Source organism: Candidatus Woesearchaeota archaeon, from assembly GCA_016187565.1.
Taxonomy (GTDB): Archaea; Nanobdellota; Nanobdellia; order Woesearchaeales; family JACPJR01; genus JACPJR01.
The window spans coordinates 1-57671 of sequence record JACPJR010000005.1; the positions used below are offsets into that span (position 1 = coordinate 1).

At 38.1% G+C, this 57671-nt stretch carries 53 protein-coding genes and 1 pseudogene (1 of these 54 running past the window's edge); 22 read left to right on the forward strand and 32 right to left on the reverse strand.

Annotated elements, in window-relative coordinates:
• Nucleotides 1-245 precede the first annotated feature (245 nt).
• The 7 genes from HYW21_01315 (at nucleotide 246) to HYW21_01345 (ending at nucleotide 9045) form a co-directional block, all read left to right on the forward strand.
• The gene (locus HYW21_01315) at nucleotides 246-980 is read left to right on the forward strand and encodes an NTP transferase domain-containing protein (GenBank protein ID MBI2547966.1); all 735 of its coding nucleotides are present in this window, start codon (nucleotides 246-248) and stop codon (nucleotides 978-980) included.
• Nucleotides 973-2364, forward strand: a complete 1392-nt coding sequence (locus tag HYW21_01320) for a glycosyltransferase (GenBank protein MBI2547967.1) — start codon at nucleotides 973-975, stop codon at nucleotides 2362-2364. The genes HYW21_01315 and HYW21_01320 overlap by 8 nt, the downstream gene beginning before the upstream one ends.
• A gap of 62 nt (nucleotides 2365-2426) precedes the next feature.
• Nucleotides 2427-3455, forward strand: a complete 1029-nt coding sequence (locus HYW21_01325; protein MBI2547968.1) for an N-acetylneuraminate synthase family protein — start codon at nucleotides 2427-2429, stop codon at nucleotides 3453-3455.
• Between the two features lie 38 nt (nucleotides 3456-3493).
• Nucleotides 3494-4612 (forward strand): glycosyltransferase family 4 protein, encoded by a 1119-nt coding sequence (locus tag HYW21_01330; GenBank protein ID MBI2547969.1) that lies wholly within the window; start codon nucleotides 3494-3496, stop codon nucleotides 4610-4612.
• A 12-nt stretch (nucleotides 4613-4624) separates the two neighbouring features.
• Nucleotides 4625-5626 carry a methyltransferase domain-containing protein gene (locus tag HYW21_01335; GenBank protein ID MBI2547970.1) on the forward strand — a complete coding sequence of 334 codons (1002 nt, stop codon included), beginning with the start codon at nucleotides 4625-4627 and terminating at the stop codon, nucleotides 5624-5626.
• A gap of 55 nt (nucleotides 5627-5681) precedes the next feature.
• Nucleotides 5682-7505 (forward strand): asparagine synthase (glutamine-hydrolyzing), encoded by a 1824-nt coding sequence (gene asnB, locus HYW21_01340; protein MBI2547971.1) that lies wholly within the window; start codon nucleotides 5682-5684, stop codon nucleotides 7503-7505.
• Between the two features lie 34 nt (nucleotides 7506-7539).
• Nucleotides 7540-9045 carry a flippase gene (locus tag HYW21_01345; protein ID MBI2547972.1) on the forward strand — a complete coding sequence of 502 codons (1506 nt, stop codon included), beginning with the start codon at nucleotides 7540-7542 and terminating at the stop codon, nucleotides 9043-9045.
• A gap of 79 nt (nucleotides 9046-9124) precedes the next feature.
• On the opposite strand, the gene HYW21_01350 is transcribed toward HYW21_01345, so the two are convergent.
• From HYW21_01350 to HYW21_01460, 23 genes are all read right to left on the reverse strand, one after another.
• Nucleotides 9125-10210, reverse strand: coding sequence for a glycosyltransferase (locus HYW21_01350; GenBank protein MBI2547973.1), 1086 nt, complete (start codon nucleotides 10208-10210; stop codon nucleotides 9125-9127).
• Complete coding sequence (locus HYW21_01355; GenBank protein ID MBI2547974.1) at nucleotides 10197-12206, reverse strand: CDP-glycerol glycerophosphotransferase family protein; 2010 nt, start codon at nucleotides 12204-12206, stop codon at nucleotides 10197-10199. Before HYW21_01355 ends, HYW21_01350 begins: the two co-directional genes overlap by 14 nt.
• Before the next feature lie 6 nt (nucleotides 12207-12212).
• Nucleotides 12213-13010, reverse strand: a complete 798-nt coding sequence (locus HYW21_01360) for a class I SAM-dependent methyltransferase (protein MBI2547975.1) — start codon at nucleotides 13008-13010, stop codon at nucleotides 12213-12215.
• 3 nt (nucleotides 13011-13013) lie between these two features.
• Nucleotides 13014-13757, reverse strand: a complete 744-nt coding sequence (locus tag HYW21_01365; protein MBI2547976.1) for a class I SAM-dependent methyltransferase — start codon at nucleotides 13755-13757, stop codon at nucleotides 13014-13016.
• A gap of 155 nt (nucleotides 13758-13912) precedes the next feature.
• Nucleotides 13913-14761, reverse strand: a complete 849-nt coding sequence (locus tag HYW21_01370) for a hypothetical protein (GenBank protein MBI2547977.1) — start codon at nucleotides 14759-14761, stop codon at nucleotides 13913-13915.
• Nucleotides 14745-15980 (reverse strand): DegT/DnrJ/EryC1/StrS family aminotransferase, encoded by a 1236-nt coding sequence (locus HYW21_01375; protein ID MBI2547978.1) that lies wholly within the window; start codon nucleotides 15978-15980, stop codon nucleotides 14745-14747. Before HYW21_01375 ends, HYW21_01370 begins: the two co-directional genes overlap by 17 nt.
• Nucleotides 15964-17118, reverse strand: a complete 1155-nt coding sequence (locus HYW21_01380; GenBank protein MBI2547979.1) for a glycosyltransferase family 4 protein — start codon at nucleotides 17116-17118, stop codon at nucleotides 15964-15966. Before HYW21_01380 ends, HYW21_01375 begins: the two co-directional genes overlap by 17 nt.
• Entirely contained in the window at nucleotides 17115-18203 is a 1089-nt protein-coding gene (locus tag HYW21_01385; protein ID MBI2547980.1) for a DegT/DnrJ/EryC1/StrS family aminotransferase, read from the reverse strand. Before HYW21_01385 ends, HYW21_01380 begins: the two co-directional genes overlap by 4 nt.
• Before the next feature lie 16 nt (nucleotides 18204-18219).
• Nucleotides 18220-19278, reverse strand: a complete 1059-nt coding sequence (locus HYW21_01390; protein ID MBI2547981.1) for a GDP-mannose 4,6-dehydratase — start codon at nucleotides 19276-19278, stop codon at nucleotides 18220-18222.
• On the reverse strand, nucleotides 19275-20504 hold the full coding sequence (locus tag HYW21_01395) for a glycosyltransferase family 4 protein (protein ID MBI2547982.1): 1230 nt from the start codon (nucleotides 20502-20504) through the stop codon (nucleotides 19275-19277). The genes HYW21_01390 and HYW21_01395 overlap by 4 nt, the downstream gene beginning before the upstream one ends.
• Nucleotides 20505-20574: 70 nt before the next feature.
• Nucleotides 20575-22587 (reverse strand): asparagine synthase (glutamine-hydrolyzing), encoded by a 2013-nt coding sequence (gene asnB, locus HYW21_01400; GenBank protein MBI2547983.1) that lies wholly within the window; start codon nucleotides 22585-22587, stop codon nucleotides 20575-20577.
• Nucleotides 22588-22592: 5 nt separating this feature from the next.
• Nucleotides 22593-22925 (reverse strand): DUF2304 family protein, encoded by a 333-nt coding sequence (locus tag HYW21_01405; GenBank protein MBI2547984.1) that lies wholly within the window; start codon nucleotides 22923-22925, stop codon nucleotides 22593-22595.
• Between the two features lie 147 nt (nucleotides 22926-23072).
• Nucleotides 23073-23747, reverse strand: coding sequence for a glycosyltransferase family 2 protein (locus tag HYW21_01410; GenBank protein MBI2547985.1), 675 nt, complete (start codon nucleotides 23745-23747; stop codon nucleotides 23073-23075).
• 62 nt (nucleotides 23748-23809) lie between these two features.
• The gene (locus HYW21_01415; protein MBI2547986.1) at nucleotides 23810-24769 is read right to left on the reverse strand and encodes an NAD-dependent epimerase/dehydratase family protein; all 960 of its coding nucleotides are present in this window, start codon (nucleotides 24767-24769) and stop codon (nucleotides 23810-23812) included.
• A gap of 59 nt (nucleotides 24770-24828) precedes the next feature.
• Nucleotides 24829-25440 carry an SIS domain-containing protein gene (locus tag HYW21_01420; protein ID MBI2547987.1) on the reverse strand — a complete coding sequence of 204 codons (612 nt, stop codon included), beginning with the start codon at nucleotides 25438-25440 and terminating at the stop codon, nucleotides 24829-24831.
• The gene (locus tag HYW21_01425) at nucleotides 25437-26423 is read right to left on the reverse strand and encodes a GHMP kinase (protein ID MBI2547988.1); all 987 of its coding nucleotides are present in this window, start codon (nucleotides 26421-26423) and stop codon (nucleotides 25437-25439) included. The genes HYW21_01420 and HYW21_01425 overlap by 4 nt, the downstream gene beginning before the upstream one ends.
• 70 nt (nucleotides 26424-26493) lie before the next feature.
• Nucleotides 26494-28209 (reverse strand): HAD-IIIA family hydrolase, encoded by a 1716-nt coding sequence (locus HYW21_01430; GenBank protein ID MBI2547989.1) that lies wholly within the window; start codon nucleotides 28207-28209, stop codon nucleotides 26494-26496.
• A gap of 52 nt (nucleotides 28210-28261) precedes the next feature.
• Entirely contained in the window at nucleotides 28262-28984 is a 723-nt protein-coding gene (locus tag HYW21_01435) for a glycosyltransferase (protein MBI2547990.1), read from the reverse strand.
• Between the two features lie 21 nt (nucleotides 28985-29005).
• Nucleotides 29006-30898 carry a hypothetical protein gene (locus HYW21_01440; GenBank protein ID MBI2547991.1) on the reverse strand — a complete coding sequence of 631 codons (1893 nt, stop codon included), beginning with the start codon at nucleotides 30896-30898 and terminating at the stop codon, nucleotides 29006-29008.
• Nucleotides 30898-33729, reverse strand: coding sequence for a hypothetical protein (locus HYW21_01445; protein MBI2547992.1), 2832 nt, complete (start codon nucleotides 33727-33729; stop codon nucleotides 30898-30900). Before HYW21_01445 ends, HYW21_01440 begins: the two co-directional genes overlap by 1 nt.
• 55 nt (nucleotides 33730-33784) lie before the next feature.
• On the reverse strand, nucleotides 33785-33982 hold the full coding sequence (locus tag HYW21_01450; protein ID MBI2547993.1) for a DNA-directed RNA polymerase subunit N: 198 nt from the start codon (nucleotides 33980-33982) through the stop codon (nucleotides 33785-33787).
• A gap of 57 nt (nucleotides 33983-34039) precedes the next feature.
• On the reverse strand, nucleotides 34040-34654 hold the full coding sequence (locus HYW21_01455) for a hypothetical protein (GenBank protein ID MBI2547994.1): 615 nt from the start codon (nucleotides 34652-34654) through the stop codon (nucleotides 34040-34042).
• 1 nt (nucleotide 34655) lies between these two features.
• Complete coding sequence (locus tag HYW21_01460) at nucleotides 34656-35336, reverse strand: hypothetical protein (GenBank protein MBI2547995.1); 681 nt, start codon at nucleotides 35334-35336, stop codon at nucleotides 34656-34658.
• Nucleotides 35337-35464: 128 nt separating this feature from the next.
• On the opposite strand from HYW21_01460, the gene HYW21_01465 reads away from it, so the two are divergent.
• The 5 genes from HYW21_01465 (at nucleotide 35465) to HYW21_01485 (ending at nucleotide 42491) form a co-directional block, all read left to right on the forward strand.
• Nucleotides 35465-36454, forward strand: coding sequence for a carbohydrate kinase family protein (locus HYW21_01465; GenBank protein ID MBI2547996.1), 990 nt, complete (start codon nucleotides 35465-35467; stop codon nucleotides 36452-36454).
• A 66-nt stretch (nucleotides 36455-36520) separates the two neighbouring features.
• Entirely contained in the window at nucleotides 36521-37936 is a 1416-nt protein-coding gene (locus HYW21_01470; protein ID MBI2547997.1) for a protease complex subunit PrcB family protein, read from the forward strand.
• Between the two features lie 106 nt (nucleotides 37937-38042).
• A complete protein-coding gene (locus HYW21_01475) occupies nucleotides 38043-39296 on the forward strand; it encodes an NTP transferase domain-containing protein (protein MBI2547998.1) in 1254 nt (417 codons plus the stop codon).
• Between the two features lie 36 nt (nucleotides 39297-39332).
• Nucleotides 39333-41117 (forward strand): glutamine--fructose-6-phosphate transaminase (isomerizing), encoded by a 1785-nt coding sequence (glmS, locus tag HYW21_01480; GenBank protein MBI2547999.1) that lies wholly within the window; start codon nucleotides 39333-39335, stop codon nucleotides 41115-41117.
• Nucleotides 41118-41126: 9 nt separating this feature from the next.
• A complete protein-coding gene (locus HYW21_01485; GenBank protein ID MBI2548000.1) occupies nucleotides 41127-42491 on the forward strand; it encodes a phosphoglucosamine mutase in 1365 nt (454 codons plus the stop codon).
• A gap of 154 nt (nucleotides 42492-42645) precedes the next feature.
• Here the strand turns inward: HYW21_01485 and HYW21_01490 are convergent, their stop codons facing one another.
• Nucleotides 42646-43605, reverse strand: a complete 960-nt coding sequence (locus HYW21_01490; protein ID MBI2548001.1) for a winged helix-turn-helix transcriptional regulator — start codon at nucleotides 43603-43605, stop codon at nucleotides 42646-42648.
• Nucleotides 43606-43703: 98 nt separating this feature from the next.
• On the opposite strand from HYW21_01490, the gene HYW21_01495 reads away from it, so the two are divergent.
• Nucleotides 43704-44048, forward strand: a complete 345-nt coding sequence (locus HYW21_01495; GenBank protein ID MBI2548002.1) for a hypothetical protein — start codon at nucleotides 43704-43706, stop codon at nucleotides 44046-44048.
• Here HYW21_01495 and HYW21_01500 read toward each other — a convergent pair.
• On the reverse strand, nucleotides 44033-45031 hold the full coding sequence (locus tag HYW21_01500) for a hypothetical protein (protein ID MBI2548003.1): 999 nt from the start codon (nucleotides 45029-45031) through the stop codon (nucleotides 44033-44035). The genes HYW21_01495 and HYW21_01500 overlap by 16 nt on opposite strands.
• A 95-nt stretch (nucleotides 45032-45126) precedes the next feature.
• Between HYW21_01500 and HYW21_01505 the strand changes: the two genes are divergently transcribed.
• Complete coding sequence (locus tag HYW21_01505; GenBank protein ID MBI2548004.1) at nucleotides 45127-45858, forward strand: hypothetical protein; 732 nt, start codon at nucleotides 45127-45129, stop codon at nucleotides 45856-45858.
• A 52-nt stretch (nucleotides 45859-45910) separates the two neighbouring features.
• On the opposite strand, the gene HYW21_01510 is transcribed toward HYW21_01505, so the two are convergent.
• The 4 genes from HYW21_01510 to HYW21_01525 all read right to left on the reverse strand — a co-directional run bounded on the left by HYW21_01510 (nucleotide 45911) and on the right by HYW21_01525 (nucleotide 48463).
• Nucleotides 45911-46513: an HAD hydrolase-like protein gene (locus HYW21_01510; GenBank protein ID MBI2548005.1), complete on the reverse strand. Its 603-nt coding sequence runs from the start codon at nucleotides 46511-46513 to the stop codon at nucleotides 45911-45913.
• A 172-nt stretch (nucleotides 46514-46685) separates the two neighbouring features.
• Entirely contained in the window at nucleotides 46686-47636 is a 951-nt protein-coding gene (locus HYW21_01515; protein MBI2548006.1) for a cation transporter, read from the reverse strand.
• 65 nt (nucleotides 47637-47701) lie between these two features.
• Nucleotides 47702-48121 carry a DUF1761 domain-containing protein gene (locus HYW21_01520; protein MBI2548007.1) on the reverse strand — a complete coding sequence of 140 codons (420 nt, stop codon included), beginning with the start codon at nucleotides 48119-48121 and terminating at the stop codon, nucleotides 47702-47704.
• Nucleotides 48122-48193: 72 nt separating this feature from the next.
• Nucleotides 48194-48463: a hypothetical protein gene (locus tag HYW21_01525; GenBank protein MBI2548008.1), complete on the reverse strand. Its 270-nt coding sequence runs from the start codon at nucleotides 48461-48463 to the stop codon at nucleotides 48194-48196.
• A 177-nt stretch (nucleotides 48464-48640) separates the two neighbouring features.
• Between HYW21_01525 and tnpA the strand changes: the two genes are divergently transcribed.
• The 6 genes and pseudogenes from tnpA to HYW21_01555 all read left to right on the forward strand — a co-directional run bounded on the left by tnpA (nucleotide 48641) and on the right by HYW21_01555 (nucleotide 54402).
• Entirely contained in the window at nucleotides 48641-49150 is a 510-nt protein-coding gene (gene tnpA / locus HYW21_01530) for an IS200/IS605 family transposase (GenBank protein ID MBI2548009.1), read from the forward strand.
• An 83-nt stretch (nucleotides 49151-49233) separates the two neighbouring features.
• A complete protein-coding gene (locus HYW21_01535) occupies nucleotides 49234-49956 on the forward strand; it encodes a hypothetical protein (protein MBI2548010.1) in 723 nt (240 codons plus the stop codon).
• Between the two features lie 329 nt (nucleotides 49957-50285).
• Nucleotides 50286-51358, forward strand: a pseudogene (locus HYW21_01540) (group II intron reverse transcriptase domain-containing protein).
• Nucleotides 51359-51545: 187 nt separating this feature from the next.
• A complete protein-coding gene (gene pdxS / locus HYW21_01545) occupies nucleotides 51546-52433 on the forward strand; it encodes a pyridoxal 5'-phosphate synthase lyase subunit PdxS (GenBank protein MBI2548011.1) in 888 nt (295 codons plus the stop codon).
• Nucleotides 52434-52469: 36 nt separating this feature from the next.
• Nucleotides 52470-53039 carry a pyridoxal 5'-phosphate synthase glutaminase subunit PdxT gene (gene pdxT / locus HYW21_01550; protein MBI2548012.1) on the forward strand — a complete coding sequence of 190 codons (570 nt, stop codon included), beginning with the start codon at nucleotides 52470-52472 and terminating at the stop codon, nucleotides 53037-53039.
• Nucleotides 53040-53139: 100 nt separating this feature from the next.
• Nucleotides 53140-54402: an ATP-binding protein gene (locus tag HYW21_01555; GenBank protein MBI2548013.1), complete on the forward strand. Its 1263-nt coding sequence runs from the start codon at nucleotides 53140-53142 to the stop codon at nucleotides 54400-54402.
• 280 nt (nucleotides 54403-54682) lie between these two features.
• Here the strand turns inward: HYW21_01555 and HYW21_01560 are convergent, their stop codons facing one another.
• From HYW21_01560 to HYW21_01570, 3 genes are read right to left on the reverse strand one after another with little or no spacing between them, the layout of a single operon-like run.
• Nucleotides 54683-54937 carry a hypothetical protein gene (locus HYW21_01560; GenBank protein ID MBI2548014.1) on the reverse strand — a complete coding sequence of 85 codons (255 nt, stop codon included), beginning with the start codon at nucleotides 54935-54937 and terminating at the stop codon, nucleotides 54683-54685.
• Between the two features lie 12 nt (nucleotides 54938-54949).
• Nucleotides 54950-55555, reverse strand: coding sequence for a hypothetical protein (locus tag HYW21_01565; protein ID MBI2548015.1), 606 nt, complete (start codon nucleotides 55553-55555; stop codon nucleotides 54950-54952).
• Nucleotides 55556-55587: 32 nt separating this feature from the next.
• Nucleotides 55588-56136 (reverse strand): hypothetical protein, encoded by a 549-nt coding sequence (locus HYW21_01570; GenBank protein MBI2548016.1) that lies wholly within the window; start codon nucleotides 56134-56136, stop codon nucleotides 55588-55590.
• 177 nt (nucleotides 56137-56313) lie between these two features.
• Between HYW21_01570 and HYW21_01575 the strand changes: the two genes are divergently transcribed.
• Together HYW21_01575 and HYW21_01580 are read left to right on the forward strand one after the other, a co-directional pair.
• Nucleotides 56314-56985, forward strand: coding sequence for a hypothetical protein (locus HYW21_01575; GenBank protein MBI2548017.1), 672 nt, complete (start codon nucleotides 56314-56316; stop codon nucleotides 56983-56985).
• An 83-nt stretch (nucleotides 56986-57068) separates the two neighbouring features.
• Nucleotides 57069-57671, forward strand: partial view of a hypothetical protein gene (locus HYW21_01580; GenBank protein MBI2548018.1) — the 5' portion only. The gene runs 84 nt beyond the window's last position; 603 of the gene's 687 nt are visible here — the first part of the coding sequence; it begins with the start codon at nucleotides 57069-57071; the stop codon falls past the right edge of the window.

The window sequence follows — 57671 nt, forward strand, 5'->3', positions numbered from 1 at the left end:
CAACATTTCATACCCCACCAGCTTGATGTTTGTTTCTTTTAGCATTTAGCTACAATGTAGCTAACTACTATTTAATTTTTTTGGTACTAGAGGATATAGTTTACTAGAATTTAAGATACCGAGAAGAGCTTAATACAAACGGATTCAGACCGGGGAATCATAAGATTTAAATAACGTAGAAAATCCTTAGGGAAATAGACCATAAAACGACCATCAGGAAAAGTAACCGTAAACATGAGGAAGACATGATAAAGATTGCTGCGTTTATCCAAGCACGCATGGGTTCCACAAGACTTCCTGGCAAGACCTTAATGCTTATTCAGGGAAAACCGTTACTCTGGCATGTGGTCGAGAGAACATCACAAGTTAAGGGAATCAACGAAATCGTTGTTCTCACCTCTGCTGAGGAAAAAGATAATCAGCTAGCAAAGTATTGCCAAGATCAAAAGATAGCTTGTTTTAGAGGTTCTGAGCAGAATGTTTTTGAACGGTTTTACCAAGCTGCTCAAAAATATAAGCCACAGATTATTGTTCGTTTAACCGCAGACAACCCATTTATAGACCCAAAGCTTGTTGAAAAAGGACTTCTCCTTCACCAAAAAAGCCATGCAGATATAACCTCAACAAGAGAGATGAATGGTCAAAAAGTCATTCGCTATGTCCCTGCTGGATTTAGTTTTGATATTATCAACAGCGCCACGCTTCTTGATCTAGAACTTTCAATGCTAGATCCTTTTGAACAAGAGCACGTTATTCCTTATTTTTTTAATCACCGCAAACGATTTAGCATCAGCTTGGTAAAACCAGAGGACATTACTAAAGATGATATCCAACAAAGCTTTAGCATTGACACGCAAAACGACCTTACATTTGCAAATCAACTTATGCAACAGCTGAAGGGAAGAACATTTGGGTACAAGGATGTTTTGCGTCTTACAAGCAAAGAAACGAAGAATAAACGGAGAATAAGCAATGGTTAAAATCACCGTATATATCGCATCGTATAACTATGGAAAATTTCTTGAAACAGCAATAAAGAGTGTTCTTAAGCAGACTATTCAAGATTTTGAACTGATTATATTTGACGATGGATCTACTGATAATACTAAAAGCATTCTTGGTAAGTATGAAAATCATCCAAAAATAAAAATAATTTATCAGCAGAATCAAGGACTTCCCAAAACCTCAAATAAGGCCCTGCAGATGAGTACTGGCGAATATATTATTCGTCTTGATGCAGATGATTATTTTGATGAAAACATTATTCTTCTTCTTTCCCATGTGCTTGATACAAAGCCAGATGTTGCATTAGTCTATCCAGACTACTATGAAATCAATGAAGAAGGAGAGATAATAGGCATTGTACGTCGAAAAAAAATTGGAGAAGAAGCAAAGCTGTTAGACCTGCCCGCACATGGAGCATGCACGATGATCCGTAAGAAAGTACTCCTCCAAATCGGAGGCTACTGTGAAGATATTGGTTGCCAGGATGGTTATGATTTGTGGTTAAAGCTTACCAAGAAGTTTAAACCGTACAATGTAAATATCCCTTTGTTTTACTATCGGAAACATCATCAAAGCTTAACATCTCAGCCAACAAAGATACTTGAGGCACGAAGACAACTCAAAGAAAAATTTGTCAAAGATGTTATGAAAAAGAAAAAAGTATGCATGATCATCCCTGTACGAAGAGAATCTGCTATACTTCCCGATCTTCCTTTCCAAAAGGTAGGAGGAAAGCCATTAATGGGTTATGCCATCACTGCAGCACTAAAAGCAAAAGCTGTTGCCAAAGTGATAGTAACTACTGAAGATACGGAGATTGCGTCTATCGCAAAAACACTTGGTGCTGAAGTAATTTTACGACCAGCTTCCCTTGCAAAAACAAACACCCCTATAGAACCGACAATAACCTATGTATTAGATAAATTAAAGCAGCAGAATTTTAGTCCTGATATTGTTGGAGTTCTCTTTTATACCTCACCTCTGATTACCGAGAAACATATCAATGAGGCAATACATACCCTGGTTATTTTTAATGCAGATACAGTTATCGGTGTAAAGGAAAATCAACGTCTTCATTATATCCATGGTAAAAATGGTCTTGAACCGCTGTTTACGAAAAGATTGTTGAAGATAGAACGTTCTTTTCTCTATGAAGAAAGCGGTAGCCTCATTGTTTCAAGACGATCAGCTATCACCAAAAAAAGTATTGCTGGTAAAAGCATGAGCCATATTGTATTGCCTGACGAAGAAGCAATCGATATTGAAGATCTGTTTACGTTTTGGTTAATAAAAATGATATTAGAACATCATGATGAACGTGAAAATCTTTTGAACAAAAAAATATCGCGGGGATATTAGAGATAAGAAGAAGAAATAATAAGAGATAATAAAATAATTGGAAATCATAAGAATATGCTCCAATGGATGTAACTATGGCAACCTATCAATGGCCGAATGAACCTTTCATCATTGCAGAAATCGGTGGGAATCATGAAGGTAATTTTTCCTATGCAAAAAAATTGCTTTCTGACGTAGTAAAGAGTGGTGCAGATGCAGTTAAATTTCAGATATACACCGCAGATAAGATCGTCAATAAGATTGAAGGTGCTGAGCGAAACAAGCACTTTAAAAAATTCTCATTGTCTACTGAACAGTTTATTGAGCTCGCGCATAGTGCAAAAAAGAATAATATTCTGTTCATGGCTTCTCTCTGGGATGAGGAATCTATCGAAACCTTTAACCCTTATCTGAGCATTCATAAAGTAGGATCAGGAGATATGACGAATTATCCCTTACTTGAACTCCTTGCAAAAAAGGATAAACCATTGATTATTTCAACAGCTATGGCAACCTTAGCCGAGATTAAAGATATGGTCCGCTTTCTTGATAGTATCAATCCACGCTTACGAAAAGAAAAAAAACTTGCACTGCTCCATTGTGTGGCAACCTATGGAGATCCAAAAGACGAGTATGCTCAATTACTTGCCATAAAAAAAATGCAAGAAGAATTTAAGGATATTGCCATTGGTTATTCAGACCATACTGGAGGGATTTATGCATGTGAATTAGCAATAGCCATGGGATGTAAAATCATAGAAAAACATTTCACTGATGATAAAAAACGAGAATTTCGTGATCACCATATTTCGGCTGATTTAGAAGATATGAGAACGCTTCTAGAGAAAAAAAAGAAGATTTATGCACTTCTCGGGACTTGTGAAAAACAGCCTGTTGCTGCAATAGAAACTTCTGAACGAATTAAGGAATTTCGGCGAGCGGTTTATCTTAAGAAAGATGCTCCTGCAGGTACCTTACTTACCAAAGAGATGTTAACAACCCTACGACCAAACAGGGGAATAGATGCACGAGACTTCTACAAACTTCTTGGAAAAAAACTTGTTGTAAAGAAAAAAGCATTCGAATCTATTTCCTGGAAGGATGTTCAATAGGTTTGTAGAATTAACTCTACAAGAGGATGTACAATACTATGGAGATAGCCTACGTCGCAAACAAGTTTTTTCCTGGAACTGCCGCCAATACTATTCAGATTATTTCGATGGCAGAAGCATTGCAAGCAAATAATGTAGGGGTTACGCTTATTGCTTTTCGAGGTTCTGATAAGGGGAACGCAGAAGCAATTTTTAAGAGTTATGATGTAAGATACCCTTTCAAGGTAATTCTGCTGAATCCTGCAAAGAGCTATTATCTACGAGAAATCCAACTCATGATGTATGTTTTTCAGCAAAGAAAAAAATATCAAAATATTTATTCAAGAAGCCTGCTCTTTTCGCTTTTTGTCAAAAGTTTTTTTCCTTCGAAAAAGGTAGTCTATGAACTTCATGATTTCGTTAAGAATAGTCTGTTTAAAACACTTTTCCAAAGCGGAGCTAAGCGATTTGATATGATTGTTGTTATATCTAAACGACTCAAAAAAGACCTTGCCCAAGCCGGCATAACCAAGGTGTGTTACCTTCCTGATGGCGTTGATAGAGCTAAATTCGACAATATAACGACACAGAAAGCAGAGCTTCGCCAAGGATTAGGGCTACCAAGTAACAAAATCCTTGTTCTTTATTCAGGAAATTTTCATCCGGCAAAAGGGCTATACACGTTTCTTGATTCATTTTCTTTTCTTCGAGAAGACCTCAAGAAAACAGTGCAGTTTTTGATTCTTGGAGGAACAAAGGATGAAATTTCTCGATTACAAAAAGCATATCCTTATGCATGGTTTACTGGCTACAAAGAGCACCGCGAGATCCCAAAGTTTCTTAAGGCTGTAGATATCTTTATTATTGCGAATAGTGCACGAGAAGATTTAGGAGAAACGTATCGTGTTGCAAAGTATTATACCTCCCCGCTAAAACTTTTTGAGTACATGGCTGCGAAGAATCCAATGATTGCAACAAAAGTTCCAGCCCTCCAAGAGATTTTAGACCAACATGCTGCATTACTTGTTGAGCCAGACAGCCCTCAGGCCATAGCAAAGGCAATCCAAAGATTAATAAAGAATCCTCGATTAGCAAAAAACACGAGCGAAAATGCCTATAAGAAAGTAAAAAAGTTTTCATGGTACCTTCGTGCAAAACGCATCAAGGCTATGTTTTAAGGTGATTGGCGAATGAACCCTTCTTTTTTGCAATGGTTGCGCTGTGCAGCTTGTCGTGGAGAACTAAAGATTCACAAATACAAGCAAAAGACTGGAAAAGAGATAGTTGAAGGATTAATACGCTGCATTTCCTGTAAAAAAGAGTTTCCGATTGTTAATGGAATTCCACGAATGGTTCCTAAGGAAAACTATGCAGATTCCTTTGGAATGGAATGGAACCTTCATCTCAAGACTATGTTAGATAGTGCAACGGGAAAGCCGATTATCTATAATACGGTTGTGGAACGCACGGGATGGGATAAAGCCTTTCTGAAGAACAAGCTTGTTTTGGAATGCGGATGTGGTGCTGGTATTGATTCAGAGATACTTCTCCAACTTGGCGCAAAACTAATTTCATTTGACCTTTCAACAGCAGTTGATGCTGCTTTTAAGAACAACCATAAAGCAAAAAATCTTGTCGGCATGTTCCAGGGAGATATTACCAACATTCCCCTGTTAGAGAAGAGCTTTGACATTGTTTATTGCCATCGAGTATTACAGCATACACCAAATCCTCATCGTTCATTTGTATCCATGGCGAAATATGTCAAGCCAAAAGGAACTTTATTCATGCACTCGTATGATAATACATGGAAAAACATGACACACTGGAGATACCTCTATAGGCCTATAACAAAACGAATGAATCAAAAAAAGATTTATTCACTTATTACCAAACATGGACCTTTTCTTCATAAACTGACCACACGGCTCGATCAATATTATCCAGGAAGAGTGATTCATCATTTTTTCATTCCTTTCCACAATTATAGCCAAACTTATGGCAAGAAATATAATTTAACTCCTGAACAACTGTATGATTTTGAGATTATGAACACCTTTGATTCTTTATCACCAAGGTATGATCAACCAACATCACCCAAAATCATGCAGAAATGGTTTAAAGAAGCAGGATTTGAAAAGATCATGCTCGTCAGGAGAAATCCAGTCATTATGAAAGGTATTAAATCGTAGTGTATACGTAGTGCATAATAACTGGAGAAAAAACAAACCGAGAGGTTCACAAACGATGTGCTCAATTGCTGGTTTTGATTTCTCAGATAAAACACTGATGGCCAAAATGAATAGAGTACTTTCCCATCGTGGCCCTGATGATCATGGAATATACATCGACGATAAGGTATCTCTCGGACATAATCGTCTCTCAATCATTGATATTTCAAAAGCAGGCCATCAACCTATGAGCAATGTTGATGAAACTGTCTGGATAGTCTTCAATGGAGAAATTTATAACTACCAAGAAATAAAAAAGCTGCTTGAAAAAAAGTACCGTTTTAGCTCAACCTCTGATACTGAAGTCATCATTTATGCATACATGGAATGGGGATCGCGATGCGTTGAACGTTTTAATGGGATGTGGGCATTCTGTATTTATGATAAAAAAAAAGAATTATTTTTTTTGAGTAGAGACCGTATTGGAAAAAAACCATTATACTATTATTTTGATGGAAATTGTTTTATCTTTAGTTCAGAGCTCAAAGGAATACTCGCGCATGATAATGTTCCTCGAAAAACGAATCCTGAAGCAGTTAGTCTGTACCTTACTATGGGATTTATTCCTGCGCCATCTACTATTTTCCAGAATATACGCAAGCTAGAGCGATCAGAGAATCTTCTTTATTCCCTCAAAGAGAAGTCCATAAAACGTGAGACTTATTATGAACTTCCTATTCCTCAACAGATATACGACAAAAAAAATCTGATTCAAGAAGGTGAAGAACTTCTTGATGATGCTGTACGATTACGAAAGATTGCTGATGTTGATGTTGGCTCTTTTTTAAGTGGCGGTATAGATTCTTCACTCGTTTCCACACTATTGCGAAAATACACGACAACCAAGCTCCATACCTTCTCCATAGGATTTGAGAATCCGTTATATGATGAGACACCATACGCACAGCTTATGGCAGAACATCTACAAACAGAACACCACCATGATTACTTTACCGAAAAAGACTTTGAGCGAATTCTTGCTCGATATGCGAGGATTTACGATGAACCCTTTGCAGACATGGCTGCTTTTCCCACAATCAAAGTTTCAGAGCTCGCACGTAAATTTGTCAAAGTTAGTTTAACGGGCGAAGGTGGCGATGAAATTTTTGGTGGTTATCCACTTTACCGGGCAGCTGCAAAAGTTGCTTTTGTTAAAAAGATTCCTCGAAACATCAGATCATCGTGCTCTTCTCTCCTCAACTCAATACAGACATTTCCAAGCATTAAAAAAGGAATAGATCTTTCTCTTCAACCTCCTGAACGATTCTATCAGGGAATGTTTTGTCAAGAACATGATGACCCAACATGGTTCAACCAGAATTTTCCTCCAGTTCTCAAAAAATATCAGAATCTTACCGAAAGTGCAATGAAATTTGATCTTTTTTATTATACCGTTCCTGATAAATTCAATGTCAAAGCAGATCGGGCAGGAATGGCAAATGGATTAGAAATACGATGCCCTTTACTGGATTATCGACTTTTCTCGTACAGTGCAAAGATTCCTACGACTTACAAGGTTGATATATTCCATACAAAAAAGCTTATGAAAGAAATTGTACAGAAAGTCCTTCCTCGAAAGATAATCACGAAAAAAAAGAAAGGATTTACACCACCTGTATTTGAATGGATGACAACAACTTATAGCAATCTTGTAGAAGAGGCTATGGATAATATAGCACAGTACTCTGTTCTGTCAAAAGATAACATGAGTCAACAACTTGTTCAGGAATATCGCAGTGCATTCATAAAAAAAAGGCTGAATATGTATCAACGAGACAAAATCTATCGTCTTTTTATTTTAGATAACTGGACAAAAGAGTGGTTACACCATAATGAGTAGATCTGAACATACATAGTAACTCCCGGAGGAAATGATGAGTTATACCCAAAAAGCAATTAAGGGAATCATGGCTGTATCCTTGTCCACCTTTCTTTCTGGCGTTTTTGGCTATCTTGCACGAATTCTTTTAGCACGAAGCCTTACTACTGCAGAGCTTGGCCTTTTTTATTCCCTGTTTACCGTATTAATGTTTATTCTCATCTTTGTTGACATGGGATACAGTACTGCCATTGTCAAGCATATTGCGCAAAATATCACTGAGAAAAAAAAGGAGATGGGTGGAGCTATTCGTATTGTCATGGGCATCCAGTTAGGAATAGCGCTCATTATTGGAACAACCCTGATTATTAGTGCAGACTGGCAAGCTGCACATTACTTTCACGATCCTTCAGTAATAGTTCCACTTAAAATTTTTGTTGGTATCCTCATTATTAAGGTATTAATCAATTTCATTCCGAGTATTTTTGCAGGATTACAGTATATGGGTATAGTGAGTGTTCTCCGCTTTCTTGACAGGTTTCTCTTTCTCATGCTGGTCTATGTGCTCCTTCTCCTTGGATTAGAAAAAAGTACCCTTCTTCCAACGTATGCTTATTTTATTACCGTAGCTATCCTCCTCGTTGTTCAACTCATCTTATTGCACAAGTACAAACTTATTCCTCTAATTACGCAATCGATCCGTTCTACAAGAAAAGAATTTTTCTCGTTGAGTCATTTTGCTTTTTTTTCAATGTTTACTGCAGTTGGTGGAATAATTATCGGTTATATTGATACCTTGATGTTAACCTATTTTGTACCTATGAGTGATGTTGGTATCTATAATACTGTTCTTCCTACGGTTTTAATTCTCTCAACAACCGCAACAGCCATTAGCACGGTTTTCTTTCCGATGGTATCAGAACTTTGGGCAAAAAAAGACCTTAACAGAATCACCTGGGGAATTGTAAAGCTCTATAACTATTCCTTCTGGATAATGGTCCCCTTAGGAATGATCATGTTCATCTTTCCACAAGAGATCATTCTCTTACTCTTTGGATCTGATTATCTTTCAGGAGTACGAGCAATGCAAATCTTAGCTATCGGAGCATTAGTTTTGAGCTTAAATGCCATTAATCAAGCAAGCCTTAATGGATTAGGAAAACCAGAAAAAATAACCAAGATTTATGTTATTGCAGCACTCTTTAACTTTTTCGGTAATCTTCTTCTTATTCCACGCTATGGTATTGTTGGTGCAGCAGTTACCACAACGATAAGTTATTTCCTGATTTTAATACTCTCAACATATATGCTCTACCGAGTCATTCCGTTTAGTAATCAATTCTGGCATTCTTGGATAAAAACTCTTATTGCCGGTGTATTGTTTATTGGTATTGTATCCTTCTTAAAATACTATTTAACGCTGAATATGTACGCCGAAGCTCTGATTACTATTACCGTAGCCGGTATAGGATATCTTGTTATCACGCATCTTTTCAAGATATGGAATTTGCAAGAGTTACGATCAACCATTGCTCTGATAACGAGAAAAAAGAATGCCTAAAACAAAGGGTATATCAAAATCTACCTCGGACTATATTGTTATCATATAGTTATTTTCATGCTATTCTCAATAATGGCCGTTACCATTTCTTAGAAGCAGGCAAGGTAATTTTGTTTATTTTAGTTTTGAGACCATCGCAAACTGCTTTCTTAAATAGTGCAGTTTGCATTCTATATCTTCTGTAACACAAAAAAGTAATTACTTGATGACAGGTCATAAAAATAATTCTGTTAAGTATAAATATAGAACGATGAGAACAGTTAAAATTCTTTTCCCAAACGATTCGGTTTTTGATAGAATAATAACTTTTGATCTTATTAGGCTCATGAACAATACGGTCAAAATAGCGAAGTGTTCCTTTCAGTGAAGGGTTATAGGGAGGTCGATCAAGATCCTTAACCTTACTCTCAGTCAAAAGGTAGATCGTTCCATTAATGATGCGGGTAATTCGTGAGGTAAATTCCAGATCATCAAGGTAGATATAAAACCGCTCATCAGGAAGCCCAATAGATGAGATCAAATCCCTATGAAAAAAAAGCCCTCCATTCGTTGCCCAAGGAACTTGTACAACACCATGATCCCATTTCTTTGTTTGAGGCTTACCAGCCAAAGAAAGGGCCATCCGTTTTATCAAATTGAGGGGGGTATGAACGAGATGAAACATAAAAAAAGTATTTTGCTTTCCAAGAATATAATGGACTTTTTGAGGATTTTTAAGCTCATCGTAATTGTGATACTTAAGCATATCTGCGTTACTTCTCCATGAGTGAAGCGCTATTGTCTGCTTCTTGTCTTCAGGAAGTGTTTCCCAGAAAGAACAAAGCACAGCAAGACTTGATGGCAACGGCATATTATCATCATCGAGAAGCCAAACAAAGTCACATTCCTTTATCTTCATTGCTTCTTCAATACCACGCTTAAAGCCGCCTGCTGAACCAGTATTTCTTTCAAGAGAAATCGCCGTTAAAAATGATCGATATTTTTTTGATTGTGCGAGTGCCCGTAATCGGACACGACTTTTTTCATCTGAGTGGTTATCAATAACAATTACTTTTGTAACTCCTTCTTTTTTCGCAGCATCAATAACCTGTTTCAAGAAAGAAAATCGGTCATTATAGGTAACGGTCACCATACATACTTTGTACTTTAGCTTAGGCGTTTGCATTATCTCCTTTTTCATTATCTCCTCGCATGATCTGCTTTATTATTGCTACTACCCGTTTTGATGATTTCCCATCTATTTTATACAGGTATTCCTCTAAGAATTTTTTTCTACCTTCCTTGAGTGAGAGATGTAATTTCTTATCGGTTAAACCATATTGGATTCCTTCTTTTATTTCTTCGAGGGTGGATACTGCATATGCACCACCTAAGGTAACATAGGGCATAGGACACGTCACTACATTAATGAGCATTACTGGCTTATCGAGCAGCATTGCCTCTATAACAACCGTTGAACACACCGATACAAAGAGATCACACACAGCTAAAAGCTCATAGAGGTTTACATCCATCATTACAAAAACGTTTTTTGAATTCTTGGTATTAACAATAGTACGCAAAAGATTTAAATCCGCAGAAGGATGGCATTTGATGATCAATTTTGTTTGGGGAAGAGCATCAATTGCATCTACAAGAGCAGGGATAATTTCTGAATCTTGTAACACGCCTCCACTCGCAAAGACAACAAGTTTTTCGTGAGAAGAAATACCAAATTTTTCTTTCGTGTATGTTTTCGTTTTTTTAATCTTATTAATGATAATATCATAGCCAGGATGTCCAGTAACTGTAATTATCTCTTTAGGATAATTCCCATGTGTACACAAGACTTCTTTTCCGTAAGAACCTGAAACACATTTAACATCAGCAATAGGACGCCAGGTTACTAAATCCTTTTGTAATGCCTCTTCAGAGCGAATATGTCGTGAGACACAACCATCCGGATAAAGAAGTTCAGTCTGGAGAGAGATAACGGTAGTGTTATCCTTTTTCTTTGTTATTTTATTATTCTCCTTTTGGTCAATGAGCCGATGTTTGTTATTGACAAGGATTCCTTTTCCAAAATAGTTCTCGTCATGCTCGATAAGCACAATGCCTGGCTTTTCTTTAAGAAGAATTTGACGGCTTAGGCTAATAACATCAGCAATGTAATAGCGGAATATCGTAAAGATAAAAATGAAACGCTTGTTGAGATAAGGGTACATATCAATTCCTTTATAACTAAACGATTGAGCAAAATCCTTGTTTTCCGCTAATTCCTGCCATTTTTGTTCTAATAAACGAAGAATATTATGGAACTCTAAATTACTCTCTTTGGTGTAATAATTACCAATAAAAACCGAATTATTCGTTCGTATATGCCTTAAAAGTCTCATTAAACTTCGTGGGCTATACAATTGGTCATATTCAACTACTTTGTAAGAAATATTTTCATGTTCTAATGCTTCAATAATCCCGCCAAAATGAATATTTTCTTGTATTTTTTCTTTGCAGAAACGCTCGTTCGAGAGAATAATAACTTGTGCAGGGCGAGGAGAAGATGGCAGTAATTTTTGCAAAAATTTTCGTGCCATAATACGATATAAAAGATACGACCGTATCAGTGAATGATTATTCCTTATCAAATCTTGCATTTTTTTTTTCTTTGAAGAGATATTCGCGTCGATAATATGCAAATTTATTTTCTGTTTGCAATAATCCCTAAGTAATTTGCAAAATAAACTGTTGTTATTTTGGAGAACTATTGTTTGTGGTTGATACCTTTGAAAAATAGCCTCAATGATACTAATAGTGTACGTTACCATTGCAACAGAAGGGTGTTCTTCTTCGAATGATTTTCCGAGAATCTCATAAAAAAGAAAATATTCAATAAAGTACCATAAGCTGAAACCATCATATTCAAGAACTTCTTTTATGTTCTTATTCTTAATAACCTTTTTCTCAGCCCATTCCTGTAACCAATAGATAGTCGGAAAATAATTAGGATTCTTATACTTCTCAACAAAATCTGAATAATGTTTTACATCATCTCTTTTAATGTACTTTTTTGTTACAATTCCTGTTGTTATAATAATAGTTCCTTTTCTATCATACTGCTGTAATATTTTTTTCCCCTGTTCCTCATCATCAGCAAAAACAAGGGTATTAATGTTAGTTATCATAGTAGCTTAATTTTCATTCTTCTTTAAGAGAATCATTTTATGATCTGCAAGCCATACTAAAAATCCAAATTGTGAAAAGAAATAATCTACATTTCCAGCTAATCGCATTATTTTAGGTCCTAATTTTTCTTGTAACTTTCTCGGAAAAATAGATTCCATACCCCAAAAAATATAATATCCTAAGAGCAATGTCGATGATTGCTTGATAAGACTAAACCCTGCACGCTTTGCTGCTTTTTTATGTTCTTTGAATGTTCTTTCAGCTTTATAAACCAGTTTTTGTTTCTTGGTAAAAGTTGGTGCAGACTCTATCAAGAAGAAGAAACCTCCTGGCTTTAAAAGATCATAAATATTTTGGAAAGTTTTTTCCCATTGTTCATCATTCATAACATGTTGTAAAACGGTTATTGAAATAGCAAGATCAAATTTCTGATCAAATTTGATAGACTGAGCAGGCATCTGCAAAAAGGTTACAGCTACACCCTGTTTTTCTGCTTCTTTTCTGGCATTTTTTATAGATTCATCGCTCACATCGACACCAACAACACGATAACCTTCTTTAGACAGCTGTAGTGACCATCTTCCATAACCACAGCCAACATCCAAGATGTTAATCTTATCCAATGGTTTCAAGGGTAATGTAGTCAAAGTACGCTTAAAAATTTTCCATTTCAGCGTATCACTGTATTCGTAAAGGATAGGATGTCTAGATCCTGTGCTTTTCATTCCGTAAGTCCTTATTCGCTCATTCCAATACGTTTGTTCGTCAAAGCTCATGTAGTGACCTATAATTTCTACAAACACATTCTATAAACGTTTTTTACAGACAATGATATAATCCTTAGCAAAGAGTGTGAAAACCCTTAATTTCGTAAGCATAAGTTCCAGCGGCTTTAGTATTTTCTCTGGAAGTATTAAAAAATCAAGTCTTCCGGGAAGATGGGCAAGTGGATAAACTTCTTCAATAATATATCCATGCTGCCTTAATAGTTTTTTCATCTCACCGAGACTAAGGGTATTCTGAATGTTTTTTTTCTTGAATATTTTTTTTCTTATAAAGAAAGTAAATCCCACAATACTCCAGGGATTCATATGGATATTACAAACTAAATGTCCCTTTAGTGAAAGATGTTTCCCAAGAGCCTGTAAAACTTCTTTTCTGAGAGGAGGCTCTGCATTAAGAAAAAATCTCCAACAGGTAATAAGATCAAATTTTTTGTTGCTTAAAATATCATCTCTAGTAAGATCTCCATGGATAAATACCGTAGCACTGCACTTTTTTCTTGCAACAGCAAGCATGTCTTTTGAAATATCAACCCCAAAGGATTCATCTGTATATTTTTCTATCAATGCAGTTATTCGTCCAGTACCACAAGCAAAATCTAAGGAAGAATGAACTGAACTAGGGTAATACTTTTTCAGAATATGAAGAATAACTTCTTTTTCCAAGGTAAAGATAAATCGTTCAAAACGGTTTCCTAATTCATGATCATACGTAATTCCGATATCTTTTCCTTGATGCGACATTCGATAACTAGGGTTCTTACTCATGGTATTACCGTTTATAGTTGCTTTATCCTTTTAATAATTATAGCAAAGGACACTAATAATCGTAACTTTATGTCCTTTGTTTATTAGGAAAAGACATACAAATTATTACGAAAATTAATGTCTTTGAGTATAGCTGCCTCATTTCAGCTTTCATTTCATAATTCTCTTTTGCTATCTCCCTTTTTGCTGTACACAATACACAACTCCTGTTGAATAATCCGTTTCCAATACCAATACAATGGAGTGGTTTTAAGAGATGAAAGATATCGTTGTAGATAATATTCTTTCGCTTGACAAAGTGTTATCATGTTAAGATTTTGTGGAACTTGTGAGAAATAATGCTGTAGGAGAATCTCTTCAACATACCCTGAGATAAAAGAATAAAAGGGCCGAGAGTAGATTGGTGGGAACTTGTAGGCATAGATCAGGTGTACTAAATCAAGGTACCTGCTTCCCAGAATATTACAGGTCTTTACCGGATACATATACAGTGAAGGACTAAAGTCTACGAGATATATTCCTTTATCGTTAAGCAAGATATTTGAATTACAAAGATCTGCGAGCAAAGGAACAAAGGCAGTGTCCTTTATTGTCGACGGACTGAATTTTTCTGGTGATTTGAGCTTGAGGTTGAGGTGAATATAAGCAACAGCACATGCAATTTCACAAATGACATGAGTAATGCTTTTTTTATCAGTTTTTAAAAGATTGCTGTTTATGAAAAAGAATTTCTTAATTTCTATGACATCTGGGACATATTCAAAGATTATTATTCTTCGCTTCTTATCAACGAGAAGTGGACGAGGCGTTTTCACTGCAATTTTTTGTATTTTTCTTTTTGAGAGAATCTGATAAATATTCTTGCTCTTTTCAAACTCAGTAATGACCAACTGCTCAGGATAGGTACTATCGTACTGCTTCATAAAATATTTTTTCCCGGATTTATCTATAGTTATACTCGTAGTACTTATCCGTTGTCTTTCTTGCTTAATGAGTTGATGCATCGCGAACAACCTTGTTGATGATTTTACTGATCTTTACGATGTCTCTTTCTCTTAAAGATGTATCAAGTGGGAGGTTCATTACCTTTTTAGCGGCCTCTAACGAGTGAGGGTACTCTCTATCTTTATACTTCTTATACGCTGATGTATAGGGCACTGCATAATCCATTGCCGTACCAACATTAATACCCTTTTTCTGTAATGCCTTAATAACTTGTGCTCTGTTTTCAACCATAACCGTATAATGGCTGTAGTTTATCCCTTTTTGTAATCGTGGTTTTTGTACATAATCTCTATCAAGAGATTTATCATAATAGTTTATTATAGACCTTCTCTTGCTATTCATGGAATCAAGTTTTTCAAGTTGCAACAGACCAAGTGTTGCTTGCATTTGGGTCATTAAGTTGAATGCGTCTGAAGGAAGATTTGCATCATGAAGACTCCAACTTTCCATAGTTGTCTTCTTTTTAATAAACTGGACGTGATTGCGCATCCAATGAAGAGAACCATACACCTGTTGTTGATACATAAAATTACTCACCGTAACAAAGAATATAAATCGTGTCTTTTTCAAAAAAGAAGCCTCTTTAAAATAGATATCACGATATTTTTTTACCTTTTTATAATACTCGTGATTATTAGTAACGACCATTCCTCCATCAAATGTCGTCATTTGTTTTGAGATATTAAAACTAAAAATCCCAAAATCTCCGATAGTTCCAAGATGTTTTCCTTTGCTCTTATTCATCAACGAAAGGCATGCATCTTCAATGAGCAAAACCTTGTGAGCAGTTTTAGTTTTTAATTTTTTGATTTTTTTGTCCAGAATTTTTTGCAGTTGATAAACATCCATAGGATTACCATAGAGATGAGTCACGATTATTGCTCCTGTCTTATTCGTAACTGTTTTCACAAGTTCGTCCATTTTCATATTGAAATCAACCAATTGAACATCTACAAAAACAGGCTTATTTGTAGAAGCAACAACTACATGTTGTATCACAATGCAGGTATAAGCTGGAGTGATAACTTCTTTGTGTTCTATTTCAAGAGCTTTAAAGATAGCATAGAGACCAGACCTTCCATAAGGAAAAGCAAGTGCATATTTCGCACCAATCTTCAGTGCAAACTGCTTTTCGAAACACTCCACAGCATTTTTTTTAGGGAAAAAAACATGGACAATGTCTGACAAAGAAACTTGAGGCTTAATGATAGGGTACATGCAGCACCTCATCAAATACTTTTCTGTGCTCTTGCGTATATCGTTCCCATGTATATTTCTGCTCAACAACGTTACGTGCTTGTTTACTCATAGATTGAATATGTTTTTTATCAGCGAGAACATCAATAATTTTTTTTGCAAATTCATGGGGATTGTGCGACGTGATATATCCTGTTTCTCCATTAGTAATGTAGTCCCCCGCAGCTTTTGTATCATAGGTAATAACTGGCGTTCCTGAAGCTAATGCCTCTGCATTTGCGATGCCAAATCCCTCAAGTTTTGACGTGAGAAGAAACAAATCTGCAGTTGCATATAATTCTGGAAGTTTCTCTTCAGAAACAAATCCCATAAAAATAATATGTTTTTCTAAATTTAGTTCTTGCATTAATTGTTCTAGTTTTTCTCTTTCCTCACCTTTACCCGCAATAAGAAGTTTGGCAGTTGGAAACACTTTAACAACATCTGCCATTGCACGCAGCTGATCGCCAATGTTTTTTCGTTTGTTAAGCCGAGAAACCGTTAAGAACATTGGGCCTTCTATTTTATATTGAGTTTTTATGGCCTCATTATATTTCGCTGGAGTGAAATAACCTTCATCTGTTCCTTGAAAAACAACGATGATATCATCTCGATGTGATATCCGCTCAACAAAGCGTTTTTGTTCATTACTGATAACGGTTATGCGATCAGCTTTCTTATAGATCCACGTTAAAAAATAGTTCACAAACCACGGGTTTTGTTTCTCATCGATGATATCCATGCCGGTTCCTAAGTGAAATTCCGTGATTACCAGAGGTATGCTCAGTTTTTGCTTGATCCATGCAGTAACAAAACAATTGGGAAATCCATAACTCACATGAATCAGATCATAATTTTTTTTTTGAATAAGCGAAAGAATTTTTCTGTACTCATACCATTGATAGAGTAAAAATTTGAAGTATTTATTATTTGTTTGTTTTCCAACACGATAAATAGTAAAATGTTCTTTCTTTTCAAGATCTTTCCCGCCTAAATGGGGAGTTACTAAGTCTGTTTCGTATCCATATTTCCCTAAACGTTTATATAGCTCGTCAACTGTTCGTTCAGCTCCCCCCATCATTGGGAAATAAGTTGGTGTTATTGCTAAAATCTGTTTCATTCTTCAAGGGCTTGACAAATCCTATGTAAGTCTTCATCTTTCATTCCAATGTAGGTTGGCAATGAAATTCCATGGTCAGAAATATAGTCTGCATTGTGAAATACATCGGCAGTTTGATAAGGAGGCATACCATGGAGAGGATAAAAGAGCCTTCTTGCCTCAATATTTTTCTTACTGAATTGTGCAAGAACCATTGCTGGCGTTTTTTGAGGAAGATTAATCATCACAGAAAAGAGCCAGGGAACGCTTTGTGCATGCATGGTTGTTTTCTGAGGGAGTATCCATGATTTTTTTCCTAATAACTGCAAATATTTTTCCTTAATACGGTTTCTTTCGCCAAGAAACCGAGAGAATCGTTCAAGTTGTGCCAAACCTACTGCTGCCTGCATATTGGTCATGCGATAATTATAGCCGACAATATCATGCCAATATCGTTGCCCTGGCTTCATACCGTGATTTTTCAGAATATTTATTTTATCTATTACCTCTTTATCAGAAGAAACACACATGCCACCCTCTCCTGTCGTAATGATCTTATTTCCATAAAAACTAAAGCAACCAATATGCCCAATACTGCCTACTTTTTTTCCACGGTACGTTGCACCGGGGGATTCTGCACAGTCCTCAATAACCCAAAGTTTGTACTTTTTGGCGATCATCATAATCTCATCCATAGGACAAGGATTACCATACAAATGTACCGGGATGATTGCTCTTGTACGTTTGCTTATCTTTTTTTCAACTTGTGTTCCATTAAGATTCCATGTTTCCTTATCAACGTCAGCAAGAACAGGTTGAGCACCACAAAATAAAACAGCATTTGCTGTTGCTGCAAAGGTAAGATCAGGCACAATCACTTCATCATCTTTGCCAATCCCCAAAGCCAAGAGGGCAAGATGTAAAGCAACAGTTCCATTGCTGCAGCTTGTTGCATACCTTACTTCACAAAATTCAGCAAATGCCTGTTCAAATTTTTGAATAAAGGGACCTGCAGACGAAATCCACCCGCTCCGAATACATTCAGCGAGATAATCACCTTCCTTTCCAGAAAGGTCTGGCTTCGCAACAGGTATAATGTTCACCATCGTCTTTTAGTCTCTTTCAACGAAAAGAATTTTTTTTAAAGTGACGCTTGAGAATGTTCGTTTCGTCAGCATAGTTAGGAGCATCCCACGGAAAGCTTTTCCCTCTACGTACTGCTTCCCAACGCTCAATATCAGCGTCAACCATAATCTGAACAAGCTTTACAAAGCTCGTTCGTTGCTTCCATCCAAGTTGTTTTTTTATACTACTCGGATCTCCACACAAAAAATTAACATCATGTGGCCGTAATAAGGACTCATCACTAACCATATACTCTGCTCTTTTAAGCCCAGCATGAGCAAAAGCAGCTTCAGCAAATTCTTCAACAGAATGAGTTTCTCCTGTTGCGACAACATAATCTTCTGGCTTATCAGACTGGAGCATCATCCACATAGCTTCAATATATTCTGGTGCATATCCCCAGTCTCTCCGTGCTTCAAGATTGCCAAGGATAAGCTTCTTTTGCAGTCCCAATTTGATTCGAGCAACAGCATTGGTTATCTTTCGTGTGACAAATTCCAATCCTCTGAGTGGGGATTCATGATTAAAAAGAATGCCATTACATGCGAAGATTCCATAAGATTCACGATATAGCCGGGTGTTATGAAAAGAAAACAGCTTAGCTGCTGCGTACGGTGAATTCGGCCAAAATCGTGTCTGTTCATTTTGTGGGCTTTCTTGGATTGTTCCATAGATTTCACTGGTGGAGGCTTGATAAAACTTTATATCCTTATTAAGGTGTCTAATAATTTCTAATAAGCGCACACAACCACTTCCATCAACCTCTGTCGTCAGTAATGGTTGATCAAAAGAAGCACCGACATAACTCTGCGCAGCTAAATTATAAATCTCTTGAGGATCAGCGAGGGTAATAGCCTCTAAAAGACTTGCCATATCTGCAAGATCCGCAGGAATTAATGTTACTTTATCAAGAACGCCCAAGCTTTGTAGTCTCCAAAAATTTGGAGTTGATGAACGACGGTATATACCAAAAACCTTATATCCTTTTTTAAGAAGAAATTCTGCCAAATATGCCCCGTCTTGCCCCGTTATTCCGGTAATAAGTGCACGTTTCATGTTGTCTTGTACATTTTTTTCCATTCGAGGATAATGTCTGACCAATCAAAGCCCTGTATTCTCTCTCGCGAATGTTGTCCATAGCTGCGCTGTTTTTCCTGATCATGGAGGAGATGTTGCAATGCAGATGCGTACTCCTTAGGATCTTGGGGACAGAGGAAGCCATTAACCTTATTCTTAACAAGATCCTCATTGCCAGGGATCTTTGAGGCAACAATGGGCAACCCGCTTGCCATTGCTTCCATAATAACCCCGGGAAGACCCTCTCCCTTACTAGGGAAGAAGAAAATATCCGCAGCTTTATAAAGGTTATGAACGTCTTTTCTCCATCCGGTGAAAATAATGGTATCATTCAACTGTAGTTTCGTAACCATTCGTTGATAGTGTTCTCGACAAGGACCATCTCCCACAATGATCATTTTACTGGCTGCAATTGTATGTTTATCCTTCAGTTGATGATGCTTCAGCTCATGCATGGTGAGAATAAGCGTATCAATGCCCTTTCTCGGAACAAGAAGGCCAACAAAGAGGATCATCACTTCTTTCTGAGCAATACCCAATTGCTGTCGAATGCGTACTCTTTCAGAGTGACGGAAATGACTTTTATCAGTTCCTGAAAAAGCATTGAGATCAATACCTGTAGGAATTATCTTTATCTTACTCATTGGAATGCCTGCTTGTCGAGCAAAGGGTACCATTGACTGGCCATACAGATGAATAACGTTGGGAATGCGAAATACTATTCGTCCTTTCAACCGGTACCACCATCGAAACAAAAAATCAAGAAAAAGGCCCATGGAGAAGCTATACCCGGGGATAGTGTCCATGGTAAGGATCAATTTTTTCTTTCTGAAGAAAAGTCCTTTACAGACTAACAGAAACATACTGCTGATATAAAAGGGTACCCAGAGATGGATGATATCATAACGTTTAAGCACACGAAACAGTTGGACAAAAAACATAGGCGTTATGGGAATAGGCCATTCTGATGAAATAAAGGGTAAAGGAATGACGGAATAGGTGTACAGCCGAACCTTACCTCCATTGCCTCCACGAGAAAGTTTACGAGTAATGTTGCTGTAATGAAGCGATTCATCGACATCCTGAAATAACTTCTTTGGCACGAGAAGGCCAATTTCATTATCCTTGTCTTTGGCTAAGCGAGAACTGATCTCTGCAACTGGCCGTTTCAACAAAACCGTAGGATTAACATAACAAATCTTCATGGTTCGCCTTATTATTCATATTTCGTAGTTATTTTCATTGTCCAAGGTAATTATCCAACAAGTTGTTGGACTATTCTTTTCTGCTTTCTCCAAAGTATTGCTCGTACCACAATTCAAAGTTAACCAAACTCCAAATCTGTCGTCCATAAAATAACTTCGCTTTCGAGTAGTTTCTGATCATAGCTTCAATGGCCGTATACTTAAATAGACCTTCTTTGGTGATCCGCTTTTTATCTAGCACCGAGGTACAATAGCCCATTAATTCGTGTTCAATCCAATGCTCGATGGGAACATGGAATGGTTGTTTCTTGCGATAAAGTATGTGCCTCGGAAGAACAGGCAGTAATGCCTTTTTCAAGATAAACTTTGTAGTGCCATTGTTGATTTTCAATGATGGTGCAAGTGAAAAACCATACTCCACAACACGATGGTCCAAGAACGGCACACGTGCTTCAATTCCTGAAGCCATCGTCATGCGATCGGTCTTTACCAGAAACCCATTGACCAACAAATTCTTGGTATCGTAATACAGTAACTGATTCAGATAATGCCATTTGGTTGAAAAATAACGCTGATCAAACGTATGATATGGTTCAAGCGCAGGGGCAGCAGGGGTTATAGAGGATAGAGAGGAGTTTGTTGATGGACCCTCTTTGAGAAGCTGCTCACGTTCAGACTGGTCAAAGATACCCAGAAGCTCTTCATGAGCCTGAGACTTGCTGTCTGTTTCCATTAGCCGTTGAAAACGGTTGAATAACTGAGGTCCCATCTGTGTACTATGTTTGTACACTTTATTGAGGAAAAAAAAGGGGATAGATCGCAAGGCTACCGGAATTATTTTTTTTCGAAGAAGAGAAGGAAAACGCTGCATACGCTGTCGTGCAAGAAGGAAGCGATAATGATCATACCCTGCAAATACTTCGTCTCCACCGTCTCCGGTTAACACCACGGTAACATGCTTTTTTGCACGACGAGACAGTTCATACAAAGGAATCGCAGCAACATCAGCAAAAGGCTCATCAACTTGGCGAACGAGTTGAGGAAGGATCTTATAAATACTCGGTTCAATAGTGAAATGTCGATGATGAGTCTGAAACTGTTCAGCAACATGCTGCGCATGATGCTTTTCATTGACGTTTTCACCATAGCCAAAATCAACCGAGAAGGTATTTACCTCATTCTTCTGCTCTTTTGCAATCTCACTCATCAAGGCAACAATTGCACTACTGTCAATACCTCCACTGAGATAAGCACCAAGAGGAACGTCTGCTATAAGATGCTGCTTGACGGTATCGCGCAATAAGGCTAAAACTTCTTTTTGTGCTAAGGCCTGTGTCTTTGGTATTATCTGTTCTTTTACATCCCAATATTGCGTCAAAGTAAAGATTCCGGTATTGAGGTTAAAAACCCCATAATGAGCCTCAGGTAATCGATAGATCCCTTGAAAGATTGTTTCTGGAGTGCCAACATACCGAGAAGCAAGGAAAGACTCCATAGCTGTTAGGTTTAATGAACGATGAATAGGATGCTGCAGAATTGCTTTGATTTCAGATGCAAAAATAAACGGATGTTTTATCAGAGCGCGAGGATATGAGGCTGTATTTGCTTGTCGTACTATTCCACCTTGTTTTGTTCTAGTAGAGCCAAAAAAATAAAATAATGGCTTAATACCAAGCCGATCTCGTGCAAGAAAGAGGAGTTTTTTTGGTGCATCATAGATTACAAAGGCAAACATGCCTTGAAAATGCTTGACGCACTGAAAGCCCCATTCTTCATAGGCATGAACAATAACCTCAGTGTCAGTTTCTGATCGAAAAATATGCCCTTTTTTCTCGAGCATAGATCGTAGTAACGCAAAATTATAGATCTCGCCATTAAACGTAATCCAAATATTCCCTTCCTCATTACTCAATGGTTGTTTTCCTTTTGGACTTAAATCAATGATGCTTAATCTACGATGGCCCAGACTCACTGATTTGTCAACATAATGACCAAAAGCATCAGGACCTCGATGCTGTAATGAATCCATCATCTGTTTCAGAAGACGTTTATCCTCCCAGTTAAATCCACAGATACCACACATAGGCTTCACTTCTTTTTTGGTTTCTCTATGCTCAACGATCGCACAATTTTCGTCATTTTCCGTTCAAGATTATCAATCTGTACGTAAATGCGAAAGTTAAGATAAAACAAGAGAACAATACTAAGATAAATAACAAGATCAACACCCCTGCCTACACCCAATAACAGAGAAAAAGAAGAGGTAAGCTGTGGTAAAAAGGCAACAAAAAGCACACCAACCCAGATAATAGTCCAAAACATAAGTTCGCGAGTTCCAATCTGTTTGTCCTTCCAACGGAGAACGGTTCTACTCAACGCGAATGCAACAAACAGTAGCGAAACAATTTGTATTGGTCCCATGGTAATTACCTCATATTTCTGATACTTTTGATACTTTCATTGTTCAGTAAGTATAATAGAGGACAATAATTTTTAGTAGGATTTTTGCTCTTTTATATACTAGAAAACCTAACAAATAATATCAAAAATTTAGGTTTTCTATTATAGTTAGAGCAAGAGTTTTTTCATGATCATCTTGAAAAAAATGCGAAAGGCATTCCAACTACTTTGTCCTCGTGAGGTGGAGTAATCGGTATAGCGAATAGTCACGGGAATTTCCTTATAGGAAAGTTTATGCTTTCCAATCTCTTCAATCATCTCTGATGCATGCTCCATGCCATTGGTTTTAAGGTCGATGACTTTGGCTGCTTTTTTTGAAAACGCCCGTAACCCATTATGAGAGTCAGTGAGCGTCACACCATACATCACTTTGAACAGGAATGCACCTCCCTTGAGGAAACATTTTCGAATAAAAGGTACATTTGAGTTATGTTTTAGGAATCGTGATCCAAGAGTCACGTCAATGTTTTTATCTATAACCGGTTTCAGAAGTTGTCGGAGATCCCCTGCATCATGTTGCCCATCTGCATCAAACGTTACGATAATATCTGCACCCTGCATCAATGCATAATCAATGCCTGTTTTCAGGGCTGCTCCCTGGCCGAGATTAACAACATGTTGAAGGACGGTTGCGCCTTCTTGCTCTGCGTATTGGCTGGTTCTATCACGAGAACCATCATCGACAACAATGATATGATCATATCCTTTTTCACGCAGACTTTTGACTACGGTTGTAATACTCTTTTCCTCGTTGTATGCTGCAATGACTATGAATATATTCATTTTGCTTGACCTCAATAAAACCATTTGAAGTTGATATCAAGGGGAATATAAAGACACGCTCTTTAGTCCTTTCTCTGCACAAATAGCTCAGGATGTTCTTTAAGGTACTCTACAGTTCTAACAATCCCTTCTGGAATGGTAACCCTTGGATGCCACCCCAAGCCCTCCAGTTTACGTACGTCCAAATGAACAAAGGGGGAATCGCCAATCCAACCACGTTTACCTCCAGTATATGAATACTTTACTTGTTTAAAGTTTAAGGTTTTACCTATCAGATCAGCAACAGTAACAACATCAATATAATCCTTATGACCTATATTAAAAATGTTCTTTGTTCCTTTTGCCCTTGCAAAGGCAGTCATCATTGCATCAATACCATCCGCTACATAGAGATATGATTTTTTCTGAGTTCCATCACCCAAGATCTCAAGATGTGTTGGATCTTTTTGTAATTTCTTCATAAAATCACAGATGACGCCATGCGTATACCTCTCGCCAATAAAGGAAACAAAACGGAAAATCCAGGATTGTATGCCATAATATTCGCTATAGGCCTCGATCATATGCTCAGCTGATGCTTTTGAAGCCCCATACATAGAGGTTTGTATCAATGGATATTCTTCAGGAGTTGGAAATTGTGATGGTTCTCCATATACTGTAGCTGAACTTGCAAAGAGGATTTTGGTAATGCCATGTACCCGCATCGATTCAAGCACATTATAGGTACCTACAATGTTTTGATCAAAATCTTTTTGAGTACTCTCAATACCACGACGAACATCTGCATTTGCCTGAAAATGGAAAACGACATCATGGCCTTTCATAGCCTTTTGTAGTTTTTTCGTATCAAGGATATCTGCAGTAACCGTCCGGAAATGGGCATCTCCCTTATGATGAGCAATAAATAACTCTCTTCCTGTTGAAAAATTATCATACACTAAAACATCATGTTTTTCTCGAAGGAGTCTATCGACCATATGACTGCCGATAAAACCAGCTCCACCAGTTACAAAAAACTTCATGGTTCTCCGTTACTTTTTCAGTTTTATTATTTTTTGCTCTTTTGTTTGAGTGTGTTGGGTTATTTTAATTGGCTTAACTTCCGGTACAGGAATGACGTAATAAGATGATCGAGCACTAGATGAACATCCTCAACAGGACCATATTCACCTTTGTTTGTATGCACGACAAGTGCAACATCTGAAATATCTTTTAATTTTCCTCCATCAAATCCCAGCAAGCTAATCGTTAATGCTCCTCTTGTTTTTGCATACACAATTGCATTAATTAAATTTTGTGAATTTCCAGAAGCAGAGAGAGCTACAACAATATCCCCCTTCTGGAGTACGTTCTCAAGCTGTTTTGAAAAGACATATTCGTAACCTTCATCATTAGCATATGCTGTAAAGGTCGCAAGATTATCTGCCAGGGCTTGTGTTTTAAATTTATGCTGGCCGGTTTTTGTTCCTTTTCCCAAATCACAGGCAAAATGCGTTGCGGTTGCAGCACTACCCCCATTACCCATAAAGTATATCGTTTTTTGATTATTTTTTGCTTCTAAGAAATGATCGATAATCTTTGCAATTGTTTTATGATCTAAACTCTTAAGAATTTCAGAGAGGTATGTAACGTACTTTTTTGAAAATGCAACAGCATCACGAGATTCTGTATAATAGTTATCAAGTAAAGTCATGATTCTTCCTCCTCCATGTAAATAATTCGAGAACCTTGTGGGTCAAACACAAAAGGAACTTCACGTAATCCAAGTTTTGCTTTTAAGAGATGCTGCTTCTCCTGAGGGCAATAAAACAAAAAAAAGCCTCCACCACCCGCACCAAGAAGTTTTCCCCCTAGAGCTCCGAGCGAAATCGCTCGCTCATAATAGGCGTTGATTTCAGGATTTGAGATTCCATTGACAAGACTTTGTTTGAGTAGCCATCCGCGATGGAGGATTTCACCAAAGGTGGAAAGATTTCCTTGCGTTAATGCATCACGCAGCTCAAAAACCATAGAACGCAACGTACGCAATGTTGCAAGCTTTTCTTTTTGTTTCGTTACTTTTGTTTGTTCTGCCAAAATCGTGCTTGCCTTTCGTGTTAATCCGGTATAATACAAGACAAGATTTTGTTCAAGCTTTTTTTTTATGGCTGGCTTCATCATTACCGGCTCAACAAAGACGCTTCCATCGGTATTAAACAGGATGACATTAATGCCACCAACCGCACAAGCATATTGATCTTGTTTGCCGATAGGCTCTTTAAGCTCACTAATCTCAATATCGCATGCTTCTTCTGCAAGGTGTAAATTCTCCTTGTTTTTGTGCTGAAACGTATAGAGGGCTTTTAAAAGGCCGATGGTAAATGCAGAAGAACTTCCCAAACCAGTCCCTGAAGAAGGTATATCAGCAAAACTCGTTACTTCCAAAGGATCCCTTATCTTGGTTTTAAGAAAGCAGTGCCTGATAAGCGGATGTTGGATGTCCTGGACATGATCGACTAATTCCGTTTTTGAATACTTCAGCAGGATTTTATTTTCAAAGTAGCGGTGCAAAGCAAGGTACATGTACTTGTTTATCGTTGCAGAAAGGACCGCTCCTTGTTCATACTCATAGAATGCCTTCAGGTCAGTGCCACCACCTGCAAAACTGATACGAAAGGGCGTCTTTGTGATAATCATACTGCCTCACAGGTAAACATACTGCTATGGTAGGTTATTATTAATAGTAATCAACGACATCAATATAACTTTAAAGTATATAATCAGCCTTCTTCCACGTTGATTTGGTATAAGGAATTTTCGTTTCTACGGCTGTTTTTGCCTCATCATTAAAAATGCGAATAACTACATCATTGACTAAAAGCTTATGTGTAAGTACCTCAACTCCCTCGATAATTACGAGACGAGTATTAGGGGCAAGTTGACTGGCTTTCTTTCCCCTTTTTTCTGATGAAAAGGTCGTAAGGTTAATAAGGTTTCTGTCCAAAAGCTGCTCAAGAGCAAAAGTTTTGGAGGATATATGCTCATTGCTAAGGGATTTAGCAAGCTGTTTGCTCAGTAAGACGGGTCCTATTTTCGTCCATCCATCAATAAGGACAAGGACCCGTTTCTGCACAAATAACTTTTCCTTTATTTCGCTCATAACCTTTGCAAAAGTACTTCTATTATAGGTACAGATAAATTGTACTGCTTCAGCAAGATCCTTCATGATATAATCAGGACCACCCAAATCCCCTAAAGGAAGAGGGCATCCAGAGCGGAGTAGAATGGTTCGACAGCCTGCATTTTTTCCGGTAAGTACATCCCGAGGACTATCTCCAACAAAAAAACTTCTGCTTAAATCTAGGTTGTACCTTTTCTGTGCTTTTTGAAGCATACCTATGGCTGGCTTACGACAGGTACAGGCTATTTTGTATTCAGGTCTTTCCCCCTTATGGCCCTTTTCCGGGTGATGAGGACAATACTCAATGGCATCAACATAAGCGCCAGCTTTTCTCAACAGCTTCTGCAGGAGTTCATGAATAGCATCAATTGTTTTAACATCACAGAATCCCTTAGCAATGGATGGCTGGTTTGTTGCAACAATGACGGGGATATGCGCATCATTAAGTCTTCGAATAGCACGGGCAGCACCAGAAAGAACTTTTACCTCTTCAATGCGATGTAAATCCTCCACATAAGCATTAATAGTTCCATCTCGATCAAGAAATACCGAACTTACTCGGTTGAGGATTTTACCTTCAGCAAGATCTTGGCTCGCTTGCTTAAGCCGTTGTGTCGTTCCTATATCTCTGATGTATTCATCCGTCCTATAACCATAAACCACCATTTTCTTGTGAAGAAGTTCTGGAATAAGGTCTCGTGCAAAGTCAAATGTTCCTTGTTGAGGAATCAATGAAAAGCACTCAGGATTAAGAAGATAAAGCGCAGCATTCGTCATTGTTCCATAACGAGCATTCCCTGGCTTATGAATTATTTTCTTAACCCTGTTTGTATCATCAAGAAGAACCACATCGCTGTCTTCTGGATGATCCGAAGAATGGACAACGAGGGTTGCCTGTGCTTTTGTTTGTTGGTGAAATTCATACAGTCTTCTGAGATTAACTGTACTGAGAACGTCACCATACAGAATGAGGACAGGAGCGTTTTCCTTGGTGAGAAAGTGAAGCCCACCAGCTGTTCCTAATGGTTCTTTTTCAATGAAATAGTCAATCATTGCATGAAATTGATGCCCATCAGTGAGGTATGCTTGAATCTGTTCTGCTAAGTATCCTGTTTTCAACAAAATTGAAGAAAAACCGTATTGTCGTGCATAGGTAAGTACATACCACAGCAAAGGCTTTCCGTCTAAAGGAACTAAGGGCTTGGGTATGGTCTTGGTAAGTTCCCCGAGCCTGGTTCCCTTTCCACCAGCAATAATAACAACCTTGTTTTGAGAAGGATCAAAGGGGTAGGTGTTTTTCATAAGGTGCTCTACTCTTCTATTTGTTTTTGGATAACAGTTATTAACTGATTAGTTACATCTTTTTGAAATCATATCGGGTTGTTCTGATTTTCCACATGTCTTTGAGGAATTGGACAATAACATGAGAAGTAGTGAAGTTACTGATAGCTGAATCAACCCATCGTACAGGTATCTCCTTTATTGAAAATCCCATCTTTCTGGCAATATAAAGAATTTCCACATCGAATGCACTCGATTTAATGGTTTGCCGATCAAATATAACCTTAGTTTTGTGGTGAAACATTTTGAATCCGCATTGGGTGTCCTTATAGGGTAGTCCCAGAAGAAGATATTTTATCATTGAAAAACCATTGCTGAGAAATGTCTTAGACCACTTTTTTTCTACGTGGGATTCCTTTAAGCCACGAGAGGCAATACAGATATCATAGTGGTCGATATATTCAAAAAAATGGTCTATTTCGGTCAACGGCGTACTTAAATCTGCATCGTAAAACAGTAAAAGATCATACTGTGCTGCAAGCATTCCTTTACGTACAGAAAAACCTTTCTGGAGTCTGGTGGAATTAACCAGTAACCGTAATTCTGGATGATGAGGCAAATGCTCTTGGATAAGAGGAATGGTCTTGTCACCAGCATCATCAGCAACAAAAATAATTTCAAAAGCATGAATTCTTGAATTCTTCCTCAGGTAATCCAATGACTCCTGAATACAACGAACGATATTTTTTTCTTCTCTATAGGTTGGGATAACGATGGAAAGGGTGTACTGTTTCATGATCGTTTTGAGGAGTTAAGCCTATGGAAGATTGATGACGTATAATTTTGCAACAGGTCTACCATTGGATTCATAACTCCATACCTCGGTAAGGTAGTTATTTAAATCTGGATTCCATGGCTGAGTAAAATTGTGATAATTATCAGGCGTAAGGTACATAATCTGAAGACGGACCGCATCAGGGTTATTTTGTGCGCTTGGCTCAAAGATGCCTTCTCGGACAAGATAGGTTATACCAGCAAGATCTAAAATTCTTTGTCTTTCTTCACTATATTCAAATCGAAGAGGATCATAAAAGCCTACAAGTTGTCCTTTATCATTGATGAGATATTCACTGTTAAACCAATACTCATCCCAATAAAGATACATCGGAAGGCCATAACGAGCATATTCTCTCAGAAGCTGCTCTCTGGCTAGACTATTGTTACCGTAGAGTATAATCGCTGCATCCATCCAGTAGTTTTGAAAATCTCCGAACATAAAAAAATGTGACTGTCTTCCAGTAATTAACTTCGCTCCAAGAAGCCCGTGAAGAGCAAAACTGAGCTCATTTGTTGAGAGAATAAGCATGTTGGTTGAATCTATCTTCTCTTGTTGTACAAACTCCTGCAATACCTTGTAGTTAGGTGGTAGCTCCTGATATCCTATCTGAAAGAATCTATCCTTTCTGAGGTTTTGTAATGCATTCAGATTCGTAAGAAAAACTATTACGATTAAGATAACAGCAATACCTCGGACAATCCACTTTCCTTCCAGAGATGACAAACGGACCTGGGAAAGAATGGTAAGAAGAAGTCCCAGAAAGATAGCCTTAAAAAACATCAGCAAAAAGGGGATCATGTGGCCTGTACTGAGATGCTTGTGAAAGAGTGGAACCGTAAGGAGATAATGAAAAATAAGAGCCATAACACTGAGGAATATCCACAACCCATATTGCCGGAGATTACTTTTTTTCATAAAAAATAAAAAAATAAGACCCGTAACAAGACTGAGGGTTAAAACAGTTGGCAACCATCCATTGAATGAAAAGATTCTTCCAAGATAAATGGGCGTATATCTCCAATAATTAGCACTTTTGGTCAGATCAACATGAACATCAAACTTTTTGGCGTTGATAGCATCTCCGTAAGTAAAAATAATCTCACGCCACCATCCCAGAGAGAGAATAACGACTAAAGTAAGGAGCACCATAAGCAAAGCAATAAGCGTTTTAAGTTTCCATGATTGCTTTGAGATTCCTCCAAAAAAGAAGAATCCAAAAAAGAAGAATAGATACATGATAAAGGGCGCCATTGCATGGATGTGTGCATAAACAATAAAAAAGATCATGAGACTGAGCGAAATAAGTATAAACTTCTTGTCCCAGAGATTACGGTATGATTCAATGAGTCGCAAACGCTCAAAAAACACCAGCATATGCAAGAGAAGGTAGGGTGTGAGTACATTCATAATGGCATTGTATTTAAAATAAGGGGCATTGGTATATTCAAAGGTCAGCACAGCCAACAGAAGAGCAATTATTTCTCCAGTAAATATTTTTCGGTAGAGCAAGAACCAACCACCAAGACCAACAGCGATAAAAATATACGACAGAGGAAGAACGACCTTCCATGATTCAAAGAAATCAAGGCCAAACAGTTTACTGAAAACCATACGAAGATAAAAATAAAATTTAGGTGTTGTTTGGGGCAATCCTAGATATCCATGTGAGCCGCTTTGCCATGTCTGTGAAGGATTATTGATGAGATCCAGCACAGCACCATTCTCGTGATAATAATCACAGCCATACAGGCAGGTAGGGATCTGTTTGAGATCCTTTGTTACCAGAAAAAGGTTTATCCAATAAGCTCCTATAATCAACAAAAGAATGAACCAACAATACCACTTTTTGATAAAGGTTGTGCCAGAAAGCATCATCCCTCAGGCTGTTCGCTCGTAGCAAGGCTCGTATCAAGACATTCCCACGTTACTTTCCATACATAGATATCTTCTCCGGTAAAGGAAGTTCGGTGACTGAAGGGTTCAAAACAGTCCATACCCTCCCCTTCAAAGAAAAACAATCTTGTAAAGGTGCTTTTTGCCAATTGAGGTGCTGATAAGATACTGATATAGTTATCTCCCCTAGGAATAAGAAGTACACTTGCAGGAACCGTAGCATCTGTAAACACCTTCTCTTCAAAAGTGCCATCCTTACCGATGTATACTAACGACTGAGGACGTTGCCTTCCTCCTTGAGTATTCACAAATGCATTGTAATCTGTAAGATTAAGCTCAAGACCATTACCACACATAACCGTGACATTGTCTCGTCTGCCGCAGTTGGCTAATCCAGAAAGATAACTTGGCCAGGGAGCAATCCAATAGTTAGGATCTGCTGTTTGAATCTCTTGGTAAACCTGTGTTGCCGCCTGTTCAGAAAGGTTAAATTCCTCACGGAGGATCTGCAAACCACTACTTCGATCTTTTCCATTAACGAGGTTGTACATTTTTGCACGAGTAAAGTCCCAACTACCAAAGTGCGCCCATACACCACTTTTACCAACCATATCCTCGCTGGTAATGTAATAATTTTCTGGCGGTTGGCAGTGCGAATATTGAAGGACTCCCTCAACTTGATCTGGCTCAAGGTAAGTAGCTAATACCTTGGCTGCTGCAGCTCGGTCAAGGAGAATAATTTCATTTAAAATATCAATTGATTTAACCGTATCATTGAGGTAACTATCTAACTTCCAGAATGCATCATTATTGCCACAATCGACCATACGGAGGATTCCAACGGTCTTTCTCTCGTCATCAGTAAGAAGGCTTTTTCCAACCCAATAGGCCATATGCGTATCTTGGCCAGCGCCATCAAAGGTAACTCTTCTATCTGTTAATGTAATAAACCAATGACCGAAGTCCCACCAGGAATTAACAATAGCATCAGGAGGCGTCTTTTCTTTAATTTCAATAAGGGAATCATACCATGCATCGTGAATGTTCGGGATTTCGCTAACAGCCAGACTTCGTGCTGCATTTAAGGGCTTAATGAGGAGGAGTAACAACAAAAAGATCATAATAAGTCTTGCGAAGAAGAGATTAACTTTTAATTCTCGACTAACCCATGAACTAATAGTCTGATACAGGATTCCCAATCCGCACCCAAGGGCAATGGCAAATGCAGGAACAAGAAGCATGATGAACCTTACTCCTTTAGTACTTGCATAGATCGTTCCAATAAACCATAGCGTGAGAAGAAGAGCATTCTTCACATAGATGTCGCGCCTTCCCTGTGCATCCTTCTTAAAAAAGCTCAGAACAATACCAACAAGCGCAAGGGCAAAAAGAAGATTTCCCCCAAGATTTTGGACAATGTCCCTAAATGAGGCTTCATTAAGTTCAGCAACCGTTGTCTGAATATTTGGCCAAAGTGTTGTCTTTGCCACAGCCTTAATAAGGGTAAAACTCAAAGGGCTGGTAAAGGCAGAAAGAAACACATCCACGTTGTAAAAAAGTGTTACAAAGATACCGGAAAAAACAAGGTAAAGAGCAACAAAGAGCAGCGTATTTTTTATGTGTGGATACAAGAGAAATTCTCGAACATTCTTTTTGAGAAGATCAAAATGACGTATGGCAAGATAGAGAAGATATAATCCCATCGTTGCAAGGATAAAATCAAAAATATACCACCAGCCTCCCCAGGCAAACGCAAAGAGACCAACGCTTAGTCCGGTAAGGCTTGCAAGAAGGGTTTTTAACTTGAGATTGTCAGTTTCAAATGCCTGTAATGAAAGCCAGGTGATAAGGAGCGGAAAGAAAACAGGGTACGGATCTGTATCTGGGGCCCCCCCTATAGTTCTTCCTAAAAACGCAGGATGAACAGCAACAAGAAATGCAGCAACAAAGCCACCAAAATTATTGCTTAATTTTCTTCCAATAAAAAAGGCTGGAATAACGGCTAATGCTGAAATAATGACCGGAGCATAAAAGAAAGTTCCCACAAGTGTTACATCAGGGTTAAAAACATGGACAATTTTGTAGACATAAGCACCAAAATAGGTATGGAAGGTCATCTCTGTCTGTGAGCCGATAGGAGCCATACGTTCTCCATCCCAGCTGATTTTTTCCTTTTTTGATGCATATGCATCATTTGGATACATTAAATCAACAGCTTCAGGTACCTGGCTTGGATCGAGATAGGTTGTTCCTGCATGACCGTACTGGAGGTAATTTTCAATATGGCGCTGAAAAAAGTAAGGATCAATAGAGAGAAGATACGTTAAGCCGTTTTCATCTTGGAATTGCGACTTAAAATACATTGAGGTCTGCTGAATCTGCTGGTCAAGTTCTTGTCCCCGTTCAGTACGAATTTTTTGCAGTTCTTGCTCAACAAGTGTACTCCGAGTCTGTTCAGGAAGATTAGGATACTGCTGATTGATCTGCACACCTATTTGATTTCGTAGGTTTTCATAAACCGCAGAAGCTGCCCATTGATCAGTAATAGGTAAGTAGGCTGGCTGGACTCTGAGATAGATTGAGAAAATAAGGGGAATAAGGATTAAAAAAATAGGTGAATATTTCTTGGCAATCTGCCAGAATCGGCCAAAGTCAATCTTAACTTCCTCTGAACCTTCTTGTTTTGGTTCTTTTGCCCCAGCATTATCCTGCTTGCCTGCAGCACTTCCTTTCTTATGAAACCATTGCTTTATCTTAGAAAAATCAACAACAATCTCCTCTTCTTCTGGAACATGCTTATCGGTTGTCATCTGGTCTAGTGTGATAACAGGTATGAATAAAAATGGTTTTTCCCTCGTTAAGAGTTCAAAACTTCTTAAATTTTGCTGCGGTGTCTACCAGATCAACATGACCTAAGAAGAGTCCTCTACAGCAATAGCGCTCCAAGCCTAAACTATCCATTACTTTCTTCCGGTCTTCTCCGCTCGTTACACGTTCTTGATACTCTTCCCAAAGATGAGCTACCGGTTTTCCGCAACTCACACATCGAATTGGAATCATCATGGTAACTACCCCCCTGCCGTATTGTCAACAAAAACAGAAACAGGATTTGATGGATCTTTATAAAGGTTTCGTAGAATCTTTTCTTCCATGAGCAGCATAAGTCTCCTGCATGGTTTTCATTGTTGTCTTTCCAATAAACGAAAGAAGTAAGGGATGATTTCCTAATGCCTGTATTTTTTCCTGAGACGATCCTTTATCAAATTCTAACGCGTATTTTTGTATTCCTTGTTGAATCTTCTGTAATAAAAATTTGCTCTCTTTATCTAGTTTAGCTACTAAATCAAGCACTAAGATTTCATTCGTGATTCCATCCCTAAATTGTTCCAACTCACCCAAAATATTTTTTGTTAGATAAATAAATCCTAATATTGCCTTCCGATATTCTTCTTCATTCAACACATCAATGCGAATTCGAAGTTGTCCAATCCCTTCTGTATGAAACTTAAACTGTAGATGTGGGAACGCGTGCTTTGCAGGAGGTAAATGGTGCTCAATAGCATAATCTCTATGTATTATCTTTGCATATTCATATCTTGTTGTAATCCTTAAGGAATAATCCTCCTCGGTGATTTCTATACTTGGTTTCTCTTTAATAACTACCCGTATTTTTGAGTCTGGATCATCGAGGATATATTTCCTGAAATAAATCTTTGTGAAATGAAATGGCTTCATCTTACTTAAAGGTAATTCCTTGTTCTTTTTGAAACTTTGCGGCTAACGATTTCTGTATTCTCTGCTTCCATGCTTCTGGTGGAATTTCAACTTCACTTAGTCTAAGAGGTTCTTCAATATCCGCATGAAAAGATTCCTCGCTTAGATTACCATCATAATACAATTGACGGTAATAACCAATACTCAATTCGTGTAAAACTTTTATTCTAAATTCTCTATAGAGAGCCAGGCTGAGTGCACCGATATATACTTCCATAAAAAACCTTGAATAATGCTTGTGTATATTGTCTACTCCAAAGAAGGTTGATGGTGATAACACTTGTTTCCTAAAGAAAATTTTTTTTATCTTTAGGTCAAGAATAAAATCTTCTTTGTTTGATTTTACATCGTTATATTCATATTCAAAAGCAATGGACTCACCATAAGCGAGCGTGAAGAATCCAACTTTCCTTTTGTACTGAATTGCCTTAAGGTTACTATCTCCCACAGATTGACTTCGCTCTTGAAGCAGTTCTCTAATCACATCATTAAAACTATCGTTTTCTCCTTTCAAATGCCTAAGCGTATCCCACACTCGAGACTCTACTTTAATTGTTTTCATCCTTCTTGGAAACGGTGTTGGTATCGTATTCATGTTAAGGTCTACTAGGGTATTTGGTGTATAAAGTAGAATGGTAAACATATATATAAACTTTTCTATTTATTTATAAATAAATTGCTACAGTTGGTCTAGTGGATATACGTGAAAGCTAGAAGTTCACTCCTTGCACTTAAGGAAGATTTATATATCCTGTCTTCTCAGAGATAAGCATGTTTGACGTCATTACGGTTGGATCCAACACCCTTGATGTGTTTGTCAACACCGACTCTGAACTTATTAAGATTTACACGCTTAAAACAGAGGAAGATCTCTTAGCCTATCCTGTTGGTTCAAAGATTATTATCAAAGAACTACAATTTTTCACCGGAGGCGGAGGCACAAATACGGCTGTTTCTTTTGCTCGCTTAGGATTAAAAACAGGATATCTGGGAAAGATTGGCAATGACACGAATGGTGAACAGATTCTTAGGGAACTCAAACAGGAGAAAATCACCTTTCTTGGCACGAAAGGATCTCTACCAACAGGTTATTCAGTTATTCTTGACAGTATTGAACACGACAGAACCATCTTAACCTATCGAGGGGCAAATGAAACACTGAGCTTTAAAGAGTGCAAGCCACGTAATCTTCGTGCGTCATGGTTTTATTTTTGCTCAATGACCGGAGAGGCATATAACACATTGGAAAAACTAGCACGATTTGCAGCAAAGAATAACATTCCGTGTGCATTTAATCCTAGTAACTTCATCTGTGCCAAAGGAAAAGATTTCTTAAGGCCACTCTACCCAAGCCTTTATGTTTTGATTATGAATAAAGAGGAAGCTACACTTTTAGTCGGAGAGGGGACGATTGAGAAACAGCTACAGCTATTAAAATCCCTCATTACTCCTGAAGGTGTTGTTGTCATCACTGATGGAAAAAATGGTGCTTATGCCTATGATGGAAAAGACAAGTACACCATCATTCCCCATGGGGTTAAGATTAAAGAAACAACCGGAGCAGGAGATGCCTTTGCCTCTTCGTTTGTTGCAGGGATTCTCAAAGGAAAGCCTATTCCTTTTGCACTTCAAATGGGCCTGGCCAATGCAGAATCAGTAATTATGCATTATGGAGCAAAGAACAAACTCCTGTCGTGGAAAGAAATCCTCCAAACTATTAAACAAAATCCAGGAAAGATTAAGAAGGAACGGCTGTCATAACCCTATTCCTGAAGAATTCTTGCTATTTAGAAATGTTTATATAAACTCCAGCCAATTCCACAGGATATGCATGCATCAAAGATACTACTATCAGAGATACTACTTGGGTTTGTAGTGCTAGTCCTTCTTGGAGGTTGTAGTAGTCAAAAAGCTCCTGAACTGATTCAAAACATTGAGGAAGAGAACAATACTATCCCTGACCCTTTTTTAGAATCTCATCAGAATAATACGAATGCAACTCCCACGGTGGAGTTAAACCTAACACCACCAAACACCGAAGTAACCTTCGAGACTATATCTCGATACGATCTTCGACCCCATAATGACCGAAAGAACTATGTGATTACCGATCAAGCAAGCTGGGAAGCACTTTTGGACATTATTAATCCCTCTTGGCGAAACAGCACAAATCTACGGACAATAGATTTCGAAGAAGAGATGATTATAGCTGTCTTTATGGGCAGGCAAAGTTCTTCGGGCTATGACATTGAGATAATAAGTATCGATGAGAACACAACTACGTTTAATGTCTTTGTTACCGAAACGTTTCCAAATCCTCGTCATACTGTAGCTGATGTTATTACCTATCCTGCACATCTAGTGGTCACCAAAAAAACGACTAAAGAAGTACTCTTCACTCACATCCGTAAGTATACTCCCTACATTCGTGATGAACGATTGAAACAACAAGGACTTGAGAAAATTTCCTTTGAAAGTGTAATTGTTGGCTGTTCGCCAAAACTGCCAAACTCAGCAAAAGTTGTCGTTGAGACTCAAGAAGAGTATGAGCATCTTATCGAAGAGTACTTTGATTGTCCAGAGGATTTTCCTAAAGTTGACTTTAATGGATATGCGCTTCTTGGGCAGTATACGCAAGGATCTGGTTGTACTCAGGAATATGATAACCAAGTCTATGATGACCAAAAACATAACCAACGGATGTACATCACCAGTGTTAGAGAATCTGGGTCCTGTGAACCGTGGGTAAGAAAGTTCCACCTCATTCTGGTACCAGCCATTCCTGACAACTATACAGTTACGTTTTTTTCAGAGGAACACATCCCCCAAAAAAAGCTGAATTATTTGGAGAGCCCTATCAAAACAATTAAGTATGGTACGTCGTTTGGCGAGTGCAGAGGGTACTGTAAAAGAGAACTTACCATTATGCCCCCACCTGAAATTACCAAAATTACCTATTCCAAATATAATACTAATTATTCACTTCCTGACATAAATGATACCGATCCGTTCACCACACAACAATGGATCGAATTATTGAAGGTGGTAGATTTAGAAGCTTTTTACGCATTACCTGAAAGAATAGGATGTCCTGACTGTCTTGACGGTGGAGCCGAATGGATCGAAATCGTGGAAGAAAATGAATCAAAAAGAGTAACCTTTGAATATGGTTCCTCTGTCCCTGAAATCTACACCTTCTTGACAACCTTAAGAGGCATGCGAGATAATTTTGAAAATAAATAAAGAGTTACATTTATTGTTGTTCTTCTTTTCTCTGTTCATATAATACCTATCACCAAAAAGTTATAGTCACTCAAAGTTTCTATTTTTGAGTTAACTATATATAGATGTGATAACCCCTTGTTGGCAACGTGTTATTATACTCGTAGATCTGATTCCTATGGCAAAGAAAGCAGTTATTTTAGCAGCAGGAAAAGCAACGCGGATGTACCCGTTAACGCTTACAAGGCCAAAGGCACTTCTGCCGGTCGCAGGAAAAACACTGCTAACCTATAATCTTGAACAGCTTCAAGGTGTTGTTGATGAAGTGATCTTAGTTGTTGGCTATGCAAAAGAGCAGATTCGAAATGCTTTTGGTAGCCATTATGGAAAGCTCACGCTGACCTATGTTACCCAAGAAGAACAACTTGGTACAGGACACGCGCTTTTGCAAGCAGAGCAGCATGTACGAAAGAACCTGAAAGGAAGCTTTCTGGTGATGGTTGGTGATGATATTTTTTTCAAAGAAGATCTTAAAGCCTGCTTTCAGCATCCCCTTGCCATCCTTGTGAAGAAAGTACCTAATCCAGAAATATTTGGGGTTGTTCTTGAAGATGCTGGAAAGGTAACCAAAATTGTCGAGAAACCCAAAACATTTATCTCCAATCTTGCGAGTATTGGGGCCTATACCTTTGATACAGAAATTTTTGCCTATCTTCGTTCAGTAGCCAAATCTCATAGAGGAGAATACGAACTTCCCGAAGCATTACATCAGATGATAGCTGCACGAGAAGTAGCATGCACTCATGCAAACCAATGGTTGCCCATAGGATTTCCTTGGGATCTTCTCGCTGCAAATGAACACTTCCTGAAAGAGATGGATATAAAACGTGAAGCCACCATTGAAAAGAATGTTGTTATCAATGGGCCTGTTTCAGTAGGGAAAGGCACGGTCATTAGATCGGGAACATATATTGAAGGCCCGGTAATGATCGGCGAAAATTGTAAAATTGGGCCGAACAGTTATCTTCGTCCCTACACCACTATTGGAAACAAATGCCATATCGGACAGGCAGTGGAGATAAAAAATACGATTATCATGGACAACAGTAATGTACCTCACCTTAGTTATATTGGTGATTCTATTCTTGGAGAGGGAGTAAACCTTGGTGCTGGAACGATTACGGCAAATCTCAGACACGATAATCAAAACATTCAAGCCATGCACAATGGAGAGAAATGTGACACCGGAAGAAGAAAGCTTGGTGCAATTATTGGAGATGAAGTGCATACTGGAATCAATACCTCCATTTACCCAGGAAGAAAGATATGGCCATGGAAATCAACCCTTCCCGGAGATATTGTTAGCAAAGATATCATGTAAAGAGTATCAACGTTACGTAAAATAAACGGTGACAACATGTGCGGAATTATTGGCTACAAAGGACCTCGAAATGCAAATGATGTTGTACTGAAGGGTCTTAAAAGTCTTGAGTACCGTGGGTATGATTCTTGGGGAATTGCAACAAAAAATGCCCATAAGATTCATATTGTAAAACATGTAGGAAAGATTGGAAGTGTTTCTTTATCTGACCTTCACTTACCTGAATCATCGATTTCCGTCGGTCATACACGATGGGCTACTCACGGCAATGTTTCTGAAGCAAATGCGCATCCGCATGCTTCTATGGACAATAAAATAGCGGTGGTGCATAATGGTATTGTGGAAAATTTCCAGAAGCTCAAGCAGATGCTTCTCAAAAAAGGCTACACCTTCCGTAGTAGCACTGATACTGAGATTATTCCTAACTACATTCAACAGGAGATGAGTAACGGTAAGTCATTTGTAGATGCGGTAACCGCAACCGTAAAGGCTATTGATGGCTATTTTGCCATTGTTGCGCTCCATGCTGAATCCAATACGATGATCGGAGCTCGTCGTGGAAGTCCTCTGGTGGTTGGTATTGGAGAGAAAAATGATGAGCTTTTTTTTGCTTCAGATGTGCCGGCATTCCTCGCCTACACAAAGAATGTTATCTACCTTGATGATGATGAGATTGCCATTTCTGGCAATGAAACACGCTCTGCAGCTGTTATCGTAAAAAATATCCATACCACTAAAGAAATCACGAAAAAAATCCACCATGTTACCTGGAATGTTGAGCAAGCACAAAAAGGAGACTACCCCCATTTTATGTTGAAGGAGATTCATGAACAGGAATTTACCTTAAAGAGCGCGCTTGAACAGGATCATGGAGTACTTGAAAAAGTTACTGAACGCATTACAAAAGCACGTGGTGTTTTTTTTGTCGGGTGTGGCACGAGTTATCATGCCTGTGTCTCAGCAGCTTACACCTTTTCACATGTTGCTCATATGCATGTTAATGTGGTGCTTGCAAGCGAATTCATGAATTATGAAGAATTCTTAACAGAGAAAACATTAATGATTGCTGTTTCACAGAGTGGAGAAACTGCTGATCTCCTTGATGCAGTAAAAACCGCAAAACAAAAGAACGTAACAATCGTCAGCATTGTCAATGTTGTTGGATCATCATTGGCACGGATGTCTGATCAAACCATGACGATGAATGCAGGCCCAGAGATCTGTGTCTTGAGTACGAAAAGTTACACCTCACAACTAGCTATTCTTCTTCTCCTTGCCTATGCTCTTGCCGGAAAAGAGGAAGAAGGCAAGACATTGATCGAGCATGCAAGAAAACAGGTAAAACAAATCATTGAAAACAACAGCCCAAAGATAAAGAAGCTTGCCTCTGCTCTTAAGGACAAAAGAGATCTCTTTCTAATTGGTAGAGATCTAGCCTATCCCAGTGCTCTTGAAGGTGCGCTAAAAATAAAAGAGGTTAGCTATATCCATGCTGAAGGTTTTGCGGGTGGAGAATTAAAGCATGGTACCATTGCACTTATTGAGGATGGTATTCCGGTCATTGTTCTGACAACAGATGCTACGCGGAATCTTATCCTGAGCAACACGATGGAAGTGAAGGCACGAGGAGGATATATTATCGGGATTAATAGCCAACAGAATGAGCTCTATGATTTCTTTCTCGAAGTTCCTGAAGTTGGGACTGCAAATCCACTCCTCATGATTATTCCCATACAACTGCTCGCTTACTATCTTGCATTAGCTCGTCACTGTGATCCTGACAAACCAAGAAATTTGGCAAAATCAGTTACCGTAAAATAAGGGGATATTATGACACGAAAACTTTTTGGCACTGACGGTATTCGGGGAAAAGCTAATGTCTATCCCATGACACCAGAGGTTGCCCTCCGCTTAGGAAAAAGCTTTGCAAAAGCATTTGTTGTTAAAGAATGTGCTCAGCGCCAGCATCACCACCGTGTTATCATTGGTAAAGATACGAGGCTTAGTGGTTATATGTTCGAGACTGCCCTTACCGCAGGTCTGATCTCTATGGGAGTTGATGTTCTCCTTGTTGGACCAATGCCAACGCCAGGTCTTGCTCATCTCACTAAATCATTTGCTGCGGATGCAGGTATTGTTATCTCAGCATCGCACAACCCAGCGCATGATAATGGTATTAAATTCTTTACCGATGATGGTTATAAGCTCTCTGATGCTGCCGAAGAAGCTATCGAACAGGTTTTTTTTGCTGAAGAGATTACCTGTGATCATATAGGAACAAATCAGTTAGGGAAAGCATATCATATTGAAGACGCACGGGGAAGATACAGCGAGTTCCTCAAGCATACCATTCAAAATCACTCCTTAGTTGGATTAAAAATTGTTCTTGACTGTGCGAACGGCGCTGCCTATCGCATCACTCCTTCAGTTTTGCGTGAATTAGGTGCAGAGGTTATTGTCATTCATAATACGCCTAATGGATTAAACATCAATGATACCTGTGGTGCACTCCATCCTCAGGTTATTCGTAACACTGTACTGAAGGAAAAAGCTGATATGGGTATTGCGCTTGATGGTGATGCTGATCGGGTTGTTTTCGTTGACGAGAAAGGAGAGAACGTCGATGGTGATCAGGTCATGGCGCTCTGTGCAGCAGCCCTACAGAAAGAGGGAAGACTTCACAAAAATACGCTTGTTACCACGGTTATGAGCAATGTTGGGTTGAAAGTTGCTATGCGATCTTTAGGAATTACCGTTGTTGAAACTGATGTTGGCGATCGTTATGTCATTGATGAAATGCGAAAACACCACTATACCTTCGGAGGAGAACAATCAGGCCATATTATTTTTGGAGAGTACAGTACAACAGGGGATGGTACCTTAACCGCATTACAGGTTCTGCGTCTTATGCATGAAAAAAAAGAAAAACTATCTACCCTCCTCAAAGGGATGAGAAAATATCCGCAAGTTCTCATTAACGTAGAAGTCCCTGAGAAAAAGCCTTTAGAACAGATTCCTGGTCTCAACCAAGAAATACAGCACATCACGAAAGAGCTTGGCGATAATGGAAGATTGTTAGTAAGGTATTCGGGAACTGAAAAGAAGCTCCGCATTATGGTTGAGGGAAAAAACCAAAAGAGCATTCAACAGGACGCAGAGCGAATTGCAGCTCTTGTCAAAAAAGTGTTTCGTTGATGGCATATCTCGTAAAACGATGTTATGTTTCAGGGGGTTTATCCCCCTGTAAGCACCGTTAGGTGCGCAGAGTTTTTGAATTGCCGATTGCTTGCGTAAGAGAATCCAGAGACAAAAATCCCACATCCAGTTTAAAGAAGAAATGATGGCGCCGTTATAACATTTCCTCAGTAAAATAAGTATATTTATGTTCATCAAAGATGGCAATAAATTCTATATCTTGAATTATGTCTGAGAAATGGTTTCTAATATCAATGAGTGTCTGTTGGAAATCTTGAAGATCTTTAGCGTCTGATTCTAATTCAATGTTCCATTTTCCAATACATTTTACATAATAATAAATGGTTTTTTTTTGTTTTGCATATGCTAGAATTTTTTTTGATGCATCTAGCGAAAACTCACGAAGAGAAATTAATATCTTGAAGCTCTGATACCCTATTTTTTTTGGATTAAGGAAAATTGAATATTTTGCGATAATTCCACTTTTTTGAATGTTTTTAATTTTGTGAGAAATTGTTGTTTGTGGAATGTTCAATTTTTTACTGATCTCAATGTTTGGTATTCTTGCATTTTGTGATAATAGCAGAAGAATTCTCTTATCAGCCTCATCTAATGTTATTGTGGAAGTTTTTTTCTTTTCATTACTCTGTTTAATTTCGTGAATGTAAGATCTGGGTAATTGATTTTGTTCTAATCTGATAATTACTTCACTTCGTGCAATAAATTTATGAAATTGTGAAAGAAAGTTGCTGTATTGTATATTAAAATCCTGAATGTCTTTGGCTATTAACTCAATAACTAAATCGTAACTTCCGCCAACACTGGCAAGCCAAATGATGTTCTTGTTTAATTTTAATGATTCAATGATTTCTTTTTCCTCTCTATCAGTTACATTTTGAAGTTTAAAATACAATGCGAAAGAAGTATATCCTAATTTTGCAAAGTCAATCATGGCGATGAAAGATTTGATTACTCCATTATCTTGAAGCCGTTTTATCCTGTAATTGATTGCTTCTCGGGATAGTTTTACTTCTTTTGCAAGATCAGAAAGGGTAGCTCTACTATTATCCTCTAATAATGCTACCAGTTTTCTATTTTTGGAATCTAATTCCATTTTATTTTAGCATTTATTCTTAATATTTATATATTTTTCGTATTATTGCTAAAAATAGTAAGAAAACTTTTATTAACGTGCCCGATAACTTCCTCCTAGTGATTAATATGACACTTAGAAAATTATTAACAGGAATGGCAATTGTGGCATATTTAGCAGCGCCAGTACCATTTGTAATGCAGAAATATGATAGAGGAAAAGAACTATCAACAACGTTAGCTCAAGAGGTTGATAAGAATGGAAATAATAATGGAATTTTAGATTTACCAGAACTTCAAGATGCGTACAGAAGAATGGGTATTAATTCAGATGCTTTGATTTCAAGCCCATATCAGAGATTGGTTCATTCTGGGGACCCAACGGCAGAAAACAAACCATTTGATGTAAGATTTCCAACAGAGTCAGATCTGGAGAGAGGAATAGCGAGTTATGGAGTAGAATAGGCGCCACCCTCATAGAGTTTTACATTTTCTTTTTGGGATTTTTGTTTTTCAGAAAGAAGTGGAGAAAAATCTGTTGTTCTTTGATTAGAAACGATAGCATATATCATACGATTTAAACCAATACCACTACAGCCACTCCAAAGTTCCTCTCCATTTCTTCCACTAATTGAAAATCTAGAAGTTAGAACATTTCCCATGATAGCATTACCTGATACTTCTAAATATCCATATCCCGGACAATAGATCTCAACATCTTTTACAGGAATATCTTCCAGGGATGTAGGTTCACGTACTTCATGATCCTCTAACCTATGACAAGATCCACCAACAACGATCCTATAATTAAGATGTAATGCTTGAACAAGAGATTCTATTTGTCTTAGTATCTGTTCTCTAGTTTCAATAACTTTGTCCTTACTTCCTAGGAAAATAAATTCAGATCGGTGAAACTCTCTTTGCTTTACTCCTGGTATAAGAGAATCCAAACTTTCATTTCGGTATGTTGGTCCAGAGCGATCATACCATTTTATTGGTCCCTCAGAAACATCTACAGTTTTCCCTTCAAAAAATTGATAAAAAACAGTACACTGTAATGGGTCCCAAATGTAAGTACCTCTTACACCTTCAGTTTCTCCATATGGTTGAGCAGTAAGTAAATATTGATCCCATGACCAAGGAAATGCGCTTTGTCTTTGTCTGCCATCAGGAAAATCAACTAATGAAGCTTTTTTGAAAGTATCTACTGGCGCCATCTTTGGAAGAACTACTTCCTCAAAGTCTAATGGTCTAACTATATATCTCTGCAATGCTTCATAAATACCATTCAAGATTCTCATACCTTTCGGTAAAATAACATACTGTCCCTGAGTAAACTCTTTAATTATTCCCATAGTTGTCATATCAATTGTAGCATGATCCTTATCTTTTTGAGAGGGGGAACCATGTTCTTTGATGACATCATTTCTATTTATTTCAATTATCATGGAATAGTAAAAACATAGTAACTATAAAAACGTTTATCCTCCCAATTGAGACTATAATAGAAAGTATTATAAAGAATGAAATCTTTAGCTTAAAGATGGATGTAACAATACTAGAAGATTTAGGATTAACACAAGCAGAGATAAAAGTGTATCTTGCATTGCTGGAATTAGGTAGTACTACTGCTGGACAAATTCTTAAAAAATCAAATCTTCAAAACTCTGTTGTCCATAGAGCGCTTAATACTTTGATTGATAAAGGATTAATTAATTTCATTCTTGATGGTAAAAGAAAAGTTTATCAGGCGACCGATCCTGAAAATTTCTATAATTTTATTGATGATAAAAAGAAAAGATTTGAACAAATATTGCCTGAGCTCAAAGTAAAACAAAAACTTGCTAAGAAAGAAGAACAAGCTACTGTTTTTAGAGGAAAGAGGGGAATCAATGAGTTGTATAATACTCTACTAAATTCTGGCGGAAAAGAATATAACACCTTTGGAGGCGGGACAAGAGTAACACATGATATCATGGGTGAAACATGGTGGAAGAATCTTCACGCAAGAAGAATTTCTAAAAAAATCAAGTGTAGGCAAGTTTTTGATGAAACTATCAGGAAATTTGGAGAGGAACTTAGTAGAAAAAAATTAACAAACATAAGATTTTTATCTCGTAAATTTGAGCAATTACAAGAAACCATAATAATAGGAGATTATGTAGGCATTGTAATATTTACTGAGAATTCTTATGGGATATTGATTAAAGACAAATTGGTTGCTGATGGATATAGAAAACAATTTGAGATCTTATGGAAACAAGCGACCCCTTAGATACTAAACTAGATTCTGTGAATCGTAGGAAATTGCCCTTTGTACTCCAGAATTAGTCTACTTTAACATTTAAGTCTGCCAATTCTTTTTTCACTTGGTCGTTTTTCAAGAATAAAATACATTTTATTCCATGTTTTTTTGCAGGTTCAAAATATTTTTCCTTATTATCTATAAATACTAATTCGTCTGGCTTAAACTCAATATCAGGAAGAATTTTTTCCCAAATTCTGTCTTGAGTTTTACTCAATTTCAATTTATGTGATAAGAATAGTTTGTCAAAATATTTTTTGAAATCAACCTGCTTCTCATAATTTGGAAATACAGGTCCAAAATTATTCGATAACATAAAAACAGGATATTTCTTTTTCAACTCTAAAATGTAATTGAGCAATTCAGTATTTACTTTGGGGATTGTTTCAAATAGATAAACAAAATCTTGAGGATTCTTGTTTTTATTTAATGAACCAATAAATTGTTCTAAAAATTGTTCAGAAGATAATTCTGCTCTTGCAAATGGTTGAATTAATGGTTTAAATTTTTGTTTCACCAAAGATTCATCCAAATTTAATTTACTACTTAATTCTCTTCCAAGAGTATCTGCCCAATTTTCTACTGTGCAAACCCCAAACCAATCAAAAATAATTACTTTAATCATAATTATTATAAAAAGAACTGGCCTAAATATAAAGTTATCCAGTCTTGAACGCCAAAATCCAAACTGAGCCTTCGGCTTTTTTTTCTTGCAGAAAAAACACATAACAGCGATCGCGATGGACGTTCCGATGTTATTGAACCCTTTGCGACTCAGTTTGTCTCTATATCTTGTGTTACTTTTTAAGGAAATGCGAGACACACTCTAACTGTAAGGTGGTGTGGGCAATGCCATACTTTCTACGAAGAATACGGTTAACATTATGAATGATTTTATTGCTCGTGCTCAGAGAACAGTCATCAACAACCAGATGAGCTGCAAGGCAATACTTCTTAGACGTTAATTCCCACACATGAGTGTCGTGAACATCATGCACGTCAGGAACTCGTCGTATCAAATCCTTCCGTAAGGTATCAATATCAATGTGTTGTGGCGTCGATTCCAAAAGGATATTGGAAGATTCACGTACCAGATTAACTCCCCAGAGAACAATAACACCTGCGATGAGAATACTTACCACGGCATCTAATTGGTACCATCCAGTCCACCAAATAACAATAGCTGCTACAATAACACCGGCAGAAGAGAAAAGATCACTAAGCATATGGACAAAAGCGCTGCGAACATTGAGATCATCGGTACTTTTATAGAGCACAAAGGTTGTTATCATATTAACCACTAATCCTAATACAGCAATGACAAGCATAGGTACTATGGCAATTACTTGGGGATTAACAAGACGTTGGAATGCTTCATAGAAGATATAAGAGCTTACGATTAAGACGAAAACACCATTAAACAAGGCTGCAAGGATCTCAAAACGCATATAACCAAATGTTCGTTGCTTGTCAGATGGCCTCTGACCAAGAAAAATAGCAATATAACTAATGCCTAATGCCATCACATGGGTAAACATATGTCCCGCATCGCTCAACAAGGCAAGGCTGTTCGTGAAAACACCACCAATACCTTCCAAAATCATGACTATCGCAGTAATAACTAAGGAAAACAATAATCGTTTCTTGGTATGCTCCTTCTTTGGGTCACTTTTTAGTTTATCCTGGAAGTGATGACCAAAATGGATATGTCCGTTGAGGTGTTTTTTCATACGCTCTGCAAAAATCATAAAAGCTAAAGCCTATAAAAACATTTAGCCTTAGCGGTTATTTATAGTTTATAGCTATACCTTACTCATACCCATAACGTGAGGATCATTCCCATCAACAGTAATGAAAGCAGGTTATAGCCATTGTTGAGAAGGTATAAGCGAAATGATTTTCCTTCCCAAAGGACTACTCCCAAAGTAACGGTTGCCACAAAACCAAACCAAATCCAAAAGCCAGTAAGCATACCATCAACAACCGTAGTTGATTCAGTATACTTGACAAAATGTGCCAAGACATAACTGGTAATCAGGGCACATAAAAATCCAAGAGCGTAGGATTTTTTGGCGCTCTCTTTCATATTTTTTGTGGCTTGTGGAGTAATTCCACTTAATTTCATCCACATCTTACCAAATCCCATTGGGCTGTACCAAAAGGCACCAAGTGCCATACTTGCCACTGCTGCGACAATAACCGCAAGGTAATTAATACTTACTGCTTCTACCATCGTTTATCCCTCCTCATGTTTGCATACATTAATCCATCACATGCATAAATCTATTCTTTATCTCACTTTGTCTCAAAGAGTATCTTGACTTTGATGACCATGCATCACCAGCAAATAGACACAGAGTACAGTGAGTAACATAAAGATACCAAGGGATATACTTATGGTCGGTTGAAGCGTATCAAAGGTTGTTACCTGAGAGGATGGACAACGATCTTCAGGCGCACAGTATGGCGGTAAACAACAATCCTTGGCAATGACATACCCTGTTATGCCTCTTCCCAGGAAAAACAGACCAAAAAGGGCAACAATAAGCAGGGAAATATGTCGTTCTATCCTCATCATTGGCTTTAAAGAGGCTACCTATAAAAAACTTATCATAAACAAATGACATACTCCCAAAATAAATCCAGCTAAAGCTGGGGGTTTCTCACGCAAACCATTTAACTTAATGTATGGTTCGCTCAACGAGAACCCCCTAATGATACAAGCAACCACCTTAATCATGAGGTGGTCGCTATGACTCAAAAACTATATCCGCACTTTAATCCAGAAGTACACAATATCAATTACCACATTATTTGGATTCCAAAGTACAGAAAGCCCGTATTGACTGGAAAGGTTGTTGAAGTTCTAAAAGCAATCATTGAAGGGCAATGCCAAGAAATGAGCATTAATAACCTCGCATTAGAGATTATGCCAGACCATCTGCATTTATTTGTAGGCGCAAAGCCGACAGTAACGCCTTTCAAGATAATCCATAAGTTAAAAGGCAACACTTCAATTCAATTAAGGCGAGTATTTCCAGATTTGAAATACTTGGGATACAAACAGCATTTTGGAAAAGGATTTGATGCTCTCTGGGCAAGAGGTTACTACTGTGGCTCTGCTGGTCATGTATCGCAAGAACAAGTTAAGCGTTACATTCAAGAGCAAATGGGCAAATCTGTTTTTGAGTATGATATTTACGGATGCCCAACACACTTGAAAGGGCAGCTTAAAATCGGCGACTTTGCAAAGATAGATTAACTACTTTGTAGTAGGTTTAAAAACGGAAGATTTATAAACAAAAGCTTATTCCACCCTGATTATATTATTGGAGGCTTAACAAAATGATTAATCATGAAATGGATGTCAATAAAACACAAGTAGGATTATACACTGTTACTTATGCCCTTTCTCAAAGACCTTTGGATGTTCAAGAGTTGGCATTTGCTGCTAAAGGGCTTCATACAATTTCCCCGGCAGAAAAAGGCCTTCTTATGATTGGTGTTGATGATAGCCCATTTACACCTTATAGTAGAACTGACATGGATGTTATTTATGATAAAAGAGCTAAAGACCGAGTTGTTTTAGCCAGAGGCAAGCCAATAAGCCAATTATTCTTATCTGATTTGGTTGATGCGCACAAACACGGCAGAGAGTTTGTTGTTCCAAAAGAAATGAGAGATGATGTTTATGATGCGATCGATACAATGCTGAATAATGGGATGGCATTTGCAACTACGCATGGCACTCATGAGACTCCTGCGAATAGGCTGGGAGAAGAAGGAATTACTAATTTCATGTATAGTGATCCATCTTTGGGGATTAAGGCTGGAGACTTTGGCGCTTGGCTGGCTGAACGAAGAGATGTTCATAATGCCTTTTTTGATAGCCAAGAATATGCTAGACAGTTAGGCCCATATATAAATCGGCTGCGTCTTTTCAGTCCTGGCGGCGACTTCCTTGCCGGGGGCGGTTGCGGCAGGGATCTTTACAGCGGCGATGGTGCTTTCGGGGTGCGTTTTGAAAAAACCGCCGAAGGCGGCGAAAAAAGTTCGCCAAAAAAGTAAGTATTAAATATGCATATTTCTATTGAACTTTTGCCTCGAGACCATATTGAATATGGTTAAGAAGGCCACACGCCCTTTTACTATGGCTTTGGCGACAAAGTTATAAAACCTTCAAATTGAACACGCTCCAATTTGATAAATTACAGCAGGGACACATAACCTGAGGGTTATATGGCTGAACCTGTGGTGGGAACTGAGTAAATGGGCTAGCACTTGGGCTGCGTCTTTTCAGTCCTGACAACGACTTCAATGCCAATGGCAGCAACAGGAATCTTAACAACAACAATGGTGCTTTCGGAATGGTCTTCATTCGAGGCTTACAATTTCCTATGTTATCCTTAAATCTTTATGGAAGATTATGCTCGTATGATAACCTTTTTCTTGCCTACAAAAAAGCTAGAAAGCATAAGACAACTAAAGATTATGTTGTTACATTCGAAAAAGGCCTGAAGGATAATCTTCTTTTGCTTCGTTCTGAATTACTATTTCATTCTTACAAGCCAAAGCCTCTGATAAATTTCATAGTCAGAGATCCAAAGACAAGGAAAATATCAAAGTCAGACTTTAGAGACAGGATAGTACATCATGCTTTATGCAATATTATTGAGCCGATTTTTGAAAAAGGCTTTATCTACGATTCATATGCAAATAGGCTTGGTAAAGGAACGCTTATGGCAGTTGAAAGATTTGACTTCTTCAAGAGAAAGGCGAGCAATAATTATACATTTGATTGCTATGTTCTTAAAGCTGACATTAAAAAATATTTTGAAACAGTCAATCATGAAGTATTGCTTGGAATCATACAAAACAAAATCAACGACAAAAAAGTAATCTGGCTAATAAAGATGATATTAACTGCGGGGGGGGGGGGGGGGGGGGGGGGGGGAAAAATCTAACAAGCCAGTTTTTTGCGAATGTTTATCTGAATGAGCTGGACAAATATGTTAAGCATAATCTTAAAGCAAAATATTACATCAGATATGTGGATGATTTTGTTATCTTTGAATCAGATAAAGAAAAATTGCAATCTTATAAAGAGCAAATTAACAAGTTCTTAAAAAGTAGGTTAAAGCTGGAATTGCACAAAGACAAATCAAAAATATTCAAATCGGGAAAATGCTTTAATTTTCTTGGCTTTAGGGTTTTTTACCATCACAAACTTCTCAAGAAGTCAAATCTAAGAAAGATGAGAAACACATATGCAAGTTTGAAAGAAAAATATAATTCAAAAGAAGGTGTTTATGATGTTTTATACGATTTTTTTGAAGGATGGATTGCTTATGCAAAAAATGCAGATACTTTTAGGCAGAGAAAAAAGATTTTAGCAAAATTTGAACATGATTTTCCTGAGGAGATATCAACGAAAGAAATTAACAGATATCTCAAAATGCAGAAAAAATAGGATTATACCTCTTGCCTAAACACTGGAATGAGGCACGGCATTCATCCCACAAATAAATTTGTGGGTATTCTGCCTACGACTTTATAAAAACCCTAAACTTTAAGTAGGTTATCGTATTCCCTAACATCATATAGGTAATAACGTTCATAACATTCAGGCTACAAGAATAAAAGACATTGGAGAGAAAATGAATACAAAACCTCAGCAAGGAACAAAGACCCTCAACGAAGGATTGGCACAGATGCTGAAAGGCGGTGTCATCATGGATGTGGTTACTGCTGAACATGCCAAGATTGCTGAGGACGCAGGAGCTTGTGCAGTCATGGCATTAGAACGAGTTCCTGCTGATATCCGAGCAGCAGGAGGAGTTGCCAGAATGAGCGATCCGAAGCTCATTAAAGAGATCAAAGCCTCGGTAAGCATTCCGGTCATGGCAAAAGTACGCATTGGTCATTTTGTTGAAGCACAGATCTTGGAGGTATTGGCAGTTGATTTTATTGATGAATCTGAAGTACTTACCCCCGCAGATGAAGAAGCTCATATTGATAAGAGAAAATTCAAGATTCCCTTTGTGTGTGGTGCCCGTAATTTAGGCGAAGCTCTTCGACGGATACATGAGGGAGCTGCCATGATTCGGACAAAAGGAGAGGCCGGTACAGGAAATGTTGTTGAGGCAGTCCGCCATATGAAACGCATTACTGCAGAGATTAAGGAACTACAACGCATGGCTCCCAAGCAGCTTGCGCAAAAAGCAGACGACTACCGTGTACCTCTCGAGCTCATCAAAAAAGTCGTGGAACTTGGCAGACTTCCCGTAGTAAACTTCTCAGCAGGTGGTATTGCGACACCGGCAGATGCAGCCTTAATGATGCAGCTTGGTTGTGATGGAAATTTTGTTGGTTCGGGTATTTTTAAGAGTCAAAATCCTGCAAAAATGGCAAAGGCAATCGTTCTTGCAACCACGCATTACAATAATCCAAAGATACTTGCTGAAATTTCCGAAGGATTAGGACAAGCAATGCGAGGAGATGAAATTCCGACCTTAACAGTCAAAATGGCAGAACGTGGTGTATAACACGAGTAAGGTACGTAACGTCGTGGAGTTGATTGTATGGTAACCGTTGGTATTCTCGCGCTTCAGGGAGCATTTATCGAGCATGAAAAAGTGCTGGTATCATTAGGAGTACGCGCAACAGAAGTAAGGACGTGTGATGATCTTCGGGCCATTGATGCTCTTATTCTTCCTGGAGGGGAAAGTACGGTAATGAGTAAACTCATGAGGCAAAACCGGCTTGATACTGCCATCATTGATCTTTCTCGTAAGGGAATGCCACTCTACGGTGTGTGTGCCGGAGCAATTCTTCTGGCAAAACAAGCTGAAGAGAATACGGTTAAATCCTTGGGATTAATGGATATAACGGTTAAAAGAAATGCCTATGGGAGTCAGATCGATAGCTTTGAGGCAGACGTTTCGTGTAAAGAACTTGGTAATATTCATGGTATTTTCATCAGGGCTCCAATTATTACGGACATTGGAAAAGAGGTTGAGGTTCTGGGAAAATATGATAACCAGATTGTGCTGGCAAAACAGAAAAATATTCTCGTCTCTACCTTTCACCCTGAGTTAAGTAGCACAACAAAAGTCCATGAATTGTTTTTGCGGTTGCTCTCACACCCTTAGTGAGGCAAAACAGATAGGGATAAAGGGGCGATAGTATAAGCGATTATTAGTTCTCATTTGAGAACGAAAGATTTAAATATTCGTTCTATTTAGGACACTTATGCCAAACATACAAGACATTATACGGCTGCTCAATCCTTGGTGGGAGGGTGAAATCATTAGCGAGGAGCTTGCCAAACGCTATAAAAGAAGCTTTTTTGATAAGATACAAGAATATAAGAAATATAAGCAGATAATTATTCTTACAGGATTAAGGAGGGTTGGAAAAACTACTCTTATCTATCAGACAATAAAGAGCCTGCTTAGCGAAATTGACCCAAAAAGGATTTTTTATTTTAATTTTGACAAGGAAATTGATGATTTGGTAGAGCTTTTTGAAAATTACAAAGAATTAACAGGGGTAGACTACAAAAAAGAAAAGATTTTTGTTTTTTTTGATGAAATAACCAAATTTAAAAAATGGGCTGGCGAACTGAAATTGATTTATGATTCTAGCCCAAACATAAAATTTTGTGTTTCGTCATCCAGCAGCATCAACCTTGAAGAAGAGGCTGTGAAAAACCTTGCTGGAAGATATTTTCTCATGAATATAACTCCCCTAAGTTTTAAAGAATTTTTAGAATTAACTGGCAAGCAAAAACTGGTTGAGAATCATAGGCTATACGCAAGAGAGATAAAAAAAGAGTTTTTTTCTTACTTATTAAAGAGCTTCCCAGAGACAGTAAGCTGGGATAATGAATTAGTAATCAAGGATTATCTTAAAACAACCATTATAGACAAGATAATCAGATTGGACCTTCCAGAAAGATTTAGTAATATTAACAAAGAATTATTGTCTAAACTCGTAGAATTGTTTTACAAGGAGCCAGGGTTCTACCTTGATTATGATAATCTATCAAAGAATCTAAGGATAAGCAAGAATACCCTCTACAAGCATATTTTCTATCTTGAATTTTGTTATCTGATAAGAATTGTTAAAAATTTTAGGCCAAGCACGTTATCAACGAGTAGAAAGCTACAGAGAGTTTATCCTTACTGGTGGAATCTTGCATATTGCTACGGAGAGAATAACGATAAAATTTTAGAGTCTTTCGTTGTAAGCACTATAAACGGAAAGCATTACTGGAGGTATTTAGAAAAAGAGATAGACTTCTTAAAAATTGAAGGCAGAAACATTCTTCCTATTGAAGTCAAAAATAAGGAAAATGTCGAGGATAGGGATTTGAACGCATTAAAATTATTTATGAAAAAGTATAAAATAAAGAGATCCCTTCTTTTATACCTTGGAGATAAAGAAATAAAGGAATTCGATGATAAAACAATTGAATTTACTTCATTTTGGAGTTGGCTGCTGGCGCAATAATCAAAGGAGCAGGAGAATCAAACTTAACCTCAATTCCTTGCTCTACTAATTTTGCATGTCCTAGACCTAGCAAACGTTGCCCAACAATTCCAGCTTGAGTGTCTGAAGGCAGTCCTGGCGTATTGTTATGGTATTGAGAAAGTACCGTAACATACGAATCATTTGGGCCCCTTAATGAGTCAGGGACGAATTGCTCGATATATACATTATTGACTTGCCCATCAAAAGGATCTGTCTTATCTGGAGAAGAGCCATCACCTGCAATGACTAAGAAAGAATCCTACCCAGCAGCAAACGGCCCTAAATTAACACCCATCCCAGATCCTAGATTCGGAGAAGGACTATAGGTTACAAAGAGCGTGGTTTGACCCTCAGCACCACCTGGAAGGAGCTGTTCCAATCCAATCTGATTGACAACAATCTGTGCATCTACGGTTTGATTCAACGTAGAAGGTAGCTCACTACCACATCCATTCATGGTTGCTGCTACTAACACTGCCAAAATAGGTCCTCTTGTTTGATAATTTTGGTTCATAGTCTCATCCTCCTAAAGATCATGATGTTTAAGGCCGTCTTTTACTAAGTCAGCTGTCAAACGAGACATGCCCTCACGCTCACGTTGTTCTTGCGCTAATCTTCTATCACCTAGGTCTAACAATTCTTGGCCGACCCGTGCTAAGGGAACAGGAAACTCGAGCCTTAGTCCCAAAATACTATTATATTCAGCAACTTTTTCAAAACAGGGGCTATCATTGCTCAGTGAATCATAGTCAGCCTTCTCTAAGCAAGCATAATCCAGCACCCCATCAGGACGTGGTGAACTTATTGTACCAGGATAAACAGGCGTTATATTGTCTTCTGCAGTAAGCAAAAAAGTACCATTTTCTGTAGTGAACGGGCCTAAAAACACCGTCAGACGATCTCCCTTCATAGTAGAAGAGGAAGAATGGGCCTCAAGAGTTGTTGAACCATGCAGCGGACCTAATGTTTGTTCTAAGCGATCTGAGTTCGAACCTAAACCAATGCTATCGGCAATAGCTGCTGCGTCAACAATTTCATTAATGTATAATGGTTGCTGAGAACATGAACTGAGCGCAGCTGCTGTGGTAAGCATAGCTAAAACAGGTGCTTTTGTTTGATAATTTTGGTTCATAATTTCATCCTCCTTGAAAAGATTCATACATATTACTTTTGAATGTTGACCTCAATTCCTTTCCGGTTTAATAAGGTTTCATACCCGAGATCGAGCAAGTTCTGTCCAACCAGAGTTAACTCATCTGATACCGGACCATCACGGTGAGATTGAGCAAGGATACCAATATCCACCCAATGTGAGCCATTGTGAGAAAGTCTATGAAGATAGGTGTCATTTACCATTCCATCGAATAGATCGTTTACCCTTCCATCGAATAGATTGTTTCCTGGTTTCTGGTTCTGATCCACGACCTGGAGCCCCAAGGTATCATGTCCAGCAACAAACGGTCCTAAACCAACAGAGAGCTTATCTCCCACCCCATCATTAGTAAAATACTCAATGACTAAATTGGTGTAACCAGAAAGACGTTGGCCATCACGATGATCAGGAAGTATCAGCTCTAATCCAATGCGATCACCAACTGGCTGCACCATTACTCTCTCCTCTACAGTAACCGGTCTATTGTGGTAGATAGCAAAAGCCACTGCTCCGACAAGTGTTGCTGCAGCAAGCGCTTCTCTACGATAATGTTTAATCATAGTATCTTCCTCCTTAAAGAATTGCAGGAACGATTATGCTAGCCTATATAAACCTTTCGTAAATTTAGTTACTAGTGGGGGACAAAATTTCTTTAAAACTGCAACCACTCAAAAGGGACAAACATAGAAACATTTAAATAAAGAAGGAGAATCTCTAGGTTTTAAGGAGGTTATCACATGGCATTCCGATTATTTCAGAGAAAACAAGCAGAGTATACAGCAAGCGTACCTCTTCCCGTCAAAGTAATAGCTCAACCTAATGAAGTCTATCAGGCTTTATTGACCGGTTTAGATGAAATGGAAGGGCAAGGGGTTGACAGGGTTGTGTTGTCCGTGTATGAAACAGAGCCAAGCTCAAACGCAACAGGGAGATGGATACGTGAGGATGGCATAGCTTATTATCCGCGTAAAACACTTACTCCAACTGAGCAAGCAATGATAGCAGATAGAAAGCATTATCAGGTTGTTGCCTTAGTCATGGATAATGTTGGAAATCTAGTAAAGTATCCTGGAAGGGGCGTTGAAGTAACACAGAGAACACGTGTTAATCCCTTCTTATACAGAGTAAGCGAAGACTCACCATTACGTTATGTCACTGAATGTGGTGCTCACACCGGAGAAAATCTCAGAAGTTATGCAACTATTGCTGCAGCAAATGGTTGGACTCCCGAAGGAGTAGAACAAAGCGTTCGCGAGGGTATTCAAGAATATCACGGAGTAACCAAACGATTAATGCAATCTGCAGGGGTTGATGATGTGCTCCAACAAATGCAACAAAGAGCAGCTACACCGTTTGAATCCCTGATGATGCAGATGAGAGGGAATATCTCCCAAGCAAGGAGTAAATAAGATTTCTTTTTTTCTTATTCCTTTTTGGGGTCATCAGATTTAAATATTACCCTTGCCTTAAGAGATATCAGAGAGAGGTCAGTATGATAACTATACCACCGATCAGACATTTTCAGAAGGTACCTTCGCTTGCACGACAGAAAGTGCTCCATGTTCTTACGATACTGATACGGGCAAGTCTTCTGTTTGCTGGCATTGCCAGTATTCTTGACCAACAATGGCTTGTGTTGTTTCTATGTGCCCTCACCTTTACCTTAACGTTTTTACCTGTGCTCCTTTCACGAAGGTATCATCTCGAGCTTCCTCTTGAATTCGAGATTATCATTGTGTTGTTTATCTATGCCTCGTTATTCTTAGGCAATGCTCGAGGATATTATGTTTCCTATTGGTGGTGGGATATCCTGCTCCATACGACTTCAGGTATTGCTCTCGGCTTTGTAGGATTCTTGATCTTGTATGTTCTCTATGCCAGTAAACGCTTCCAGGCAAATCCCTTTGTTGTGGCCTTATTCTCCTTTTGTTTTGCCCTTGCTCTGGGAACGGTCTGGGAATTAGTTGAATTTCTCATTGATGCAACATTTCAGGCCCATAATGTCCATATGCAGAAAGGTTTAGTTGATACAATGAGTGATCTCTTGGTTGATAGTCTCGGTGCATTGATAGCATCGGTAACCGGATATGTCTAC

What these genes read in the sequence shown, in the direction of transcription:
- HYW21_01315 (MBI2547966.1), top strand. Translation starts at nt 246, where the DNA reads ATGATAAAGATTGCTGCGTTTATCCAAGCACGCATGGGTTCCACAAGA.
- HYW21_01320 (MBI2547967.1), top strand. Translation starts at nt 973, where the DNA reads ATGGTTAAAATCACCGTATATATCGCATCGTATAACTATGGAAAATTT.
- HYW21_01325 (MBI2547968.1), top strand. Translation starts at nt 2,427, where the DNA reads ATGGATGTAACTATGGCAACCTATCAATGGCCGAATGAACCTTTCATC.
- HYW21_01330 (MBI2547969.1), top strand. Translation starts at nt 3,494, where the DNA reads ATGGAGATAGCCTACGTCGCAAACAAGTTTTTTCCTGGAACTGCCGCC.
- HYW21_01335 (MBI2547970.1), top strand. Translation starts at nt 4,625, where the DNA reads ATGAACCCTTCTTTTTTGCAATGGTTGCGCTGTGCAGCTTGTCGTGGA.
- asnB (MBI2547971.1), top strand. Translation starts at nt 5,682, where the DNA reads ATGTGCTCAATTGCTGGTTTTGATTTCTCAGATAAAACACTGATGGCC.
- HYW21_01345 (MBI2547972.1), top strand. Translation starts at nt 7,540, where the DNA reads ATGAGTTATACCCAAAAAGCAATTAAGGGAATCATGGCTGTATCCTTG.
- HYW21_01350 (MBI2547973.1), bottom strand. Translation starts at nt 10,210, where the DNA reads ATGCAAACGCCTAAGCTAAAGTACAAAGTATGTATGGTGACCGTTACC.
- HYW21_01355 (MBI2547974.1), bottom strand. Translation starts at nt 12,206, where the DNA reads ATGATAACTAACATTAATACCCTTGTTTTTGCTGATGATGAGGAACAG.
- HYW21_01365 (MBI2547976.1), bottom strand. Translation starts at nt 13,757, where the DNA reads ATGAGTAAGAACCCTAGTTATCGAATGTCGCATCAAGGAAAAGATATC.
- HYW21_01370 (MBI2547977.1), bottom strand. Translation starts at nt 14,761, where the DNA reads ATGCATCAACTCATTAAGCAAGAAAGACAACGGATAAGTACTACGAGT.
- HYW21_01375 (MBI2547978.1), bottom strand. Translation starts at nt 15,980, where the DNA reads ATGTACCCTATCATTAAGCCTCAAGTTTCTTTGTCAGACATTGTCCAT.
- HYW21_01380 (MBI2547979.1), bottom strand. Translation starts at nt 17,118, where the DNA reads ATGAAACAGATTTTAGCAATAACACCAACTTATTTCCCAATGATGGGG.
- HYW21_01385 (MBI2547980.1), bottom strand. Translation starts at nt 18,203, where the DNA reads ATGGTGAACATTATACCTGTTGCGAAGCCAGACCTTTCTGGAAAGGAA.
- HYW21_01390 (MBI2547981.1), bottom strand. Translation starts at nt 19,278, where the DNA reads ATGAAACGTGCACTTATTACCGGAATAACGGGGCAAGACGGGGCATAT.
- HYW21_01395 (MBI2547982.1), bottom strand. Translation starts at nt 20,504, where the DNA reads ATGAAGATTTGTTATGTTAATCCTACGGTTTTGTTGAAACGGCCAGTT.
- asnB (MBI2547983.1), bottom strand. Translation starts at nt 22,587, where the DNA reads ATGTGTGGTATCTGTGGATTTAACTGGGAGGATAAACGTCTTCTGAAA.
- HYW21_01405 (MBI2547984.1), bottom strand. Translation starts at nt 22,925, where the DNA reads ATGGGACCAATACAAATTGTTTCGCTACTGTTTGTTGCATTCGCGTTG.
- HYW21_01410 (MBI2547985.1), bottom strand. Translation starts at nt 23,747, where the DNA reads ATGAATATATTCATAGTCATTGCAGCATACAACGAGGAAAAGAGTATT.
- HYW21_01415 (MBI2547986.1), bottom strand. Translation starts at nt 24,769, where the DNA reads ATGAAGTTTTTTGTAACTGGTGGAGCTGGTTTTATCGGCAGTCATATG.
- HYW21_01420 (MBI2547987.1), bottom strand. Translation starts at nt 25,440, where the DNA reads ATGACTTTACTTGATAACTATTATACAGAATCTCGTGATGCTGTTGCA.
- HYW21_01425 (MBI2547988.1), bottom strand. Translation starts at nt 26,423, where the DNA reads ATGATTATCACAAAGACGCCCTTTCGTATCAGTTTTGCAGGTGGTGGC.
- HYW21_01430 (MBI2547989.1), bottom strand. Translation starts at nt 28,209, where the DNA reads ATGAAAAACACCTACCCCTTTGATCCTTCTCAAAACAAGGTTGTTATT.
- HYW21_01435 (MBI2547990.1), bottom strand. Translation starts at nt 28,984, where the DNA reads ATGAAACAGTACACCCTTTCCATCGTTATCCCAACCTATAGAGAAGAA.
- HYW21_01440 (MBI2547991.1), bottom strand. Translation starts at nt 30,898, where the DNA reads ATGCTTTCTGGCACAACCTTTATCAAAAAGTGGTATTGTTGGTTCATT.
- HYW21_01445 (MBI2547992.1), bottom strand. Translation starts at nt 33,729, where the DNA reads ATGACAACCGATAAGCATGTTCCAGAAGAAGAGGAGATTGTTGTTGAT.
- HYW21_01450 (MBI2547993.1), bottom strand. Translation starts at nt 33,982, where the DNA reads ATGATGATTCCAATTCGATGTGTGAGTTGCGGAAAACCGGTAGCTCAT.
- HYW21_01455 (MBI2547994.1), bottom strand. Translation starts at nt 34,654, where the DNA reads ATGAAGCCATTTCATTTCACAAAGATTTATTTCAGGAAATATATCCTC.
- HYW21_01460 (MBI2547995.1), bottom strand. Translation starts at nt 35,336, where the DNA reads ATGTTTACCATTCTACTTTATACACCAAATACCCTAGTAGACCTTAAC.
- HYW21_01465 (MBI2547996.1), top strand. Translation starts at nt 35,465, where the DNA reads ATGTTTGACGTCATTACGGTTGGATCCAACACCCTTGATGTGTTTGTC.
- HYW21_01470 (MBI2547997.1), top strand. Translation starts at nt 36,521, where the DNA reads ATGCATGCATCAAAGATACTACTATCAGAGATACTACTTGGGTTTGTA.
- glmS (MBI2547999.1), top strand. Translation starts at nt 39,333, where the DNA reads ATGTGCGGAATTATTGGCTACAAAGGACCTCGAAATGCAAATGATGTT.
- HYW21_01485 (MBI2548000.1), top strand. Translation starts at nt 41,127, where the DNA reads ATGACACGAAAACTTTTTGGCACTGACGGTATTCGGGGAAAAGCTAAT.
- HYW21_01490 (MBI2548001.1), bottom strand. Translation starts at nt 43,605, where the DNA reads ATGGAATTAGATTCCAAAAATAGAAAACTGGTAGCATTATTAGAGGAT.
- HYW21_01500 (MBI2548003.1), bottom strand. Translation starts at nt 45,031, where the DNA reads ATGATAATTGAAATAAATAGAAATGATGTCATCAAAGAACATGGTTCC.
- HYW21_01505 (MBI2548004.1), top strand. Translation starts at nt 45,127, where the DNA reads ATGGATGTAACAATACTAGAAGATTTAGGATTAACACAAGCAGAGATA.
- HYW21_01510 (MBI2548005.1), bottom strand. Translation starts at nt 46,513, where the DNA reads ATGATTAAAGTAATTATTTTTGATTGGTTTGGGGTTTGCACAGTAGAA.
- HYW21_01515 (MBI2548006.1), bottom strand. Translation starts at nt 47,636, where the DNA reads ATGATTTTTGCAGAGCGTATGAAAAAACACCTCAACGGACATATCCAT.
- HYW21_01520 (MBI2548007.1), bottom strand. Translation starts at nt 48,121, where the DNA reads ATGGTAGAAGCAGTAAGTATTAATTACCTTGCGGTTATTGTCGCAGCA.
- HYW21_01525 (MBI2548008.1), bottom strand. Translation starts at nt 48,463, where the DNA reads ATGAGGATAGAACGACATATTTCCCTGCTTATTGTTGCCCTTTTTGGT.
- tnpA (MBI2548009.1), top strand. Translation starts at nt 48,641, where the DNA reads ATGACTCAAAAACTATATCCGCACTTTAATCCAGAAGTACACAATATC.
- HYW21_01535 (MBI2548010.1), top strand. Translation starts at nt 49,234, where the DNA reads ATGATTAATCATGAAATGGATGTCAATAAAACACAAGTAGGATTATAC.
- pdxS (MBI2548011.1), top strand. Translation starts at nt 51,546, where the DNA reads ATGAATACAAAACCTCAGCAAGGAACAAAGACCCTCAACGAAGGATTG.
- pdxT (MBI2548012.1), top strand. Translation starts at nt 52,470, where the DNA reads ATGGTAACCGTTGGTATTCTCGCGCTTCAGGGAGCATTTATCGAGCAT.
- HYW21_01555 (MBI2548013.1), top strand. Translation starts at nt 53,140, where the DNA reads ATGCCAAACATACAAGACATTATACGGCTGCTCAATCCTTGGTGGGAG.
- HYW21_01560 (MBI2548014.1), bottom strand. Translation starts at nt 54,937, where the DNA reads ATGAACCAAAATTATCAAACAAGAGGACCTATTTTGGCAGTGTTAGTA.
- HYW21_01565 (MBI2548015.1), bottom strand. Translation starts at nt 55,555, where the DNA reads ATGAACCAAAATTATCAAACAAAAGCACCTGTTTTAGCTATGCTTACC.
- HYW21_01570 (MBI2548016.1), bottom strand. Translation starts at nt 56,136, where the DNA reads ATGATTAAACATTATCGTAGAGAAGCGCTTGCTGCAGCAACACTTGTC.
- HYW21_01575 (MBI2548017.1), top strand. Translation starts at nt 56,314, where the DNA reads ATGGCATTCCGATTATTTCAGAGAAAACAAGCAGAGTATACAGCAAGC.